The organism is Paenibacillus cellulositrophicus (assembly GCF_009363095.1).
Classification (GTDB): domain Bacteria; phylum Bacillota; class Bacilli; order Paenibacillales; family Paenibacillaceae; genus Paenibacillus_AQ; species Paenibacillus_AQ favisporus.
On record NZ_CP045295.1, the window covers coordinates 4,173,701 to 4,231,371 of the forward strand.

At 55.5% G+C, this 57,671-nt stretch carries 56 protein-coding genes and 1 riboswitch (1 of these 57 cut by a window edge); of the genes, 39 read left to right on the top strand and 17 right to left on the bottom strand.

Annotated features, from left to right (window positions below; translation table 11 throughout):
• A protein-coding gene (locus tag GCU45_RS18625) for an SDR family oxidoreductase (RefSeq protein ID WP_076174814.1) crosses the window boundary here: on the bottom strand, positions 1–92 show its 5' portion. The gene continues 556 nt to the left of window position 1, outside the view; only the first 92 of its 648 coding nucleotides appear in the window; its start codon is at positions 90–92; the stop codon falls past the left edge of the window.
• Positions 93–422: 330 nt separating this feature from the next.
• Between GCU45_RS18625 and GCU45_RS18630 the strand changes: the two genes are divergently transcribed.
• The 5 genes from GCU45_RS18630 to GCU45_RS18650 all read left to right on the top strand — a co-directional run bounded on the left by GCU45_RS18630 (position 423) and on the right by GCU45_RS18650 (position 6,267).
• The gene (locus tag GCU45_RS18630; protein ID WP_152399936.1) at positions 423–2,489 is read left to right on the top strand and encodes a molybdopterin-containing oxidoreductase family protein; all 2,067 of its coding nucleotides are present in this window, start codon (positions 423–425) and stop codon (positions 2,487–2,489) included.
• 214 nt (positions 2,490–2,703) lie between these two features.
• Positions 2,704–3,930: an MFS transporter gene (locus tag GCU45_RS18635; protein ID WP_152399937.1), complete on the top strand. Its 1,227-nt coding sequence runs from the start codon at positions 2,704–2,706 to the stop codon at positions 3,928–3,930.
• A 60-nt stretch (positions 3,931–3,990) separates the two neighbouring features.
• The gene (locus tag GCU45_RS18640) at positions 3,991–4,494 is read left to right on the top strand and encodes a GNAT family N-acetyltransferase (protein WP_152399938.1); all 504 of its coding nucleotides are present in this window, start codon (positions 3,991–3,993) and stop codon (positions 4,492–4,494) included.
• Between the two features lie 237 nt (positions 4,495–4,731).
• Positions 4,732–5,517, top strand: a complete 786-nt coding sequence (locus GCU45_RS18645) for an SDR family oxidoreductase (protein ID WP_076174766.1) — start codon at positions 4,732–4,734, stop codon at positions 5,515–5,517.
• Positions 5,518–5,607: 90 nt separating this feature from the next.
• Positions 5,608–6,267, top strand: coding sequence for an MOSC domain-containing protein (locus GCU45_RS18650; RefSeq protein WP_152399939.1), 660 nt, complete (start codon positions 5,608–5,610; stop codon positions 6,265–6,267).
• 171 nt (positions 6,268–6,438) lie between these two features.
• Here GCU45_RS18650 and GCU45_RS18655 read toward each other — a convergent pair whose 3' ends face one another.
• Positions 6,439–6,987, bottom strand: coding sequence for a GNAT family N-acetyltransferase (locus tag GCU45_RS18655; RefSeq protein ID WP_089550478.1), 549 nt, complete (start codon positions 6,985–6,987; stop codon positions 6,439–6,441).
• Positions 6,988–7,080: 93 nt separating this feature from the next.
• Positions 7,081–7,335, bottom strand: a complete 255-nt coding sequence (locus tag GCU45_RS18660; RefSeq protein WP_076174757.1) for a DUF2164 domain-containing protein — start codon at positions 7,333–7,335, stop codon at positions 7,081–7,083.
• A 268-nt stretch (positions 7,336–7,603) separates the two neighbouring features.
• Between GCU45_RS18660 and GCU45_RS18665 the strand changes: the two genes are divergently transcribed.
• Positions 7,604–9,292 (top strand): glutamine--tRNA ligase/YqeY domain fusion protein, encoded by a 1,689-nt coding sequence (locus tag GCU45_RS18665; protein WP_181909198.1) that lies wholly within the window; start codon positions 7,604–7,606, stop codon positions 9,290–9,292.
• A 170-nt stretch (positions 9,293–9,462) separates the two neighbouring features.
• On the opposite strand, the gene GCU45_RS18670 is transcribed toward GCU45_RS18665, so the two are convergent.
• Positions 9,463–10,701, bottom strand: a complete 1,239-nt coding sequence (locus GCU45_RS18670; RefSeq protein WP_152399940.1) for an MFS transporter — start codon at positions 10,699–10,701, stop codon at positions 9,463–9,465.
• Positions 10,702–10,989: 288 nt separating this feature from the next.
• Between GCU45_RS18670 and mobA the strand changes: the two genes are divergently transcribed.
• A complete protein-coding gene (gene mobA / locus GCU45_RS18675) occupies positions 10,990–11,613 on the top strand; it encodes a molybdenum cofactor guanylyltransferase (RefSeq protein ID WP_167527164.1) in 624 nt (207 codons plus the stop codon).
• 147 nt (positions 11,614–11,760) lie between these two features.
• Here the strand turns inward: mobA and GCU45_RS18680 are convergent, their stop codons facing one another.
• The 6 genes from GCU45_RS18680 to GCU45_RS18705 all read right to left on the bottom strand — a co-directional run bounded on the left by GCU45_RS18680 (position 11,761) and on the right by GCU45_RS18705 (position 17,978).
• A complete protein-coding gene (locus GCU45_RS18680; protein WP_152399942.1) occupies positions 11,761–14,976 on the bottom strand; it encodes an efflux RND transporter permease subunit in 3,216 nt (1,071 codons plus the stop codon).
• Positions 14,977–15,020: 44 nt separating this feature from the next.
• Positions 15,021–15,944, bottom strand: coding sequence for a TetR/AcrR family transcriptional regulator (locus tag GCU45_RS18685; protein WP_076174747.1), 924 nt, complete (start codon positions 15,942–15,944; stop codon positions 15,021–15,023).
• Between the two features lie 215 nt (positions 15,945–16,159).
• Positions 16,160–16,606, bottom strand: coding sequence for a carboxymuconolactone decarboxylase family protein (locus GCU45_RS18690; protein ID WP_152399943.1), 447 nt, complete (start codon positions 16,604–16,606; stop codon positions 16,160–16,162).
• 88 nt (positions 16,607–16,694) lie between these two features.
• Entirely contained in the window at positions 16,695–17,009 is a 315-nt protein-coding gene (locus tag GCU45_RS18695) for a DMT family transporter (protein WP_076174742.1), read from the bottom strand.
• Complete coding sequence (locus tag GCU45_RS18700) at positions 17,009–17,356, bottom strand: DMT family transporter (protein ID WP_152399944.1); 348 nt, start codon at positions 17,354–17,356, stop codon at positions 17,009–17,011. The genes GCU45_RS18695 and GCU45_RS18700 overlap by 1 nt, the downstream gene beginning before the upstream one ends.
• A 40-nt stretch (positions 17,357–17,396) precedes the next feature.
• Entirely contained in the window at positions 17,397–17,978 is a 582-nt protein-coding gene (locus tag GCU45_RS18705) for a TetR/AcrR family transcriptional regulator (RefSeq protein WP_152399945.1), read from the bottom strand.
• A 237-nt stretch (positions 17,979–18,215) separates the two neighbouring features.
• Between GCU45_RS18705 and cls the strand changes: the two genes are divergently transcribed.
• Both cls and GCU45_RS18715 read left to right on the top strand, forming a co-directional pair.
• Complete coding sequence (gene cls / locus GCU45_RS18710; RefSeq protein WP_076174735.1) at positions 18,216–19,721, top strand: cardiolipin synthase; 1,506 nt, start codon at positions 18,216–18,218, stop codon at positions 19,719–19,721.
• A 172-nt stretch (positions 19,722–19,893) separates the two neighbouring features.
• Positions 19,894–20,721, top strand: coding sequence for an ABC transporter ATP-binding protein (locus GCU45_RS18715; RefSeq protein ID WP_076174732.1), 828 nt, complete (start codon positions 19,894–19,896; stop codon positions 20,719–20,721).
• A 223-nt stretch (positions 20,722–20,944) separates the two neighbouring features.
• Here the strand turns inward: GCU45_RS18715 and GCU45_RS18720 are convergent, their stop codons facing one another.
• Both GCU45_RS18720 and GCU45_RS18725 read right to left on the bottom strand, forming a co-directional pair.
• Complete coding sequence (locus GCU45_RS18720; RefSeq protein WP_152399946.1) at positions 20,945–22,474, bottom strand: phospholipase D family protein; 1,530 nt, start codon at positions 22,472–22,474, stop codon at positions 20,945–20,947.
• A gap of 193 nt (positions 22,475–22,667) precedes the next feature.
• A complete protein-coding gene (locus tag GCU45_RS18725) occupies positions 22,668–24,017 on the bottom strand; it encodes an Nramp family divalent metal transporter (RefSeq protein WP_152399947.1) in 1,350 nt (449 codons plus the stop codon).
• A 441-nt stretch (positions 24,018–24,458) separates the two neighbouring features.
• Between GCU45_RS18725 and fni the strand changes: the two genes are divergently transcribed.
• From fni to ychF, 5 genes are all read left to right on the top strand, one after another.
• Positions 24,459–25,526, top strand: coding sequence for a type 2 isopentenyl-diphosphate Delta-isomerase (fni, locus tag GCU45_RS18730; protein ID WP_244364153.1), 1,068 nt, complete (start codon positions 24,459–24,461; stop codon positions 25,524–25,526).
• A 292-nt stretch (positions 25,527–25,818) separates the two neighbouring features.
• Positions 25,819–26,379: an ECF-type riboflavin transporter substrate-binding protein gene (locus tag GCU45_RS18735; protein ID WP_084204127.1), complete on the top strand. Its 561-nt coding sequence runs from the start codon at positions 25,819–25,821 to the stop codon at positions 26,377–26,379.
• Between the two features lie 41 nt (positions 26,380–26,420).
• On the top strand, positions 26,421–28,130 hold the full coding sequence (locus GCU45_RS18740) for an ABC transporter ATP-binding protein (RefSeq protein WP_208837154.1): 1,710 nt from the start codon (positions 26,421–26,423) through the stop codon (positions 28,128–28,130).
• Positions 28,123–28,950 carry an energy-coupling factor transporter transmembrane component T family protein gene (locus tag GCU45_RS18745; protein ID WP_152399950.1) on the top strand — a complete coding sequence of 276 codons (828 nt, stop codon included), beginning with the start codon at positions 28,123–28,125 and terminating at the stop codon, positions 28,948–28,950. Before GCU45_RS18740 ends, GCU45_RS18745 begins: the two co-directional genes overlap by 8 nt.
• Before the next feature lie 327 nt (positions 28,951–29,277).
• A complete protein-coding gene (gene ychF / locus GCU45_RS18750) occupies positions 29,278–30,378 on the top strand; it encodes a redox-regulated ATPase YchF (RefSeq protein ID WP_152399951.1) in 1,101 nt (366 codons plus the stop codon).
• A gap of 178 nt (positions 30,379–30,556) precedes the next feature.
• On the opposite strand, the gene GCU45_RS18755 is transcribed toward ychF, so the two are convergent.
• The 5 genes from GCU45_RS18755 to GCU45_RS18775 all read right to left on the bottom strand — a co-directional run bounded on the left by GCU45_RS18755 (position 30,557) and on the right by GCU45_RS18775 (position 34,124).
• On the bottom strand, positions 30,557–31,660 hold the full coding sequence (locus tag GCU45_RS18755) for a DUF4097 family beta strand repeat-containing protein (protein ID WP_152399952.1): 1,104 nt from the start codon (positions 31,658–31,660) through the stop codon (positions 30,557–30,559).
• Positions 31,657–32,178 carry a hypothetical protein gene (locus tag GCU45_RS18760; protein ID WP_076174717.1) on the bottom strand — a complete coding sequence of 174 codons (522 nt, stop codon included), beginning with the start codon at positions 32,176–32,178 and terminating at the stop codon, positions 31,657–31,659. The genes GCU45_RS18755 and GCU45_RS18760 overlap by 4 nt, the downstream gene beginning before the upstream one ends.
• Positions 32,175–32,597: an anti-sigma factor family protein gene (locus GCU45_RS18765; protein WP_152399953.1), complete on the bottom strand. Its 423-nt coding sequence runs from the start codon at positions 32,595–32,597 to the stop codon at positions 32,175–32,177. Before GCU45_RS18765 ends, GCU45_RS18760 begins: the two co-directional genes overlap by 4 nt.
• On the bottom strand, positions 32,594–33,127 hold the full coding sequence (locus tag GCU45_RS18770) for an RNA polymerase sigma factor (protein ID WP_167527165.1): 534 nt from the start codon (positions 33,125–33,127) through the stop codon (positions 32,594–32,596). Before GCU45_RS18770 ends, GCU45_RS18765 begins: the two co-directional genes overlap by 4 nt.
• Before the next feature lie 91 nt (positions 33,128–33,218).
• Positions 33,219–34,124, bottom strand: a complete 906-nt coding sequence (locus tag GCU45_RS18775) for a LysR family transcriptional regulator (RefSeq protein ID WP_152399955.1) — start codon at positions 34,122–34,124, stop codon at positions 33,219–33,221.
• A 193-nt stretch (positions 34,125–34,317) separates the two neighbouring features.
• On the opposite strand from GCU45_RS18775, the gene GCU45_RS18780 reads away from it, so the two are divergent.
• From GCU45_RS18780 to GCU45_RS18900, 25 genes are all read left to right on the top strand, one after another.
• A complete protein-coding gene (locus tag GCU45_RS18780; protein WP_152399956.1) occupies positions 34,318–35,616 on the top strand; it encodes an amino acid permease in 1,299 nt (432 codons plus the stop codon).
• 168 nt (positions 35,617–35,784) lie between these two features.
• Positions 35,785–36,852, top strand: coding sequence for a peptide chain release factor 1 (prfA, locus tag GCU45_RS18785; RefSeq protein ID WP_152399957.1), 1,068 nt, complete (start codon positions 35,785–35,787; stop codon positions 36,850–36,852).
• Positions 36,853–36,877: 25 nt separating this feature from the next.
• Positions 36,878–37,924 carry a HemK/PrmC family methyltransferase gene (locus tag GCU45_RS18790; protein WP_167527277.1) on the top strand — a complete coding sequence of 349 codons (1,047 nt, stop codon included), beginning with the start codon at positions 36,878–36,880 and terminating at the stop codon, positions 37,922–37,924.
• 71 nt (positions 37,925–37,995) lie between these two features.
• Positions 37,996–39,234, top strand: a complete 1,239-nt coding sequence (locus tag GCU45_RS18795; protein ID WP_076174705.1) for an FtsW/RodA/SpoVE family cell cycle protein — start codon at positions 37,996–37,998, stop codon at positions 39,232–39,234.
• 83 nt (positions 39,235–39,317) lie between these two features.
• Entirely contained in the window at positions 39,318–40,514 is a 1,197-nt protein-coding gene (locus GCU45_RS18800) for an FtsW/RodA/SpoVE family cell cycle protein (protein WP_152399958.1), read from the top strand.
• Positions 40,515–40,826: 312 nt separating this feature from the next.
• Positions 40,827–41,549 (top strand): stage II sporulation protein R, encoded by a 723-nt coding sequence (gene spoIIR / locus GCU45_RS18805; RefSeq protein ID WP_152403197.1) that lies wholly within the window; start codon positions 40,827–40,829, stop codon positions 41,547–41,549.
• Between the two features lie 108 nt (positions 41,550–41,657).
• Positions 41,658–42,839 carry an L-threonylcarbamoyladenylate synthase gene (locus tag GCU45_RS18810; protein ID WP_152399959.1) on the top strand — a complete coding sequence of 394 codons (1,182 nt, stop codon included), beginning with the start codon at positions 41,658–41,660 and terminating at the stop codon, positions 42,837–42,839.
• Positions 42,840–42,925: 86 nt separating this feature from the next.
• The gene (locus GCU45_RS18815; RefSeq protein WP_105444866.1) at positions 42,926–43,486 is read left to right on the top strand and encodes a manganese efflux pump MntP; all 561 of its coding nucleotides are present in this window, start codon (positions 42,926–42,928) and stop codon (positions 43,484–43,486) included.
• Positions 43,487–43,525: 39 nt separating this feature from the next.
• Positions 43,526–44,113 carry a low molecular weight protein arginine phosphatase gene (locus tag GCU45_RS18820; protein WP_152399960.1) on the top strand — a complete coding sequence of 196 codons (588 nt, stop codon included), beginning with the start codon at positions 43,526–43,528 and terminating at the stop codon, positions 44,111–44,113.
• 109 nt (positions 44,114–44,222) lie between these two features.
• A riboswitch (ZMP/ZTP riboswitch) is annotated at positions 44,223–44,304 on the top strand.
• Positions 44,305–44,451: 147 nt separating this feature from the next.
• Positions 44,452–44,907, top strand: coding sequence for a ribose 5-phosphate isomerase B (rpiB, locus tag GCU45_RS18825; protein ID WP_152399961.1), 456 nt, complete (start codon positions 44,452–44,454; stop codon positions 44,905–44,907).
• A gap of 21 nt (positions 44,908–44,928) precedes the next feature.
• A complete protein-coding gene (locus GCU45_RS18830; protein ID WP_116233566.1) occupies positions 44,929–45,543 on the top strand; it encodes a TIGR01440 family protein in 615 nt (204 codons plus the stop codon).
• 62 nt (positions 45,544–45,605) lie between these two features.
• Positions 45,606–46,853, top strand: coding sequence for a serine hydroxymethyltransferase (gene glyA / locus GCU45_RS18835; RefSeq protein WP_152399962.1), 1,248 nt, complete (start codon positions 45,606–45,608; stop codon positions 46,851–46,853).
• Between the two features lie 578 nt (positions 46,854–47,431).
• Positions 47,432–48,061: a uracil phosphoribosyltransferase gene (gene upp / locus GCU45_RS18840; RefSeq protein WP_076174689.1), complete on the top strand. Its 630-nt coding sequence runs from the start codon at positions 47,432–47,434 to the stop codon at positions 48,059–48,061.
• Positions 48,062–48,076: 15 nt separating this feature from the next.
• Positions 48,077–49,237 (top strand): non-hydrolyzing UDP-N-acetylglucosamine 2-epimerase, encoded by a 1,161-nt coding sequence (gene wecB, locus GCU45_RS18845; protein ID WP_089549714.1) that lies wholly within the window; start codon positions 48,077–48,079, stop codon positions 49,235–49,237.
• Positions 49,238–49,414: 177 nt separating this feature from the next.
• Positions 49,415–49,669 (top strand): AtpZ/AtpI family protein, encoded by a 255-nt coding sequence (locus tag GCU45_RS18850; RefSeq protein ID WP_076174685.1) that lies wholly within the window; start codon positions 49,415–49,417, stop codon positions 49,667–49,669.
• Entirely contained in the window at positions 49,662–50,039 is a 378-nt protein-coding gene (locus GCU45_RS18855; protein WP_076174683.1) for an ATP synthase subunit I, read from the top strand. The genes GCU45_RS18850 and GCU45_RS18855 overlap by 8 nt, the downstream gene beginning before the upstream one ends.
• Positions 50,040–50,069: 30 nt before the next feature.
• Positions 50,070–50,879: a F0F1 ATP synthase subunit A gene (atpB, locus tag GCU45_RS18860; protein ID WP_152399963.1), complete on the top strand. Its 810-nt coding sequence runs from the start codon at positions 50,070–50,072 to the stop codon at positions 50,877–50,879.
• An 88-nt stretch (positions 50,880–50,967) separates the two neighbouring features.
• Positions 50,968–51,192 (top strand): F0F1 ATP synthase subunit C, encoded by a 225-nt coding sequence (atpE, locus tag GCU45_RS18865; protein WP_036706394.1) that lies wholly within the window; start codon positions 50,968–50,970, stop codon positions 51,190–51,192.
• 142 nt (positions 51,193–51,334) lie between these two features.
• Positions 51,335–51,823 carry a F0F1 ATP synthase subunit B gene (gene atpF / locus GCU45_RS18870; protein WP_152399964.1) on the top strand — a complete coding sequence of 163 codons (489 nt, stop codon included), beginning with the start codon at positions 51,335–51,337 and terminating at the stop codon, positions 51,821–51,823.
• Complete coding sequence (locus GCU45_RS18875) at positions 51,820–52,368, top strand: F0F1 ATP synthase subunit delta (RefSeq protein ID WP_089549717.1); 549 nt, start codon at positions 51,820–51,822, stop codon at positions 52,366–52,368. The genes atpF and GCU45_RS18875 overlap by 4 nt, the downstream gene beginning before the upstream one ends.
• A 16-nt stretch (positions 52,369–52,384) precedes the next feature.
• The gene (gene atpA / locus GCU45_RS18880) at positions 52,385–53,899 is read left to right on the top strand and encodes a F0F1 ATP synthase subunit alpha (protein WP_145162900.1); all 1,515 of its coding nucleotides are present in this window, start codon (positions 52,385–52,387) and stop codon (positions 53,897–53,899) included.
• Positions 53,900–54,038: 139 nt separating this feature from the next.
• The gene (gene atpG, locus GCU45_RS18885; RefSeq protein WP_076174672.1) at positions 54,039–54,902 is read left to right on the top strand and encodes an ATP synthase F1 subunit gamma; all 864 of its coding nucleotides are present in this window, start codon (positions 54,039–54,041) and stop codon (positions 54,900–54,902) included.
• A gap of 248 nt (positions 54,903–55,150) precedes the next feature.
• Entirely contained in the window at positions 55,151–56,554 is a 1,404-nt protein-coding gene (atpD, locus tag GCU45_RS18890; RefSeq protein WP_145028066.1) for a F0F1 ATP synthase subunit beta, read from the top strand.
• 53 nt (positions 56,555–56,607) lie between these two features.
• Complete coding sequence (locus GCU45_RS18895; RefSeq protein ID WP_152399965.1) at positions 56,608–57,012, top strand: F0F1 ATP synthase subunit epsilon; 405 nt, start codon at positions 56,608–56,610, stop codon at positions 57,010–57,012.
• Between the two features lie 343 nt (positions 57,013–57,355).
• Positions 57,356–57,613 carry a DUF1146 family protein gene (locus tag GCU45_RS18900; protein WP_076174666.1) on the top strand — a complete coding sequence of 86 codons (258 nt, stop codon included), beginning with the start codon at positions 57,356–57,358 and terminating at the stop codon, positions 57,611–57,613.
• The last annotated feature ends 58 nt before the right edge of the window (positions 57,614–57,671 follow it).

Here is a 57,671-nt window from a genome sequence, read left to right on the forward strand (position 1 = left end):
AGCCCTCTCACGTCATAACCTGCCTCAACCAGCTTCGATACGATTCTGCGCCCGGTCTGGCCGTTTGCGCCTGCCACAAAAACGGTTGTCATTGTTGATCACCTCTACGTATGCATTACCCCGATGTCCAGGGCGGGAACACAGGTTTTGATCGAATTCCAAAAATAAACAAATTCGCCAGGTCGGCGTCCGGGGGAACGAAACATCGACCTGGCGAATTCGGTTGGGAGTGGTCCATGATATATGGCATAGCAGGCAGGGCGAACACGGTTCGTCCACTCTATGCTCCTGTTCTTTTTATACCCGGCGGGCGTGGGGTTGAAACAGATGCCTTATTTTTTCTTTTGCGGATTTTGCCGGCTCGCTTTAAGATAGAAATACAAGCATATACAGACTTCATATAGAGGGAGATGGAGCGGGAGATGATCGAGCAAGAGAACGGCGTTTTTCCTGCGGTGTGCCCGCTGGACTGCCCGGATACCTGCGGCCTGCTGCTGCACAAGGAGAACGGTAGAATCGTCAAAGTGACCGGCAACCCCGATCACCCGATTACTCAGGGTGCGATCTGCAATAAGGTAAGAAATATGACGGAGCGGGTTTATCATCCGGACCGGGTGTTGTACCCGATGAAGCGGACGGGGCCCAAAGGGGAAGGCCAGTTTGAACGGATCACCTGGGACGAAGCGGTGACGGAAATTACCCAGCGCTTTCGGGATATTATTTCGGAGCATGGCTCCGAAGCGATACTGCCTTACAGCTTCTACGGCAATATGGGCATTCTCAGCGTCGACGGCATGGACCGGCGTTTCCTCAATGCGTTGGGTACAAGCCGTTTGGACCAAACGATATGCAACTCCGCCGGCGGCGCCGGCTGGAAATATACGATGGGCTTCGGCGGCGGGACAACGCCGGAGGATACTGAATACGCCGACCTGATTCTGGTCTGGGGCGGCAACATCATCAGCACGAACATGCACCAAGTCGTCATTGCGGAGAGAGCCCGCAAGCGCGGAGCCAAAGTGGTTGTCATCGACGTGCACCGCAACCGCACCGGCCAGTGGGCCGACTGGTTTATTCCGCTGTATCCCGGAACGGATACGGCGCTCGCACTGGGCATGATGCACATCCTGTTCCGCGACGGACTGACGGACAATGATTTTATGACCAAGTACACTGTCGGCCATGAGGAGCTGCGGGAGCATGTGAAGGCGTACACCCCGGCCCGTGTATCCCAGATTACGGGCATTCCTGAGGAAGATATCGAGAAGCTGGCCCGTATGTACGGCGAGGCGGAAGCCGCCTACATCCACATCGGCAACGGGCTGCAGCATCATGACAACGGCGGCATGAACATCCGCAGCATCGCCTGCCTGCCGGCCCTGACCGGACACTGGCTGAAGCAGGGCGGAGGTGCCGCCAAGTCCAACGGCGGCTATAACGCGATGAACAGCGAAGCGCTGGAACGCCCGGATCTGCGGCCGAACCCGGAGGCGCGCAGCATCAACATGAACCGGATCGGGGAAGCGCTGGCCATGACGGAGCAGCCGATCAAGGCGCTGCTTGTCTACTGCAGCAACCCGCTGGTCGTCGCGCCGGATACGGCACGGGTTCAGGCCGGATTTGCCCGGGAGGACCTGTTTACGGTCGTGCATGACCTGTTTATGACCGATACGGCGAAATACGCCGATATCCTTCTGCCGGCGACCTCTTCCTTTGAGAGCACAGATTTGTTCGGCTCATACTGGCATCAATATGTTCAGATCCAGGAGCCGGTCATTCCCGCGCAGGGCGAGAGCAAAAGCAATGTGGAGCTGTTCTCCCTGCTGGGCCGGGCAATGGGCTTTGATGAAGAGGCCTTCTCCCAGACGGAGGAGCAGATGATCGAGGCGGCGCTGGATTATCCGGACAATCCCTATCTGAACGGAGTAACCTTGGAGTCGCTGAAGGAGCAGCGCTTCGTCAAGCTCGACATGACGCCGAAGCAGCACTATTTGGACCGGCTGCCGACCCCTTCAGGCAAAATCGAGCTGTATTCCGAAGCGATGAAGCAGGCAGGATTGCCGCCGCTGCCGGAGTATGTCCCGCTGAAGGAAGGCTACGACGGTCAGCGCCGTCCTGCGGCAGGAGAGAGCTTCCCGCTCATGTTCATTTCGCCGCCGAACCACAATTTCCTGAACTCCACCTTCGCCAATGTGGAAAAGCATCAGAAGCTGGAGAAGGAGCCGATGCTGCAGATCCATCCGGAAGACGCCGCTGCTCGCGGCATTACCGACGGGGATCCCGTCTGCGTATACAACGAGCGGGGACAGTATGAGCTGAAAGCCGTGGTCACGGATAAAATGCTTCCCGGCACTGTCGTAAGCCAGGGATTGTGGTGGGCAAAGAACGGCCGCAGGCAGCGGGCCAACGCCTTGACGCCTGACCGCCTGGCCGACATGGGCGGCGGAGCCACGTTCTTCTCGACCACTGTCGAAGTAAAGCGTCAGTGAAGGTCATTGCGGGATGACACAATATGATAGATACTGTCATGTGGGATGGCAGACATAACGATAGATTGCTACAGGTGTCAGCCGGCTTTACTTTTGGCGGACACCTGCCGGAGAGCCCCCTGGGGCTTTCTTTTTTTCGTTCGTTATCTGCCGGTTTCAGAAGCCGGACATCTGCCCGGCCTCACCACATACCGCTGCACAGGAGATTCCTAACATGAAATTTCTGCAATCCTATCCAAGGGAAGTTCAAATATTTTTGGCGGCCAGCCTGATCAACTCGGCGGGCGGGTCGCTGATGTGGCCGCTCACCACCATGTACGTGTTTGAGGAGCTGGGCCACTCGATGGCCGATGCCGGCCTGGTCATCATGGTCCAGGCGCTGGGCGGCATCATCGGCCAGCTGCTCGGCGGAGCGCTGTACCACCGGGTCGGGGTGAAGCGGCTCATCGTCGGGTCGCTTAGCCTGAATGCGCTTGGTCTGTTCGCCCTGCCTTTCATCAGCCCGTATTGGTATTTATACATGGCTCTGATGGGCTTTATCGGCTTCTGCAACGCCGTGTCCATGCCGGCGATCCAGGCGTTCATCGGCTACCGCTTCGCCGACCGGCGGGGCGAGCTGTTTAACGTCGTGTACGTCGCCAACAACATCGGCGTTGCCCTGGGGACGGCGCTGAGCGGATTCCTTGCGGATCTGTCCTACGACCTGACCTTTATTCTGAACGGGGTCACATCGGCGGTTTTCGCCATGTTTTTCCTGAATTATCTCAGCCGGCTCGATAAGGAGCAGGGGCCGGTTCATCTGCAGAAAAAGGACAAGCCCGAACGTGCCGAAGGTACCTGGTCCCTGCTCTGCAATACGAGGGTTTACCTGTTCATCGGCATCGGTTCCCTGTTCCTCTGGCTGGGGAACTCGATCTGGAACACAGGCGTGTCCCCGTTCATTATCTCCGAGGGCATGCCGAAGCGGGCCTATGGCTTCCTGTGGACGATGAACGGCATTCTCATTTTTGTCGCCCAGCCGTTGACAAGCCTGATCAAGCGCTGGTTCGCACGGACCTCGTCAGCCCAAATTACGGCCAGCGGCCTCTTTTATCTGGCGGCCTATCTTGTCATTGCTGGTCTGCACAGTTATCCGGGAATGGTCATGGCTATGATCCTGGCGACGCTCGGAGAGATGCTGATCTCGCCGGCCATCCCGGCTTTTATTTCCGATCACGCCTATAAGGCGGCTCCGTTCTATATCGGTTTGACCGGCGGAATGGGGGCCGTCGGAAGAATGGCAGGGCCCTATGTCATGGGAATACTGTATGATAACGGAGGAATCATGCCGGTGACCTGGCTGGCGATTGGGGTAGCGGTGCTGTCGGTCGTGTTCTTTGTGACGCACGCGGTTCGCAACCGGCAGGCGGAGATCGATCTGGCCGCATCCTTCGGAAGCTGACGATGATTCAAATACCCCTGAACTTGGTCCTAGTTTACTATCAATCGAGGTGAAGCTGTTATGCCATCCGAACATCGTGTTTTGACCATCCGCCTCTCGGAAATGAGGGACGCCCAGGCGCTGATGGATATCGACGCCCTCGTGTGGAACGAGTGGACTGCTCCGGAACCGGTCCGCTGGTCTTCCCGGGAGGACTATCTGCGTCACTGCCCGCCGGGTTCCCAGCTGGTGGCCGTGGTGGACAACGTACTGTGCGGGTACATCGGATTTCGTCCGGCTACGGGCCTTTCCAGCAACAGCCATGTTTGTGAAATTAACATTGCGGTTCATCCCGATTATCAGCAGGAGGGGATCGGGTCGAGGCTGATCGAGGCGGGAAAGAAATGGGCGCAGGAGCAAGGAAAAAGAAAGCTGAGACTGCGGGTCCTGTCTTCCAACCCCGGAGCCATCGCATTTTACCGCAAATGTGGTTTCGTACAGGAGGGCTGCCTGGAACGGGAATTTTGTATCGGCGGCCGCGATGTCGATGATATATTGATGAGCTGCTTTCTGCCGCGTTCTTAATGGGGCTATGGGGCTATCCATCCTGTAAAATACCATGATATTACATTTTTTGTGCATAATTAGTCAGTCTGCCCGATATAAAACGGTACAAAAGGGACTTTCACAAGGTGAAGGTTCCTTTTTATACTATAATTAACGCTTTGTCATCAGCAGCATTCAAGAATCCGAATGGTTTCATCCCCGAATGATCAGTTTATAAGGGTATAGCAGAATTTATAGAAGAGGGGTCATAAGAGAATGGATCTTCATCTTGAGGGTAAAAAGGCGCTTGTCATTGCATCCAGTCAGGGACTGGGCAAAGCGATCGCCGCTGAACTGGTGCGAGAAGGAGCCGATGTGATGCTGGTCAGCCGCAGCGACGGCAAGCTGGAGGCGGTACAGCAGGAGCTGCAGAAGCTCGGCAGCGGCGTGGTGGAATATTACGCGGCGGACATTACGATTCCGCATGAAGTGGAAGCGATGGTGCGTTATACGGCCGAGAAGTTCGGCCGCATCGATATATTGGTCAATAACGGAGGCGGTCCGTCTCCGGGAACGTTTGAAACGCTGACGGATGAAGACTGGGATAAAGCCTTCCAGCTGAACCTGCTCAGCTATGTCCGAATGATCCGTGAGGTACTCCCGCATATGAAGGGACTGGGCGGCCATATCGTCAATTTGACGTCGACGTCGATTAAGCAGCCGATTCCCGGGCTCATTCTGTCGAATACGTTCCGCAACGGCGTAGCCGGCATGAGCAAGTCTTTGTCTCAGGAGCTGGCTCAGTACGGAATCTTGGTGAACACGGTGGCACCGGGGCGGATCGAGACCGACCGGATCATCCAGCTGAACGAATCGAATGCGAAAGCGAAGGGAGTCAGCGCGGAAGAGGTCGCAGAGCAGTCCCAGAGCGAAATTCCGCTCGGACGGTACGGAACGCCGGAGGAATTCGCCAAAGGCGTCGTATTCCTGTTATCGGGTGCCAACACCTATATTACCGGCACAACCCTTGTCATTGACGGCGGGCTGGTACAGGCTCTCTAAGGGCCATCCCAGCTCGTGTAATTCTTTTGTACCGGCGCATCCCCAAATGCTATGATGGAAGCAAGATGATCAATTTGGAGGGAAGCCGCAATGAATCAGGTGGATACCGCTTACCGGATCGTATCGGTGAACGTCGGCAAACCGATCACGGTGGAGTATATGGGCAAACCGCTCACAACCGGCATACATAAACGCCCGATTGAAGGAGAAGTGTTCGTTGGACGCACGCAGATGGAAGGGGACGGCCAAGGTGACCTGAAAAATCATGGCGGGCCTGACAAGGCCGTGTGCGTCTATCCTGTAGAGCATTACGCCTATTGGAAGCGGGAGTTGGGCATTCCGATGGAGTGCCCGGCCTTTGGCGAGAATTTGACCGTATCCGGGCTGCTGGAAGAAGAGGTGTGCATTGGCGATACGTTTGAAATCGGCGGGACGGTCATGCAGGTCGCCCAGCCGAGATTTCCCTGCTTCAAAATCGCCAGCAAGCATGGGGTGACGGACTTCCCGGCACGGGTGCTGGATACCGGATACAGCGGCTTTTATCTCCGCGTGCTCCAGGAAGGGGTGCTGGACCGCCAATCGTCCATCGTCAAGCGTGAATCCAGCCCGGGCGGCGTGACGGTGGCCGCGGTTCTGCGCCAGCTGGCGCTGGGACGCAAGCGGGCGGACCGGGAAGAGATTGCACGGATGCTCCAAGTCGAAGCCCTTGCTTCGACCGTGAAGGAGCAGTTCAGCAACTGGCTGGCCTAAACCGGACATGCAGCGGCTAGTCCGCTGGCCGCTCAGTTATCCAGGGCTGCCGAACGTCTGAGCATCGCTGAATGACCGCATCATCGGATCGCAAAAATGCCGCCGTCCCCTGTCCGTTGGACAGGAGCGGCGGCATTTTGTCTGCCTTGGAGGAAGGGTTTTCAAAACGGGCTACCGAAGCAGCTTCCATTCGCTTTGTATCATCCCATAGACCGCGTGATTCACGTAACCTTGGGGCAGCTTCTCCGCTTCACGGACGATTCCCTCGAGAACGAATCCCAGCCGTTCGGGGATTGCGCGGCTGCGGTGGTTGCCCGTTGCGCAGCGGATTTCGACCCGGTTGAGATCCATGTCCATCAGGGCATAATCGACAAAGGTCCGGCAGGCGCTGGTCATGATACCTTTGCCTTCAAATTCCTTCCCCAGCCAGTAGCCGATGCTGACGGAGCGGTTGTTCCAGTCGATCTGATGGTAGCTGATCAGACCGGCGATTTCATCGTCCACCCAAATGCCGGCGGAAATGCCGCCGTTCTCGGCGCCCTGCTTAATGGCATTTTTCACAAAATTGGCCGTATGCTCCACTTCCCGGATCGCATCCACCCAGGGGAGCCATTCCCGCAGCCGGTCACGTGACCGGTCGGTCAAGTGAAACAGCGGGCGTGCATGCTGCAGCGCCAGGGGCCGGAGCTCAATTTGGTCGTCAAGTGCGTATGTAAACATGAATGAATCCCTCTTTCTTTTCCCAAGATCGGCGAAATTGGCGGCCAGCTTATAAATGTAACCAACCATGCGTTTTCACTTCTCCCCTCGTACTTAACGGGACGCTTTAACCTTTTGTTCCAATGCGTATATATCGTCTTCCAGGGATATCATTCTCTGGCTGACCACATGGCGGCAGTCGCTCAGCGCCTGGTTGTACACATGCGGAGCGATGCGTGTCATAAAGAAGTCCAGCACGCCGTCCGCTGCCAGCTCACCGATGGCTTCGCCGCGTTCATGCTCAAAAAACTGCTGGATCTGCAGAATCGCCTGGTCCCGCTGTTCCTTCGCCAGCTTCATCGATTTCATATGCATTTAGGCCCCCTTCGGCTTTTATTTCCATGCTACCTTATTCCTCAAATGGCGTCAAAATGGTATTAGCCCCAATTTTCATGTTTGCCCCTGGATTGGGGAAGGATGTATAAGGCTTCGCGTTCACGTAAAAGGGGAGAGGAGCGCGAATGATTGAACTCTCCCGGCATTACAGGTATATTTATATGAAACAAGCTTTATACAGAGAATAAGATGGACGAGGTCTATCTATACAGAAGACTTTATGGATGAAAGGTTGATAACTGTGGAGAAACCAAGCACTCCCTCCAATTTTATTAAAAATGTCATAACGGAAGACCTGAAGTCGGGCAAGGTTCAGAAAGTGGTCACCCGCTTTCCTCCGGAACCGAACGGCTATTTGCATATTGGACATGCCAAGGCGATCTGGATCAATTTCGCGCTGGCCGGCGAATTCGAAGGCGCAACGAACCTGCGCTTTGACGATACGAACCCGCTGAAGGAAGACGTGGAGTTCGTCAGATCCATTGAGGAAGACGTGAAATGGCTTGGATACGAATGGGCAGAGAAGCGTTATGCCTCGGACTATTTCGATGAGATGTACAACCGTGCGGTGCTCTTGATCAAAAAAGGCAAAGCGTACGTCGACGATCAGACAGCCGATCAAATCCGCGAGACGCGCGGCACGCTGACCGAGCCGGGCCAGAACAGTCCTTACCGTGACCGCAGTGTCGAGGAGAACCTCGAGCTGTTTGAGAAGATGCGCAGCGGCGAGTTCAAGGATGGGGAGAAGGTGCTTCGCGCCAAGATCGACATGGCCTCGCCGAACATCAACCTCCGGGATCCGGTCATTTACCGGATCGCCCATGCCACGCACCACAACACGGGGGACAAGTGGTGCATTTATCCGATGTATGCGTTCGCCCATCCGCTGGAGGATGCCATCGAAGGTGTAACGCACTCCCTCTGCTCGCTGGAGTTTGAGGATCAGCGCCCGTTCTATGATTGGGTTATCCAGGAATGCGAGATGGAGAGCACACCGCATCAATACGAATTCGGCCGCCTGAATCTGGCGCAGACGCTGACCAGCAAGCGGAAGCTGAAGCTGCTCGTGGACGAGAAGATCGTCGACGGCTGGGACGATCCGCGCATGCCGACGATTTCCGGACTCCGCCGCCGCGGCTACACGCCGGAAGCGATCCGGAATTTCGTGTACGAGACCGGCATCTCGAAGAGCCAGGGCCTGGTGGATCTGCAAATGCTGGAGCATTTTATCCGCGAGGACCTCAAGCTGAAGGCTCCGCGGACGATGGCGGTGCTGCGGCCGTTGAAAGTGGTCATCACCAACTATCCGGAAGGCCAGGTGGAATGGCTCGAAGCGGAGAACAATACCGAAAACCCGGACATGGGCACGCGGCAAATCCCGTTCTCGCGCGAAATTTACATCGAGCAGGACGACTTCATGGAGAACCCGCCGAACAAATATTTCCGTTTGTTCCCGGGGAATGAGGTCCGGCTGAAGAATGCCTATTTCATTAAATGCCATGACTTCGTGAAGGACGAGAACGGCCAGGTGACGGAAATTCACTGCACCTATGATCCGGAGACGAAGAGCGGCACCGGCTTCACCGGCCGCAAGGTCAAGGGAACCATCCACTGGGTCGAAGCTTCCCATGCCGTACCGGCCGAGTTCCGTCTGTATGAGCCGCTGATCAAGGCGGAAGAGACGGATGCCCCGGCCGAGGAGAACGAAGCCGAAACAGCAGAGAAAAGCTTCCTGGACGAAATCAACCCGAACTCCCTCGAAGTGCTGCACGGCTTTGTGGAAGCGGACATGAAGAATGCCAAGCCGCAGGACAAGTTCCAGTTTTTCCGGCACGGATATTTTAACGTGGATTCGAAGTATTCTGCGCCCGGACAACCGGTATTCAACCTGGTCGTCTCCCTGAAGAGCTCCTTCCAACTGCCGAAATAAGGCGGGATCGGCTCGGCACAAGAACCTATGAGAAGACCTGCAACATTCGAATGACATATAGAAAAGCCAGCCGCAGATGCAATCATCCAGCGGCTGGCTTTTTGTTTATGTTTAGCTTGCTCTGTCTCGCTTATGTCAAGCTTTGGCCCGGCCAATCGGGTCCAGCTTCTTTAGAGCCGTGAATCGTCATCATCGGGAGGCCCGGTCACTGTTCCAGAAGCCCCCGCCTGGGTATGATGCTGAACGCGAATCCAATACCACATAATGCCGAATCCAGCCGCGCCGATCAGTGCCAGCATCACGCAAATTTTGTACATGGCCGCGCCGCCGAAGTTCTGGAACAGCCAGCCGCCGGCCAGGCTGCCGAGCATGCCGGAGATGCCGCTCCAAGTGAGCGTGTAGAGCGCTTGAGCGGGTCCGCGGAATGGGGCGGGCGTCAGCAGGCGCACCACCTGGGTTCCGACAAAGAAGAAACCGCCGAAGGTGATGCTGTGAAGGATCTGGATGACGGCGATTTCGACCGGGCTCGTGGCGTTCGCCATCAGCTGCCAGCGAAGGACAAACAGAAGGCTCACAAGGGAAAGGCAGCCCACGAGCGTGGATAATTTACGCCTTAGATAACGATTGAACAGAATCAGAACGCCCATCTCCAGAATGGACGACAGGAAGACGGCAAGTCCCACTACCGTTTTGGATCCTCCCAGTTCCGTGATGTAGAGCGACATGAACGTATTATTCATAAAGGTGGGGACGGAGACAGCCATCCCTAGAACGATAAAAGCGATAAAATAACGGTTCACCGCAAATCTGCCAAAGCCCCGAAGACGCATCGGCGGCGTTTCGGAGGTCCGCTTGAGCGGAGGTAGGAGCAGGACGGACACGATCGCCAGGACAAGAATTCCCGTAAACACGAAGGAGAGGCGGGAGATTCCGATCCGGTCGAGGAAGAGGCCGGCCGCCACAGCCGTCACCGCCCAGCCTATAGAGCCCCACATCCGGAACGCGCCGAACCGGTGCGGCTGATCCGGAATATAGCCGAGAATCAGCGTGTTGCTCTGCGCAAACATCGGGCTTTGAAAGAAGAAAAAGAGCATCATGGCCACATAAATCATCGTAAACGTATCGGCATGAAATACAAATTGAGTCAGCAGCAGGGTGCCCGCCATCATGAGAAGCAGGCTGCGCTTGGTGTCCCGCAGGCGTTCGCTGGCAAACGTCCAGACCGGATTGGCCAGCAGGGAGATCAGCGGCCCCAGTGCCATCAGGCTGCCGATTTCCAGTTTGTTCATTCCCGCATCCTGCAGGTATAATTGAAAATAGCTGGTGAAAATCACCATGGTGCCGTAAATTAAAAAGTTGAACGCCTTGAGCGACGTTAACGAAGACGGCTTGCTTCCGTTTTCCTGCACGCTAGCACATTCCTTTCCGGCCGTTTGCTAATATATAGGTTGAACTGAAGTTCCGCATTGTAATCTTCTGATGACCCGCTTCTGTGCGCAAAGTTAGAATTCTTCCGTTCATTCCATATCGAAAGCGGCGTTTTAAAGACTGCCAATCCCACTTTATCATTAGTTGAAAAGGGATACAAACCAACTTTTGAGAATTATCCCATAATTTATTTGGAGCTACTTTAAATGTATGAAAAATAGGACCTGGATTGCCTGTTCATGCTTGTAACGAGAGGGGTGAGACGAACGATGTTCAAGGTCACAGGAATTTTGCTTGCCGGGGGTCAATCCAGCCGGATGGGGACCGATAAGGCACTGCTGAACGTGAACGGCGAAACGGTAATCGAGCGGATCGTTCGCTTGATGTCGCCGTCTGCTTCAAATATCATCATTTCGGCTAATGACGACGAAAAATATGCGTTCCTGGGCAAAGAAGTGGTGCATGACCGTTATCCGGGACAGGGACCGCTGTCGGGATTGCATGCCGGACTGCATGCTGCCGCCACGCCTTGGAGCATCATCACGGCTTGTGATATGCCGTTTGTGACGGAAGAGGTTTTTCGTTTTCTGGCACGGAAGGCAGAAGAAGCGGCGGCGGCTATGGATGATAAAAGCGGACTCCAGGCCATCGTCCCGGTATCGGGGGGACGCATTCAGCCGCTGCTGGCTGCCTACCATCGCAGTGTTCTGCCGTCCCTGGAGACGTGCTTGTCTTCCGGCCGGCTGCGCCTGACCGGGTGGCTGGAGCAGCTGAAGGTGTGCTATGTCTCCGAGGAAGAGCTCATCCAGGAGCTTGGGCCCGGTGCGGACAAAGCCTTCTATAACATGAATGAACCTTCAGACTATAAGCGTGCCATGACAGGTCTTTCTTGAGAGAGGATTTTTGTTAAGTTGTCTGTATATTCCGATTTTATGCAGAGGTTAGTAGATTAGGTTTCGTCGGCAAGCCTAAACTATATAGAAAAAGGACGTGCCCTTTCCCGTTTCGGGAGAGAAGCACGTCCTTTTTATTTGAAGAAATTAATCTTCTACTTTCGGTTTGCGGAATTTCATCAGGAACTCGTACACAACCGGCACGATGACCAGCGTCAGCAGCGTGGAGCTGACCAAACCGCCGATAACCGTGATGCCGAGACCTCGGGAGATGATACCGGCACTGTTCTCCAGTCCCGATACGAGCGGCAGCAGGGCACCAATGGTGGCGAGAGCCGTCATCAGAATCGGACGGAGACGGGTGGCTCCGGCTTCCAGCAGCGCTTCGCGCGTCGACAAGCCTTCGCGTTCCTTGTGAATCACCCGGTCGATCAGCACGATCGCGTTGGTCACGACGATACCGATCAGCATCAGGGCGCCCATCAGGGCCGATACGTTCAGCGTCTCTCCGCCGATCCAGAGGCCGACAAGTCCGCCAATGATCGTGAACGGCAGGGAGAACAGGATCGCAAACGGCGCCAGGCCGCCGCCGAAGGTTACGACGAGCACGAAGTAGACGATGGCGATCGCCGCAGCCATGGCCAGGCCGAGCTGGGTGAACGTATCGTTGATCTGCTCAGTGGTGCCGCCGAATTTAACTTCGACGCCGTCCGGCAAATCGATCTTGTCGATTTCCTTTTGCAGGTCCGAAGAAGCTTTGCCGACGTTGGAGGTGACGATGTTGGCCGTCACGTCCACGACCATTTTACCGTCGTTGCGGGTGATCGTATCCGGCGACGTACCTTTTTCCACTTTGGCGACGTCTTTGATCGGAACGTTCATGCCCAGCGGCGACTGGACCGTTTCGTCCTCAATGTCGTTGATGCTCTTGTATTCCTTATTATCGGTTTCGATATAAACCTTGTAGTCTTTGTTGTCGACCGTCACTTCGGTCAGCACCGGACGTTCGCGGACCGGGCTCAGCTTCATGGCGATTTGACCGGCCGTCAAGCCCATCGAGCTGAGTTTTTGCTGATCCGCCACGATCGTGTATTGGTCATAGGCTTTGGTCAGGCTTGTTTTCGCTTTTTCAAAATTATCCGTGTCTGCCTGCACCAGCTTCAGGATTTGCTCGGAGACCGGCTTGATATCATCCAGGCTGTTGCCGTAGACGCTGACGCTGAGCGAGCTTCCGCCCATGCCCCCGGACATGTCCATCAAGCTCCATTCTCCGGTGGATACTTGCTTCTTCAGACCTTCCACGAGGTTTTTCTTCACGTTCTCAAAGTCTTTCGTATCTTTGTTGTACTCTACATAGAACAGACCCGAATTGGACGAAGATCCTCCAGCCAGCGGATTGCCGCTGCCGCCGACGGAGTACTGCATCTTGTCGATGTTCGGCTGGCTCAAAATGTATTTCTCGGCTTCAAGGGCCCGCTTCTCCACGGTTTCCAGCTGAGCGCCAGGTTCAGGCGAGTAGGTCACCATGATGTATTTGTCCTCCTGATCCGGCAGGAAGCTGGTGCCGATCAACGGTGTCAGGAAGAAGCTCGCCACGAGCAGAATGACCGCCGATCCGAACGTGATCAGCTTGTGGGACAAGGCCCAGTTCAGAATCCGCTGATAGCCGCGGGCCATCCGGCCCGGCTTGTCGTGATCATGCTGCTTGGAGGCTTTGATTCCCTTCTTGAACAAGCTGTGGGCCAGCATCGGCACGAGCGTGATCGCTACGAGCAGGGAAGCCAGCAGAGCGAACACCATCGTGAGCGCAAACGGCAGGAACAGCTCGCCGACCATGCCGGTGACGAATGCCAGCGGCAGGAAAACCGCGATCGTTACGATCGTCGAGGACAGGATCGGAACGAACATTTCGCGCGTCGCTTCGCGGATCAGTTCGCGTCCGCGCAGCTTCTCGCCGCTGCTGGTCAAGCGGCGGTAAATGTTCTCGATGACGACGATGGAGTCGTCGACGACGCGGCCAATCGCAACGGTCATCGCGCCGAGCGTCATCATGTTGAGCGTAATATCGAGCCGCCACAGAATCAGCAGGGCGATCAGCAGCGACAGCGGAATCGACAGGATCGAGATGATCGTGGAGCGAATGTTCCGCAGGAAGATCAGGATGATGATAACGGCGAAGAGCGCGCCGAAGACCGCTTTATCCAGCATCGTCGACACGGAGTCTTCGATCGGTTTGCCCTGGTCGAGCAGCACCGTAAGCTCCATGCCTTTGAACTGGCCTTGAAGGTCTTTGGCTTTGTCCTTCACGGCATTGACCACGTCCACCGTGTTGGCGTCATTGTCCTTGACGATCTGCAGGCCGATCGAGGCCTTGCCGTTCGTGCGGGACACCGACTCTGCGCTGCCGACCACCTTGATGTCGGCGATATCGCTGAGCTTCACCGTCGGAATGCCGGCCGGTACGCCAGCCTGGCCGCCTTGGATGGAAGCTGCAGCATTGCCTGCCCCAGGATTGCCTGCACCGGCTGCGCTGCCTGCGCCGGCAGCAGCGCCCGCGCCACCGGCACCTTGACCGGCTGCCCCGGCAGTACCGCTCTGTCCTTGTGCGCTGCCCGCTCCCGGCGTAACCGGAATCGTCAGTTTTTTCAAATCATCGAGCGTCGTGATGTTGCCGTCCACGACAACTGCTTTGGAGGACTGCTCCAGATTGAACAGACCGAGCGGAACCCGTACGGAAGAGCCTTGAACGATACCCTTGACGGTATCTTCAGTCAGGCCGAGCTGAGCCATTTTCTCTTTATTAAATGTCAGCTGGACTTCCTTCACGTATTGTCCGGAGACGGAGACGGAAGCGACGCCTGGAATTTTCTCCAGTTCAGGCACGACTTCGTCCTCAATGTTTTTGGTCAGACCCTCAAGATCGCTTGAGCTGTCGGAGGCGCTGAGGGATACGACCGGAAACGAGCTCAGGCTGAACTTGGAGATCGTCGGCTTCTGGGCGCCGTCAGGCAGCGTCACTTCGTTGAGCGCTTCCCGGACGGCTGCGGTGGCCTGATCGAGGTCCGTGCCGTAATCGAATTCCATGGCGATGTTGGCTGCGTTCTCCATAGACGTAGAGGAAACGTTCTTGACCCCGTCCACGTTCTGCAGCCGCTGCTCCAGCGGGATCGTAATATCCTGCACGACGCCTTCCGGCGCTGCGCCCGGGTAAACGGCGGTCACGCTAAGAAACGGGATGTTGATGTTCGGAATCGTCTCCTGCTTCATCACCAGCCCGCTGTACAAGCCGGCGGCGGCGACGATGACCGTCAGGATCCAGATGGCGAATTTATTGTTCAATGAAAAATTAATAATGCTCTTCATTTCGCAGGTTTCTGCTCCTCTCCTTTGTATCTCTTGCTCACGCTTCAGGTACGATCGGTTCTTGAAAACACGTACAGCCTGCAGATTTCCTTCAATTCGCGGCTTAAGGAAACAAGCTCGGGCACGCTCTCCAGGTTGGCGATCATGCCGGCCAGGATTGCTTTGCGCGGTTCGATGTCCCGAAACTCCTTGTCGATGATATCGATCGACTCCTGGGCCAGGTCACGCTCTGGTCCTTCCGGCAGCTTGTCCTTTAAGAGATCCCGCATCTGCTTGGTAATAATAAGCGGATGCCGCAGGCTCCCCCCGGACCGGTCCTTCAGCTTCTCCGTCCACTCGGTCCATATCCCGGGGGAAATAAGCGGATCCCGCTGCGACCGGACCATGCCGCCGGCGACTTCGTCCAGCAAAAACACGATATGATCGGCAACCCGCCGGATGTTCAGCGGCAGACCCGGAATAAACAGCGTCCGGATATATCCGTCGAGAAGGCCCACCACAAACATGGTAAGGTCCAGCGTGTAGGGATAGACGTCATCCCCGTAAATTTGCTCGAGCTTGTTTTTGAACCACTGGATGCCGATGATTTGCTTTTCACGCAAATGTTTCTGGGACGGTGGCTTTTTTCCCGACGCATGGTGATCCTGAATCTGCACCACCAGAAACTCCCGGAGCTCCACGAGCAGATTCAGCACGACTTCCAGCTGTTTCCGCAGCTGTTCTTTGGGAGTCAGAAGGTGTTCCTGTTCCACCTGCATAACGCTGTCCCGGATCAGGCCCTCACAGTACAGGTAGATGCTGCTCTCCAGATCCTCCTTGGATTTGAAGTGCAGATACAAGCTGCCTTTGGACATGCCGCAGTATTCCGCGATTTCCTGCATGGATGTAGCCGAAATTCCCTTTGTGGAAAACAGCTGCAGGGCGGTTTTCAGAATCTGTTTTTTCTTGTCCGCCAATTTCTCAGACAAATGCACCTTCACTCCTTTCTGACACTTCGGTTCTCAAATTGACCGCCTAGTCAGAACGATTATATTACAAAGCGAAGGTCGTTTTCAAACAACCCGGCGCCATTTACAAAAAAAGGCACCTCCCTGGTTGTAATACGCAGGAAGGTGCCGGTTGGGCTCCATATTTATAGGGAATGAATATGGCGAAATTGTGACGGTTTTGATAGGCGGTTCTCTTAACCCATACAGCCCGGGAACATGCCGGTCGAAATGGCTAAACGGTTCCAGCAGTTAATGGCGTTGATCGCCATCAGCAGGTCGACGATTTCCTTCTCGTCAAAATGTTCTTTGACCCTGCCGAACACCTCATCCGGGACGCCTGCCTCGGAAATTTTCGTCACGTATTCCGCAAGCTCCAGCGCGGCACGCTGCTGCTCTGTAAACACAGGTGCTTCCCGCCATACGCAGACCAGCGTCAGCTGCTCCAGGTAATCTCCCAGCTTGAGCAGGTCCTTGCTGTGCATATCGAGACAAAACGCGCATCCGTTGATTTGCGATACCCTGATTTTGATCAGCTCGTAGAGCACTTTGTCGACCGAGCTGCCGTGGGCAAACTGCTCAAAGGCAAGCATCGCTTTAAGAGCCGGCATATTGGCATCCTTGTAATTCAATCTGATTTTCATCGGATAACAGCCTCCTTTAGGTTCATTCACAAAGAAGACTGATCAGGTGCGGGATTTGTGACATCATTCCATAAAAAAGCAAAAAAAATTATGAGATCAGCTTCAAGCCTACCGCTGAGGCCAAAATCATCGCAATAAACAGAATTCGCCGCCATTCCTTGGGTTCGCCGAACAGAAACATGCCGGCCAGCGTGCTGCCGACCGTACCGATGCCGGTCCAGACCGCGTACGCCGTTCCCATCGGAATCGAGTTCATGGCGTAGGACAGCAGGGAGAAGCTGACGATAAAGGACAGGATCAGCATGACATATGCCGGCAGCCCTTTCTTTTGCGTGACGCCCTTGATCCCGATGACGCCGAACATTTCGCACAGGCCGGCGATGACGATTGCAATCCAAGCCATCAGTGATTCGCCTCCTTTTGTCCCTTGCCGTCTTTGTCAGTGACCAGCTTAAGGCCGATCACTCCGGCGAGAAGAACGAGGATGAGCAGCGTCTTGGACCAGCGGAACGGTTCGCCGAAGAACAGCATCTCGGCAACGACGGTGCCGGCCGTTCCCAGGCCGGTAAACACCGCATACACCGTCCCGACCGGCAGATGGTTCGAAGCGTTAATAATGAGAATGAAGCTCGCGATGATGGCGATAACAGTAAGAATCCATTCGAGCGCATTGTCCGAGTGCTTCAGGCCGGACACCCACAGCACTTCCACAACGCCCCCGATAATAACAGAAAGCCAGTGGCGGTTCATGATGATCCTCCTTTATTTGTCCGTTAGGATGCCACTTGCGTCAAATATGATGAATGCCCGCCCAGTATACGGGCCATGATGCCGCCAGTCTGCGCTGCGACCCTTCCAGCCCGCCGCATACCATCTCGATGAGGACGCCGTCGATCAGCGTCATGTAGGCGACGGCCGCACCGTCCGGATCTTTAACCGGGAGATGGCCGGCGGAAGCATGGTGGTGCATGACGCGAATCATCCGCTTTTCCATCGAATCCAGAAACGGAAAGACCAGTTCCATGACCTGATCATGCAGCGAGGATGGAGGAAAGTAGGCCATGCGCAGTACAAACTTGGTTTTGCTGCTCCGGGTGTACTCCTCCTGGAGATACTCCAGCAGTCCTTTGAGCCGCTGCTCGAGCGGCCGGTCTTTCAGGCTGATATAGCGGCGGATAATCCGGGTCCCTTCCTCATCGAGGGCGCCCTTCAGCGTCTGCAGGAACAGCTCATCCTTCCCTTTGAAATGCGCGTAGATGGACGGCTTTTTGATGCCGACTTCCTCGGCTATTTTTTGCAGGGACGCTCCTTCATATCCATCCTTGGCAAAATGCGATAATGCAGCTTCGAGCAGGGTGTTTTTGGCGTTCATATCATCGACTCCTATTGACTACCTAACGGTCGTTAGGTGATATTTTTTCACACAATGCAGCCAATGTCAAGAAGATGGGCATTCTAACATCAGGCATGCACGGAAATTTCAGGCGGGCTTGTCCATTCGATAAAAATTCGTAGGAACTTTGAACTTGTTCATGTAAAATATACCTTATGGGTTTAGACGATGACCATGGATATGCATGTTTTTAATGATACTTAAGAGAGGTAACATATGAGACGGGGAATACAAATCTTTATCATTGCCGCGATATTATTTGCGTTTTACTATTTTGGTTTCGGCGTGTTCGGCAAAACCGCGGGAACCATTGTCAGTATATTTTCCACGCTTACCGTCGTGTCGCTCGGGTTCATGATTTTTATGGAGAACCGCAACCCGTCCTCGACGATGGCCTGGATTCTGCTGCTCGCCCTGATGCCGGTGGTGGGTCTGTTCTTTTATCTGCTCTTCGGGCAAAACTACTTCAAACGGCGCAAATTTGATAAAAAAGCCGAGCAGGATCTCAGAACATATGACCGGCTGGAAGAGAATGGTGCGCGGTTCCATCCGGATCTCTCTTCCTTTAATCCCATGCAGCAGCAGCTGCTGCATCTCTCGCAGCGGCTGGCGCGGACTCCGATTTCCTTCTCCAGCGATACCAAAGTTCTGACCAACGGGCAGGAAACGTTCTCCACCCTGCTGAAGGAGCTCGAGAAGGCCAGGCATCATATTCATATGGAATACTACATTTACCGCGCCGATCATATCGGAACAAGGATTCAGCAGATTTTAATTGAAAAGGCCAAAGCCGGCGTGCAGGTCCGTTTTATGTACGATGCCTGGGGAAGCATGCAGCTGCCCAAATCGTTCCTCCGGGCCATGCAGGAAGCCGGGGTTCAGGTCGTCGCGTACGGAAGCTCCAAGGCGTTTTTTCTCTCCCGGGTCAACTTCCGCAACCACCGCAAGATCGTCGTGATCGACGGCAAGGTTGGCTTTATCGGCGGGCTGAACGTCGGGGACGAGTACCTGAGCCGCAATGCGGCTTACGGCTTCTGGAGAGATACCCATATGCGCGTCAGAGGCGAGGCCGTGCGGACGCTGCAAATTATTTTCCTGCAGGACTGGCTCTATATGACCGGGGAAAAGGTGCTGGACGCCGAATATCTGTCTCCCGAGCTGGCGGAAAGCAGCGGCGGCGCCGTGCAGATTATCCCGAGCGGACCGGACAACGACCGGCGCACGCTCAAAAATATTTTCTTCTCGATGATCACCTCGGCGCAGAAATCGGTCTGGCTGGCGACGCCTTATTTTATCCCGGACGACGATATCCTGACGTCCCTGCGCGTGGCCGCGATGTCGGGGCTCGACGTACGCATCCTTTTTCCGTCCAAGCCGGACAAGTGGCTGCCGTTTCTGGCTTCCCATTCGTATTTTCCTTCGCTGCTCGACGTGGGCGTCAAAATTTACGAATACGAAAAAGGGTTCCTGCATTCCAAGCTGCTGATCATTGACGGCGAGGTGGCGACGATCGGAACCGCCAATATGGACATGCGCAGCTTCCATTTGAATTTTGAAGTGAACGCGCTGCTGGTGCAGACCGAGAGCGTGCAGCGGATCGTGTCGGACTTTGAACGAGATTTGGTGTATACGAAGCAAATCATTCCCGATAAATTTAATAAGAAAAAAATACCGGAACGTTTTATGGAGTCGCTTGCGAGGCTGCTATCCCCTTTGCTGTAGCGGCTTTGCGGTGATACGAGGTAGGCGGAAAAGCTTCTTTGGGCGGCCCGTGAGTGGTTGACATTCACGCGGCCGCCGATTATATTTGTGATAATGATTCTCATTATTGTGGACGGACGTTATTAGACAGTTTTAAATCATAGGATAGGCAGAATTGGGGGTTACGGGAAAGATGACGCTTTTGCAAACGGAAGCACTGACGCTGGGGTACGGCGATACCGATATTATTAAAGACCTGCATTTGGACATTCCCGAAGGCAAAGTTACGGTTCTGATCGGCAGCAACGGCTGCGGCAAATCCACGCTGCTTCGTTCCATGGCGCGTCTTTTGCGTCCGAAGAGCGGATCGGTTCTGCTCGACGGCAAGGAAATCCATCGGACGTCGACCAAGGAAGTTGCCCGGAATATGGCAATTCTGCCGCAGGGACCGACGGCTCCGGAGGGGCTGACCGTGCTTCAGCTGGTGAAGCAGGGGCGTTATCCGCACCAATCGTGGCTGAAGCAGTGGAGTGCGGAGGATGAGCGTCTGGTGAACGAAGCGCTGGAAATGACGCGTCTCACCGATTTGGCCGACCGCGCGGTCGACTCCCTGTCCGGCGGACAGCGGCAGCGGGCCTGGATCGCCATGACGCTGGCGCAAAACACCGACCTGATTCTGCTCGACGAGCCGACGACGTACCTGGATTTGAGCCATCAAATCGAGGTGCTGGATCTGCTGTATGAGCTGAACCGTGAGCAGGGACGGACGATCGTAATGGTGCTTCATGACCTGAACCTGGCCTGCCGTTATGCCGACCATATGATTGCCGTGAAGAACCAGGGCGTCTATTGTGCCGGTGCACCGGAAGACGTGCTGACGCCGCAGATGGTCAAGGAAGTATTTTGCATGGACTGCATGATTGCGGAGGATCCGATCTTCGGAACGCCGATGTGCGTGCCGCACGGCAAAGGCCGCTTGTGCGGAGACCGGTGCAAGCTGTCGGCGGTCTGCGAAGCTTAGTGAATCCGTTCCGTGAGCGGGAATTCACTTGAATTGTAATAACGAGATGGAACATATAACAGAAGGCGCTTCTGCATTACAGAAGGCGCCTTTTTTGCGTTATATGATCAATAATGGCCAATATCGGTGGATCCATCCGGATGAAATGACTGTGCTGATAAGGCCCAGGTCCAAACCGGGAGAATTGAGGACATCCGTGAAAGCATCGGCACTTGGTGACAGATCAGAAGGTCGTAAATCCAAGCAGCTTCTGCACGCGGAACAGAAAGTCCTTGAACCAGGTGGACTTTTCCTGATACGCGCTCAGGTCCAGACTGTAATGCCCGTCCCGGTTGTTCCAGAGCCGGTCAAAATAGCCGGCCATCTGCCGGTCCAGCGCATCGCCGCGCGGAACGGATATCCAGAGGTCGTTCTCCAGATTGTAATTGTCCAGGTTCCGCGGCGTGAGATTGGTCGAGCCGCCCATGATCACGGAGCTGCCTGAAGGATTGGAGATGTACATCAGCTTCGTATGATACTGCTCCTCGGTCGTGTTGTACCAGCGGATGGCGATACGGCCATCGGAACGCTTGGTGAGCTCCTTCGCGACCGGACGGTTCGGAATGCCGATTTTGTCCTGGCCGAAGGCGTTCTGATTGGGGTCAAGCAGCAGCCGGATGTTGACGCCGCGGTCGGCGGCATCCAGCAGGGCGCTCATCACCTTTTCATCGGCCAGATAGAACATGCCCATCCACAGGGTGGACCCTTGCGGCGCCCGGTTGATCTCCAGCAGCGTATATTTGTCGATTTTGCCTTCGGTCAGATAGCGGACGGCTATTTTCCCTTGGGATGATTTCTTAGCGTCCTCGGAGGCTGGGGTATAAACCGGGAGCCGGTAGTCTCCGGACAGCCGGGCCGCCGCCTGCTCGCCTTTCAGGATATCGCCGATAATCGGGCCTTGCACCTCAAAGGCAATATTGGAGTGGTAGGCGCTGGCATCATGCACGTTACCGGAAGAGACCAGAGCGGTCTTCTCGCTAACCACAACCTTGCGGTGGTTGGCCTTGACGTTCAGCATTTTTAAATACGACCTTGCAGTGACCTTGGGCCCCTCGTTGGCCATCAGGTTCGGTATCCATCCGTTGCCCGACTGGCCGAACCACTGGATAAACGTCCGCCACACGGCGGAGTAGATCGGGTTCGAATCCCGCAGCGGATCCACATCGGTCACGACGACCTGGATGCCCGCAGCCTTCATCGCTTCGAGCAGGGGGTTGGGGGCGGAGCCGTAATTCGTATTGATCTGGTCCGTAATAAAGACGATCTGCATCTGGGGATACTGCTTTTTATGCGATATAAGCTTGTCCGCCAAGTCCTTGCTGACGGTCGGAAACTTCTGCCCTTTATGCTTGTAATCGTTAAACAGGAACAGATCAATGACAAGAAACTCCCGGGATTCATCGACAATCTGCATGATCCGATTCGTAATCTGGGGCTCATGGATGACCTGCCCTTGGTTATCAGGGTAAGTCAAGTCGCGATAGAAGCGGACCTGATCGACATGGTAGAGCGGACTCTCGTAGGATATGCCGGGAGGAAGCGGCTTGTGTGTCTGATACACGATGACCCCGGCGAGCCAAAGGATGAGCAAGCAGGCCGCAGCCAGAATCCAGCGCCGAACCCGGCGTTTACGGCTTTTCCCCTGCGGCTGCCAGCTGGCCGTACGCGAATGGTATGGTTCAGGTGCGTGCTGGGATGGGATATGGTGGGTCATCGAGTCATCGCCTCCTTTGCTTGTCCACTGCAGCCGGGTTAAACGGCAGGGTTCTCCGAGGGAGTGCCCCACGGTCTGGAACCCTGCCTTGCTTGGTACAGCGGTCTAACCAACTATTAACGTCGAAAGGGCCTGTTTGAAGCAGCGGAACGTTGTCATCATATGGGAAGAGGGCGTGGTGAACCTCGGTAGCCTAGAAAAACGTCCCATACAGCAAATAGATGTTCAGCGCTGCGATGACGGCTGCTACGATCCAGGCCGGTATCCGCACCCAGCGCGGGGCGATAAAAGGTCCCATCTTAACGGGATCGGATGTGAATTTGACGAGCGGGAACACGGCAAAGGACAGCTGCAGCGAAAGGATGACCTGGCTGAAAATCAGCAGCTGGCCGGTGGAGCCTTCCCCGTAAATTCCGATCACGATCACGGCGGGAACGATAGCGATCAGGCGCGTGATTAGCCGCCGGATCCATGGCTTCAGGCGGATATTCATAAAGCCTTCCATGACAATTTGGCCGGCGAGGGTTCCTGTCAGCGTCGAGTTTTGGCCGGAAGCGAGCAGCGCGACAGCGAACAGAACGCTGGCCGCACCGGTGCCGAGCAGCGGAGTAAGCAGCTGGTAGGCGTCTTGAATCTCTGCTACTTCAGTATGCCCCGTTGAATAAAAGGCAGACGCCGCAAGGATTAGAATGGCCGCATTGACGAACAGGGCGATGGTGAGCGCCACGGTGGAATCTGCGGTAGCGAAACGGATGGCCGATTTCTTGCCGGCAATGGACTCATCGTACCGCCGGGTCTGCACGATCGAGGAGTGCAGGTACAGGTTGTGGGGCATGACGGTCGCGCCGAGCATGGCCAGGGCGATGTACAGCATTTCCGGGTTCTGCACGATATCTGCCGTCGGAACGAAACCGGCTATAACCGCACCCATCTCCGGTTTGGAAAGGAACAATTCAACCCCGAAGCACATGATGATCACAGCGATAAACGAAATGACCAAAATTTCGATATGCCGGAATCCTTTATTTTGCAGCAGCAGCACCAGAAGGACGTCCACGGACGTGATGAGGACGCCTGCCAGCAGCGGCAGGCCGAACAGCAGCTGCAGCGCGATGGCTGAGCCGATGATTTCGGCCAGATCGCAGGCCGCAATCGCCAGCTCGCATAATATCCAGAGCCCGACGCTGACGGGCTTGCTGTAATGATCGCGGCAGGCCTGGGCCAAGTCCCTTCCCGTAGCAATGCCAAGGCGGGCGGACAGGGACTGAAGCAGGATCGCCATGAGGTTCGAAATCATGATGACCGACAGCAGCGAGTAGTTGAACATGGCGCCGCCGGCCAAATCGGAGGCCCAGTTGCCGGGATCCATGTATCCGACGGCGACGAGGTATCCGGGACCCGCGAAGGCGAGCATTTTGCGGAAGAAGCTGCCCTTCAAGGGAACCTTCATCGATTTATGAACCTCAGGCAGGCTGGGTGGACCGCCTCCTTTGCGCCAGCCGCTGCCGGCGGCCGCCAGTCGGCTCTCCTCACTTGCGTTCATGGGCAGCACTCCTTTCACAACATTCTATCGATTCAAATCGAGTCTAAACGGCTATCACATCCTATTGGAAAGCACCTGGGCTGTTGCATGTACTTCAAAAATTTTCCCTGAGGAAACTTTGTGGGCTCCTAAGCCAACGCTTCGGCCGAACAACCTGCAAAGCATTTATGGTTCGCTGCTGTGACGTGTGCCTGTGTGAGCAGCCAGCACCACGATGTGTGAACCGGGTCGCGGGAGGGGAAGGCCGCGGCCTTGTGAACTTTGGTCAGCCGGATGCATCATCCGTGATGTACAGGATGGAAGGTCGGCTCGGTTTGAGGCAAGTTGGCGAATTTACCAGAGGTTCTGTGGTATAATACTTTCTTTAGAGAATCGTGCGATGACGAGCGGGTCACGAAGTTAATCAAGGTTTGCAGCATATCCATGAAAGGGGCGCATCAGATGAACGGAAACGAAGCGGAACGCGGGTCTTTGCTGCCCGAAATACCTACAGGGGAAAGAAAAATCGAGCACGTGCGCCTGTGCTTGAACGAAGATGTCGGCAGTGGCGTAACCTCCGGCCTGGAGCAGTACCGCTTTCGCCACTGTGCGCTGCCCGAGATCGATTTCGAGGAGATTTCCCTCGAAGCCTCCTTCCTCGGGCGGACGCTCCGGACGCCGCTCCTGATCAGCTCCATGACGGGCGGAAGCGAAGCGACCGGGGCGATCAACGCCCGCCTGGCTGCCATCGCCGAGCGGCGCGGCTGGGCGCTCGGGGTCGGCTCGGTCCGCGCGGCGGTGGAGAAGGAGGAGCTTGCGCCGACCTTCCATGTACGCACACATGCGCCGACGATCCCGGTGATCGCGAACCTGGGCGCGGTCCAACTGAACTACGGCTTCGGCGTGGAGCAGTGCCAAAGGGCCGTCGATATCGCCGGAGCGGACATGCTTGTGCTGCACCTGAACGGCCTGCAGGAGGTGTTCCAGCCGGAGGGGAACACGAATTTCAGCGGGCTGCTGAGCCGGATTGGAGAGGTGTGCCGCCGGCTGGACGTGCCGGTCGGCGTCAAGGAGGTCGGCTGGGGCATCGACGGGGATACGGCGGCGCGGCTGTACGACGCCGGCGCGGCCTTCGTCGATGTGGCCGGCGCCGGCGGGACTTCGTGGAGCCAGGTCGAGAAGTTCCGCAGCCGGGACGCGGTCAGGCGCCGGGCAGCGGAGGCGTTCGCGGGCTGGGGCATCCCGACCGCGGAATGCATTGCCGAGGTGCGGGCGGTATCCCCGCACGGAGGGCTGATCGGCAGCGGCGGGCTGCAGGGCGGCGTGGACGCCGCCAAGGCGCTGGCGCTCGGCGCCGATCTCGCGGGCTTTGGCCGCAGCCTCCTCGGCCCGGCAGTCTCGTCCGAGCAGGCGCTGGACGAAGCGCTGGCGCAGGTCGAGTTCGAGCTGCGCACCGCGATGTTCGGCATTGGCGCGGCGGACATCGCCGCGCTGAAGGGTACGCGCCGGCTGGTGCGGACCCGGCCGTAACCTGGGCGGCGGACCGCAGCCCCCAGGCCGCAGGCAGCTGGATGATGGCAAAAAGCAAACAATCAACCAAAGGCCCATTTTCCTCATCGGAAATTAGGCCTTTTTTGCTGCCCTTATGGGTGTTCCCGCGTTCCGTGCGGCGATCGATCCAAAAAATTTATATAATATTTACCAAAAAAAGTTTTGCCTTCGTTTCTGCCTGCCCTTATATTAAGAGTACAAATAACGCGAAATGTTCGCCTTTAGGACATGAAGGTTGTTGAATTGATGTAAAGGGGAAGGTGACTCTGCTTTGAAGAAATCCATTTTTCAGTTGAACACAAGAACTGTGGTGACGATAGGCATCGGTGCGGCCCTCTATGGAGCCACCAGCTTTATTGGAATTCCCGTGGGACCCGATACCTCGCTGCGTCCGGCGATTGCGCTGCTGGCGATTTTCGGCGCCCTGTTCGGCCCGGTGGTCGGGTTTATCGCAGGGCTGATCGGTCACGTGCTGAACGACCTGCTCACCAGCGGTACGGTATGGTGGGGCTGGGCGCTCGGTTCTGGCATTACAGCCGCATTTATGGGACTCATTTACTTATCCAAAGGGTTTGACCCGCAGAACGGTACATACAAAGGAAAGCATATCGGCCTGTTCATCGTATACGGCGTCGTCGGCATCATTCTGTCGCTGCTCTTCTCGGGATGGTTTGACATCACGTTTATGGGCGAGCCGTCGGATAAACTGCTGGTGCAGGTTACGGCCGCTTCGATTTCGAATATCGTCGTCTTTTTGGTGCTCGGGGTTCCGGCTGTGATCGGATTTGCCCGCAGAAACGCCAAAGTCAGCAATTTAAGCGTCAACGAGTAGGTGCTTGGCAGAGCGCCACAGGATAGGAGATTTACGTCATGATGCAGCCGATCATCTCGTTTCAACAGTACAGCTTTAAATATAAAAATCAGTCGGAGCCCACGCTGAAGGACATTACGCTGGACATTTATCCCGGAGAAAAGATCTGGATCGCCGGTCCCAGCGGCTCCGGCAAATCGACCTTGGCCCATTGTATCAATGGGCTTATTCCTTTTACCTACGGCGGAGACATCCGCGGCCGTCTGAGTATTGCCGGACGGAATCCTGCCGAATTGAGCATTTTCGAGCTGAGCCGCACGGTGGGGACGATTTTGCAGGACCAGGACTCCCAGTTCGTGGGATTAAGCGTGGCCGAGGACGTGGCGTTTGTCATGGAAAATAAAGCGATGCCCCGCGAGCAAATGAAGCGGGAAACATCCGCTTCCCTGGAGCGGGTCGGCATGCTGGATTATATCGACCACAGCCCTTACGAGCTGTCGGGCGGGCAGAAGCAGAGCGTGTCCCTGGCCGGCGTGCTGTCGACGGATGCGGAGGTGCTGCTGTTCGACGAGCCGCTGGCCAACCTAGATCCGGCGGGCGGTCGCAAAGCGATGCAGCTCATCGACGATATCCACCGGCAGGGCGGCAAAACGGTCATCATCATCGAGCACCGGGTGGAGGATGTGCTGCAGCAGCCGATCGACCGGATCGTGCTGATGAAGGACGGAGGCATCGAGGCAGTCGGTACGCCGGACGAGATTCTGGCGTCCGGCCTGCTGCGCGGCTGCGGCTTGCGGCCGCCGCTGTATGTCGATGCGCTGCGGTACGCCGGCGTATCCCTGGACGGTGTTCAAGGCCTGAGCCGGCCGCAGCCGCTGGGCATTCCCGGCCTTGGTGAGCGGCTGGATGGATGGAGCGAACAGGCGGCTGCCGGGGCGCCGTCACAGCCTGCAGAACCGCTGCTGGACGTACGCGGGCTGACCTTCGGGTATGAGCCCGGGCAGCCGGTTCTCAAGGATGTGTCGCTGCTAGTCGGCGCCGGAGAGATCGTTGCGCTCCTGGGGAACAACGGGGCGGGCAAATCGACGCTGTCCCAGCTGATTACGGGCATTCTGAAGCCGCAGTCCGGCTCGATGCGGTATGCCGGCCAGGATATGGCCTCGTGGTCGATCCGCCGCCGGGGTGAAGCGATCGGCTATGTAATGCAGAACCCGAACCGGATGATCACGCAGCATATGATTGCAGACGAGGTTGGCCTCGGCCTGAAGGTCCGCGGGGTGCCCGCCGCTGAAATCAAGGAGCGGGTCGCGGGCGTCCTGCAGACCTGCGGGTTATATCCTTTCCGCAACTGGCCCGTTTCCGCGCTCAGCTACGGCCAGAAGAAGCGGCTCAGCATCGCCGCGATTCTCGTGCTGGCGCCAAAGTTGATGATTTTGGATGAGCCCACGGCCGGCCAGGATTATCGGCATTACCAGGAGTTTATGGATTTTATCGAGCAATTGGCCGGACAAGGCATCGCCTTCCTGCTCATTACGCACGACATGTATCTGGCCTTGGAGTACGCGCGGCGCGCCGTGGTGCTCAGCGGGGGCGAGGTGCTCGCCGCCGACACGGTCGCCTCGGTGCTCAGCCGTCCGGAGGTGACGGAGCCGGCCCATTTGAAGGAGACGTCGCTGTCCCTTTTCGCCAAAGCCAACGACCTGGCATCGCCGGAGCGGTTTGTGCAGGCTTTTATCAACGCAGAGAAGAAGGGGAAGAAGGGCCATGAATAGAACGGGCAGCCTCTATGTCACGGGGAACTCGCTGTTTCACCGGCTGGACGGAGCGGTCAAGCTGGTGCTGTTTATGGCCTGGACGGTCATGACGTACATGTTTTTGGACCTGCGGGTGTTTGTGCTGATGCTGGTTGTCGGGATTGCGCTGCTGGTGACGGCAGGGATTCCTTTTAAAAAAATGGCATTTTTGTTTTGGCTGATGATTATTTTCACGGTACTGAACGGCATCTTTATTCTGCTCATCACGCCGACCTTCGGCACACGGCTGACGGGGACGGATACGCCGCTGATTCAGCTCGGCTATAACACGATCAATGCGGAGACGCTGTTTTATGTGCTGACGCTGTCGGCCAAATATTTGACGCTGCTGCCGATTACGATCCTGTGCATTTTTACTACGCAGCCTAGCGCATTTGCCGGCAGTTTGAACCGGATCGGCGTCCCTTATAAAATCGCCTACGCCGTGAGTATTGCCCTCCGCTATATTCCGGACCTGACGGAAGAATTCCGGAGCACACTGAACTCGATGCAGGCACGCGGCATGGGGATTACGAAAGAGGACGGCAGCATTGCGCAGCGCCTGCGCAACCTGGCGGCGGTCGTCGTTCCTGTGCTGCAGTCCGCTCTGCACCGGATCGATTCGGTGACGAACGCCATGGAGCTGCGGGGCTTTGGCACGCAGAAGAAGCGCACCTGGTACAGCGGCAAGGAGATGGAAGGGCTGGACTGGACGTTAGCCGTGCTTGGCGTGCTGCTGCTGGCTGTAGGCATTTGGCTGAAGGTGCAGGTGCTGAAAGGATTTTGGTATCCTTTTTAACGGTGGTCCTGCAAATGATCTGGCAATGGGGCCCGGAGAATCCGGGTCTTTTTCGTTGAAAGCTTGATTGCCTGCGTCTGCGGCATTGGTTTTCGCAGCTTTCATTCATTTTGCCGCCTTTTCGTTTTCACACGATCGCTGCATCTTTATCCTTACGCACTTTACGCTCACCGGTTCGTTTCATCCCAGCAGCATGGCGAAATGAAGGCTTAAGCCGGGCATCCGATAGTAAAGTCCAATCCTTGCCGCTCCGGGGGTTCTAATATATAATGGGTAGGATTGAGAGACGTCTGTTTAACTATTACCTAAATAGGAGTTGTCATATAAATGGCTTTGAAAGCAGGGATCGTTGGACTGCCGAACGTCGGCAAATCCACGTTGTTTAACGCAATTACCCAGGCGGGCGCCGAATCCGCCAACTATCCGTTCTGTACGATTGATCCAAACGTCGGGGTTGTCGAAGTTCCGGACGAGCGTCTGGATAAGCTGACCGAGCTGGTCCAGCCGAACAAAACCGTACCGACCGCTTTTGAGTTCGTCGATATCGCCGGCCTGGTCCGCGGCGCGAGCAAAGGTGAAGGTCTGGGCAACAAGTTCCTCGCCCATATCCGCGAGGTGGATGCGATCGTGCACGTGGTGCGCTGCTTCGAGGACGAGAACATCACGCACGTGGACGGCAAGGTCAACCCGGTCAGCGACATTCAGACCATTAACCTGGAGCTGATCCTGGCCGACCTGGAGAGCGTGGAGAAGCGCATCGACCGTTCGCGCAAAAACATGAAGGGCGGCAACAAGCAGTACGCCCAGGAAGTTGAAGTGCTGGAGCGCCTGAAAGAAGCGCTGTACAATGATCAGCCGGCCCGTAGCGTGGAGCTGTCGGAAGAAGAGAAAGTGATCGTGCGTGATCTGCACCTGCTGACCCTGAAGCCGGTTCTGTACGCGGCCAATGTCAGCGAGGACGGCGTGGCTGATGCGGACAGCAATCCGTACGTGCAGCAGGTCAAGGACTTTGCGGCAGGCGAGAACGCCGAAGTCGTTCCGATCAGCGCCAAGGTCGAGGCGGAAATCGCCGAGCTGGAAGGGGAAGACAAGGAAATGTTCCTGGAGGAGCTCGGTCTCGAAGAGTCCGGCCTGAACCGTCTGATTAAGGCGGCTTACCGCCTGCTCGGCCTGTACACGTACTTTACGGCAGGCGTGCAGGAAGTGCGCGCGTGGACGATCCGCAAAGGAACGAAGGCGCCGCAGGCAGCCGGCGTCATCCACACCGATTTTGAGCGCGGCTTTATTCGTGCCGAAGTGGTCTCCTACGACGACCTGGTCGCCGCCGGTACCATGAACGCCGCGAAGGAACGCGGCCAGCTTCGCCTGGAGGGCAAAGATTATGTCGTTGCGGACGGCGACGTAATGCATTTCCGTTTCAACGTGTAAACGTGTAATGGATGCGAACATTTGGATTTCGAGTAAGCAGATAGTCAACGTAAAACCGCCATTCCCCGGGTAACCCTTGGAATGGCGGTTTTTTGGTAGGGCTGAGTGGTCGGTTATCCCCGTCCTACCCAGCGCGAAAGGCCGATTATCGCTTTCAGCCTGCGACGCTCACAGCCCCTTAATGATTCACGGTAATGCTGCCGTTGGACGTGGCCAGCCCCACGGTATACTGTCCGTCTCCCAAGGTGGCCGTGGCGCGGGAGTCGCTCTCATCGACCCACCCGATGTTGCCCTTGATGGAGGAGTTGGACGTCTTGGCGGTCAGCTTGGCGTTGCCATCCTCGGAAACGGTCAGGTTAATGCTGCCGTTTGAGGTTTTCACGTCCCAATTGCCGGCGATGCCGCTATCGCCCCGAACGGCGCCGTTGCTGGTCCGGATGTAGACCGGGCCGCCAAGCTGGTTGGCCGTCACCGTACCGTTGCTGGTCACCAGCTCGGAAGGGCCGTTGATGTTCGTGGCTACGATCCGGCCGTTGCTGGTCTTGGCCGACACCTTGCCCTGGATATCCTTTACGTTCAGGGTGCCGTTCGACGTTACGGCCGTCAGTCCGGCATGAAGGCCGGAAGCGTCGATGGTGGAATTTTTCGTATGCACTTCCACTTCGACGGACTCCGGAACCTGGAGGTTAAAGTAATCTTCAGGCATCGCCCAGCCGCCGATCAGGACGATATCCGGCTGGTGTTTATCCAGTGTCAGGGTCAGCGTGTCCCCCGACGTTTCCGACTTCCAGTGCTGCTTCGTCCATTTGTCGGCATTGGCCTGGGAGGATTCGGTGCGCACGCGGACTTTTCCCTCATAGGCAATATTCGAGCCTTGAGCTTCTGTTACGTTAACCTTGCCGCTGTCGAGGAAAACTTCTACCCGCTTGATTTCTCCCTTGGCCGGAACCGATCCCTGCACGGCGCTGAGGTAACCTTTATTAAAGAGGAACGTCCAGTCGGGATAAATCGCCTGGGCTCCGCTGACAATCAGAAGCAGAATCAGGATCGTGACGCTTCCGCCGCCCAGACGAACCCGCTGGTTGGCATGCACGACATTGGAAATGACAACTTCAATGCCGAGCAGGATGAGCAGGGTGGGCCATACGTATTTCAGAACTTCAAAGCTGATGAACTGATTCATTTGAAGAATGATGATGACCCCAAGGCCGATCAATCCGATGGCGGTGGTCCACTTGCCGATCTTTCGGACCGGCGGGCGCGTCTCAAGCGGTGCGGTCACAGATGCTCACTTCCCTTATGGTTTGGTCTTTTGCCAAGCAGCCACATGCCGTAAACGATCAGGCCGACGGCCAGCAGCACGCTGGTAATATTGCGGTTCAGCAGCCATTCCCACAGGCCGGGGAAGACGCCGACGAGGAGGACGAGAATGCCCATGCCGATGCAGGTCGCCCCGATCCAAAACGGATGGACCGCCGATTCCTTCTGATATCCGTTCATTTGAATCCAGTCACGCTCGGTCCAAGGATAGCCGAAGGTATCCTGGCCCATCATCATACGTTCATGCTCCATGGCCGCGGCTTTCATCCAGCTCGCCTTCTGCAGGGCGTCAAACAGCTGGTAGAACCACAAAATCGCCAGAGCGAACGGAAACAGCATCGGAATCGACGGGATGAGGATGATGCAGACGCAGGCGCCGATCATGTACTGCAGTCCCTGTTTGGCGAATCCTAAATATAAATGGCCGAGGCCGGGAATCATGGACAACATAAACGTGAGCCATCTACTTTTTCTAATCATGGGTTACCCTCCTTAAATATGTGCTCCATTCGAGTGGATAAATGCTGCGTGGCCTCCGTCAGCCCGTTCCCCAGATGCTCGAAAATCCCGAATTGGAATAAGCAAAAGGTCAGGCAGGCCGCAAGGCCAAAATGGGCAAGCTTGGATTTCTGCGACTCGCGGGGCCGGCTTCTCGGCAGCGATCTTACCGCCAGCGGCGGCATTTGACGGACTTCCTCCATCACGCCGGCAACGATATCCGGCATATCCATGACCGGACCGGGATTCTCCCAAATTTGGGACATCTCGACAATTTCCTGATACCAAGCCTGGCATTCCGGACAATGGTTCAAATGCTTCTCGATCAAGAGGGAGGTTTCGGGCGGCAGTTCATGGGCGGCGTAAGCGGCCATCTGGTATTGAATGAGTTCGCATTTCACCTGAGCTCCTCTCCTTTCTGACGCATCATTTGTCTGGCACGGTATAATTGGGACTCAACGGTTTTGGCGGTAATGCCCCGCCTCTTGGCAATCTCCTGATAGGAGCATTGTTCAAAATAATACATCTGCACGGCCGACTTATACGGCTCCTGCAGCTCATCGACGATTTGACGGATCCGGCTGTTCGTCTCTTTGGAGAGGACGATCTTCTCGGGGGTCTCGGCGGTTACCCAATCGTTTTCGCTAACCTCTCCCATCGTCCTTCGCGCCTGTTCCCTTTGGTGGGCCCTTTTCCAGTCCAGGCACTTCCGGACGGCGATTTGATACAGCCAGGTGGAGAAGGAGGATTCTTCCCGAAAAGCAGGCAGGGCCGAATATGCTTTGAGGAAAATGTCCTGCGACAAATCTTTCGCCGAGACGCTGTCGGCGGTCATTTTCAGGCATACGTGGTATACCATGCTCTGGTACCGCTGCACCAGAAATTTATAGGCTTCCGGATGGCCGGCTTTGACCGCCCGGATCCACTGCAACTCTTCTTCCAGTCTTCTCCCCTCCTCCCGATACGTTAAGTTAGACGCCGCATGTCGAGGCATCCCTGCAAAGTTTTTTAAAAAAATTTATTCAGCCGTTTTGGCGCCATCTGGCGGCATGTTCCCGGGACAGGCGGATGAACTCCCCAAGGGCCGGAGACAGCCACTTTCCGGGATGGTACAGCATTTGTGTGGCCACTTGGCAAGGGCTGTCGTCCCAAGGGAGCCGGATGAGCCGGCCGGAGGACAGCTCGTCCTTGACCGCAATGGCAGGGAGCAGGGAGATGCCAAGACCAGACATGACGCAGTGCTTGATCGTCTCGATGCTCCAGAACTCCAGGTCGCTGCTGCTGTAGATCGCGTGGCTGTTTAAATGCTGTTCGAGCAGCAGACGGTAGCTGCAGTCCGATTCGGTATGGATAAAAGAAACGTCTTTCAAGTCCAGAGTATCGACCTGCGGCAGCAGGATCAGGGGATGCGCCGGCGGCGCGATGAGCGCCATCGGTTCATGGATGAGCGTCTCCGACTGCAAGTGCGGGTCATCCGCTTCCGGCTCCAGCACGAACACCAGGTCCATATCGCCGGACAGGGCCAATTTCTTGAGCTCCTTGCAGCCGGCCGGCCGGAGAATGATCTTCACGTCCGGATACAGCTCCGTGTATTCCTTAATAATGTCCGGGAGCCGGAACGCCGCAAGGGACTCGGGTGCGCCGATGTTCAGCGTCCCGGATGGCAGGCTTGCGCCAGCGGACATTTCGGCCAGCGCCCGGTCGTGCAGCTCCAGCAGCTGGATGGCGTAGGGCAGCAGGCGCTCGCCTGCGGATGTAAGCTGTACCTTTTTCCCAAGACGGTCAAACAGCTTCGAGCCGACTTCCTCTTCCAGCGCCTGAATTTGCGCCGTGACGCTCGATTGGGCGTAGGACAGGATTTCGGCGGCTTTGGTAAAGCCATGCGTATCCGCAACGGTTCGGAAGGTGTGTAAGTGTTTTAAGTCCATCAATGATCCTCCATGATGCGAAATATGAATTCGTAGCAATCATCAACTATCGGTTCTCCCGATGGAAACGATCAAAATAATCTGTTTTACCTATTCATCTATTATCTGTTAAGCTGTGAGCACTGCACAACCCTAGAATGACCGGTAATCCCTGCCGGTTACACCATTAACAGCAGATAGGATGATCAAATATATGGCTTCATTAGAAAAGACCTCATTCGAAAAGACTTCTACAGCATCACACTTAACCTCTTCCATTCGGCTGCCTCAAGCCATCGCTTTATATATCGGTTCGGTGCTCGGATCCGGCATCCTGATTGTGCCGGGGCTCGCCGCACATATCGCGGGTCCAGCCTCGCTCCTGTCCTGGGGGCTCATGACGCTGCTCGTCCTGCCGATGGCCCTTGTCATGGGGCTGCTGTCGGCGCGTTATCCCGATGCCGGGGGTGTGTCCTCGTTTGTCTCTAGAGCATATGGAACCAAAGCCGGGACGCTGGTCGGCTGGTTTTTCCTCATGTCGGTGCCGATAGGCGCACCGGTAGCAGCGTTGACGGGAGCAGGGTATATGACGGCTGCCTTTGGTCTGGGGGACGGCGCCAGAATCGCCATCGCCGCGCTGATGCTGGCCGTGTCCCTGTTCATCAACGTCTTTGGGATGAAGCTGGCCGGCAGCGTGCAGATCGTCGTCGTATCGGCGATCGTGCTGGTGCTCATCCTGGCGATATCCGGTTCTTTTCCCCATATGGAAGCAAGGCATTTCACGCCTTTTATGCCGGAAGGGTGGATCAGCGTCGGCCAGAGTGCGGCCATTCTGTTCTGGTGCTTTATCGGCTGGGAGGCGGTATCGCATTTATCCGAGGAGTTTGTGGACCCGAAACGGGCGGCGGTGCAGGGCGTGACGGTTGCGGCCATCATCGTCGGTGTGCTGTATTTCCTGACGGCATTGGCAACGGTGGGAACGCACAGCTATGGGGGGAGTGGGTCGGACGTATCGCTGCTGCTGGTTATTGAAAAGCTGCTCGGTCCGGCCGGGGCCGTCATCGCGGGCTTGACGGGGATGTTTATTTGCACGGCCACGGTCATTTCGTATACCGGCGCATCGTCGAGGCTGGCTTACGCGCTCGCCCGGGAAGGAAAGGCGCCGGCCTGGATGGGGAAGATGTCGTCCAGATTCCAGACGCCTGTCGGGGGACTGGGCTTCCTGGCGGGCTGTTTCGTGCTCGTGCTCGTTCTGTACGGAACCGGCGCGGTGTCACTGACCACGCTGATTACGCTCCCCAATGCCACGTTTATTTTGACGTATCTGGGCGGCTGCGCAGCCGGGATCCGGCTGCTGAAAGGCCAGCGGTGGGGACGGACAGTCAGCTGGCTGTCCTTTATCCTCACGGCGGCGGTGTTTCCGTTCGTCGGGTGGGCGATCTTGTATCCGCTGGTCATTTGCGGTGTTTATTTTTTGGTAAGTATAGGGCGGAAAAACAAAGCGCAAGCTTAACATAAACAGGCTTTCGGCTATCCTGTTCACCATGTCGGCTATGGTAAATATGCGCGCACCGTGATATAATAAAAAGTCGTCTACCCTCTATTTTTAATAGAGAGCAGCGATAACGATCAGAGCATATATATACCTAGTGTATTTTTTAAATAGGAGAGGTGAATCCCAGTGTTGGACCGATTGCAATCCTTGGCGGACCGTTATGAGAAGCTTAGTGAACTGCTTTGCGATCCTGACGTTGCGAACGACAGTAAGCGACTGCGGGAATATTCCAAAGAACAATCCGATTTGCAGCCTGCATATGAGGCTTATACCGAATATAAATCCGTTATGGAAGAACTCGAATCCGCCAAAGCACTTCAGGCTGAGAAGCTGGACGACGAAATGCGTGAAATGGTCAAGATGGAAATCGAGGAACTGAACCAGCGCCGTACCGAGCTGGAGGAACGCATCCGCATTCTGCTCCTGCCGAAGGACCCGAACGACGACAAGAACGTCATCGTGGAGATCCGCGGCGCAGCGGGCGGCGACGAAGCAGCTTTGTTCGCTTCCGACCTGTACCGGATGTACACGCGTTATGCGGATACCCAAGGCTGGCGCGTAGAGCTGATGGACGCCAATACGAACGATCTGGGCGGCTTCAAGGAAGTCATCTTCATGATCAACGGCCGCGGCGCCTACAGCAAAATGAAATACGAAAGCGGTGCGCACCGCGTGCAGCGCATCCCGACGACGGAGTCCGGCGGACGGATCCATACTTCCACTTCCACAGTGGCGGTCTTGCCGGAAGTCGAAGATATCGACATTGAAATCCATGACAAGGATATCCGCGTCGATACGTTCTGCTCCAGCGGTGCGGGCGGACAATCCGTCAACACCACGAAATCCGCCGTTCGCGTGACCCATATTCCAACCGGAATCGTGGCCACCTGTCAGGATGGCAAGTCGCAGAACTCGAACAAGGAGAAGGCGCTTCAGGTGCTTCGTGCCCGGATCTTTGATATGATGCGGCAGGAAGAAGAAGCGAAGTATGCCGGTGAGCGGAAGAGCAAAGTGGGTACAGGCGACCGCAGTGAGCGGATCCGCACGTACAACTTCCCGCAGAGCCGGGTGACCGACCACCGCATCGGATTGACGCTGCACAAGCTTGATTCGGTGATGAACGGCGAAATCGAAGAGATCATTTCGGCCCTGAACATTGCGGAGCAGGCGGAAATGATGGATAAAGGGGAATAAGGCTTTGAAGGAAAGCACGTTTGTGATGACGACAAAGCAGAGTATACGGGAAGCCTTTGCGGAGGCTTCCTCTTTTTTAGCGGCGCATGAAGTGATGGAGCCGCAGCGGAACGCCCAGCTGCTGCTTGAGCATGTGCTGGGCCTGTCCGGCGCGGCCTATTACATGGCGCTGCCCGATCCGTTTCCGGACGAGCGGCAGAAGGCCTGGGAGGAAGTGATTTCCCGCAAGGCTGCGGGCGAACCGGCCCAATACATTATCGGGGAGCAGGAGTTCTACGGCATCCCCTTTCAGGTGACGCCCGCTGTGCTGATCCCGCGGCCCGAGACGGAGCTGCTTGTGGAGGCCGTGCTGCAGCAGGCCGCGCGGCTGTGGCCGCAGGGGGCGGCCCCGGCAGGGCGAGCGGCGTCTGCGGCGGAGCAGGAGCCGCCGCAAGGGCAGGGAGCCGGCCGCGTTCCGGGGCCGGCTGACGCGGAGCTGCCGGACCGCGAAGCGGCTCGTCCGGCGGCACAGGGCCGCGCAGCCGCTGCACCCGGCTGCGGTGCCGGCACCGCGGACGGCCTGCGCCCGCTGGTCGCGGCCGACATCGGCACCGGCAGCGGCGCCATCGCGGTCACGCTGGCGCTGCACGCCCCGCGTTGGCGCGTCTACGCCAGCGACATCTCGGCGGACGCGCTGCGGGTCGCCGCGCGCAACGCCGAAGCCAACGGCGCCCAGGTTGCCTTCGAGGAAGGCAACCTGCTGGAGCCGTTTGCAGGCCGGCGGGTCGACATCCTGGTGTCGAACCCGCCGTACATTCCTGCGGCCGATATTTCCGGCCTGCAGCCCGAGGTGCGCGACCATGAGCCGCGCACGGCGCTGGACGGCGGAGCGGACGGGCTCGCGCCTTACCGCATCATGATGCAGCAGCTGCCGCTGCTGCAGGAACCGCCCCGGCTCATCGGATTCGAGCTGGGCATCGGCCAGGCGGGCGAGGTCGCAGACCTGCTCCGCCAGGCGGGCCATTGGGATGAGATTATGATCATCCCGGACCTCGCCGGCATTGAGCGCCACGTTCTCGGCGTCCGCCGGTGATCCCATAATTTTCTTTTTGACCCAATTTCCTCTACAATGGAACTACCTATGTTTTCCCTGGAGGAAAGGATATGCTGCGCAAACTGAAACAATTGGATTTTGCCGTCATGCTGGTGCTGCTCTGCCTGATGGCATTCAGTCTGACTTCCATATACAGCGTCACCGCCGGCCGGCCCAAAACCGATCATTATTCGGTGCGGATGGCCGTCTATTACGTCATCGGTTTTGCAGGGTTTCTGGCGACTTCGCTCGTCAATTATAAGCTGCTGATCAAATATGCACTGTACGTGTATATTTTCGGCCTGATGCTGCTCTTATTCGTCCTGTTTGCCGGTAACGAATACTACGGTGCCCGCGGCTGGCTAACCCTTCCCGGGGGACTCAGCCTGCAGCCGGCCGAGCTGTTCAAGCTGTTCCTGGTCATTTTTCTGTCCAGCCTGCTGCTGAGGAAAAATCGAGACCGGTCCCGCGGGCTGTATTTTTGGCGGGATGTCGTGCCGATGGGGCTCCTCACCTTTGTTCCGCTTATGCTGGTGATGGCGCAAAACGACTTGGGGAACGCGCTCTGCTATCTCCTCATTCTGGTAGGGCTCCTGTGGATCGGCGGCATCCGGTATGTTCATGCGCTGATCGGGTTCGCCGTGGCCTTTGCCGCCATCTTCGGCGGAATTCAGGCGTACATTCATTATCATGACGAGGCGGCGAAGCTGTTCAAGTCCATTGGTCGCGAGCATTGGATCGCGCGTTTTGACCCCTGGCTCGTTCCGGACAAAGCTTCCCGTGACGACAGCTGGCAGACCTACAACGCCAAGCTGGCGATCGGGTCGGGCGGCCTGGACGGCAAGGGGTACATGCAGGGGACGACGATCCAGTCCGACGGCCGGGTTCCGCTGGCTTTTGCCGACTCGATCTTCGTCCAGATTGCCGAGGAGTACGGATTTATCGGCTCGTCGGCGCTGCTGCTGCTGTATTTTATTCTGATCCACCGCATGATTCTGATTGCCGCGGACTGCCGCGACCGGGCGGGGCCGTACCTGATTACAGGCATTATCACGATGTTCATTTACCAGATTTTTGTCAACATCGGCGCCTTTATCGGTCTGATGCCGCTGACCGGCATTACGCTGCCTTTTATCAGTTATGGCGGCACCTCGCTGGTGATCAACATGGTCAGCATCGGGGTGGTGATGAGCGTCCGGATTCACGGGCAGGAGGAAGAGGAGCTGCTCCCGCTGCAGAACGAACCGGCTCCGGCCACAGGGACGGGCAAAATTCTGCGCCTCATCCGGGATGGATTTAACAGGAATTGAATATGGCATGGCTGTTCTATTACAATAGACAGGTACGCATCAGGGGCAACGAGGAGCGGAAGGCTCCGCACAGGAGGATAGCCATGCTTCAAAAGCTGAAAAAAGTGGATTATGTCGTCGTTTTTATTCTTTTGATTTTCATGGGCATCAGCATCATGTCCATTTACAGTGTCACACAGGGGACGAAGTTTGCCGGTTCCCATATTAAAATGATCGAGTTTTACGTGCTTGCCTTCATCGCATTTTTTGGGCTGGTTATCGTCGATTACAAGCTGCTTGTCAAATATGCGCTTTATCTGTATTTGTTCGGGTTGGCCCTGCTCGTTGCGGTTAACTTCATCGGGACCGACGTCAACGGCGCCCAGGGCTGGATCAAGATGGGAAGCTTCAGTTTGCAGCCTGCAGAGCTGTTCAAGCTCATCCTGATTATTTTTCTGACGTATATCATTATGCGCAAAAATAAATCGAGGCTCTCGTTCTGGCATGACGTGGTCCCGATCGGACTGCTGACGTTCGTGCCGTTTGCGCTCGTTATGATTCAGAATGACCTCGGGAACGCGCTCAGCTACGTTCTGATTTTGCTCGGACTGCTCTGGATCGGCAACATCAAGTTTTGGCATGCGTTGATTGCGCTGGTGGTGTTGGCGGCCGTCGCCGTCGGAAGCATTTTCTCCTACATTCATTTTCACGACAACATTGAGAAGTTTATGAAGGACATCGGACGGGAGCACTGGACGGAACGTCTCGACCCATGGCTGGTGCCGGACAAAGCGACGGCCAAGGCGTCCTATCATACGAAAAACGCCAAGCTGGCGATCGCATCCGGCGGCATGGTCGGCGAAGGGTATATGAAGGGGTCCTCGGTTCAATCCGGGCGGGTGCCGTATACTTATTCGGATTCCATTTTCGTGGAAATCGCCGAGGAATTCGGCTTTGTCGGTTCATCGGTCGTGCTGCTGCTCTATTTTATCCTGATCCACCGGATGATTCTGATCTGTCTCGAGTGCCGGGACCGGGCAGGGCCGATTCTGATCGTGGGCATTATCGCAATGATGCTCTATCAGATCTTCGAAAATATCGGCGCCTTCATCGGCCTGATGCCGCTGACCGGGATTACGCTGCCGTTTATCAGCTACGGGGGAACCTCACTGCTGATCAATATGGCGAGCATCGGGATCGTCATGAGCGTGCGCGTTCATGGGGAGGAAGTGGATGACGAGATGCTGACCCCGGCTAAGGGGACTGCTGCTCAAGGCGGACAGGCGAAAGCCGGCATGTGAAGCTGATGATTTACTAGAAACGACCGTTTTCGACAAGTCCTCGGGCTTGGGAAGGCGGTCTTTTTTTGTGGGTAAGAAGCTCGTAGAAATACTAGATAAGATGAATTCGAGTTTATCTTTTCATTCCTTGTTTCTAAGGGGAATATCCGTGCTAAAGTTGGATTTCTTTAATTCAATCTAAATAGATTGCTAGGTTTAGACTCTACCAATCCCGGACATACTGAGAACTATCATAGATTTGTTCTGATAGAGAGGGGCCCGGGGAAAATGGAAAAGACGATGAAGCAGGGGAAATATAGAGGGCAAGATTGGCTGCGCGACTTGGTGAAGGATACCGCCATTATTTTTTGTATTTTGTTTATGATCGCCATGATGTGGGAGAGCCAAAAGACCGACGCGGCCGTGGCCGGCGGGCCGATTCCGCAGGAATCCATCCGCCTGCGCATCCTGGCCAATTCCGATAATCCGGATGACCAGCTGGTCAAACGCGAGATTCGCGATGCCGTGGTAGCGGAAATGAACGGCTGGGTACAGGAGCTTGAGGACCCGCAAAGCCTGGATCAGGCGAGAACGACGATCCGGGAGCATTTGCCGGAACTGAACGATCTGGTGGGCCGTGAGCTGGAGAAGAGAGGAATTCATTACGATTACAATGTTGAACTTGGCATCGTGCCGTTTCCGACCAAACTGTACGGCGGTACAGTGTATCCCGCCGGGAATTATGAAGCACTCCGGATCACACTGGGGGCAGGCAACGGTCAAAATTGGTGGTGCGTGCTGTTCCCTCCGCTCTGCTTCATCGATGCGGCCAGCGGAGATGCTGCGGCTCAGCCCGCCGATGCCAAGGCTCAGTCTGCGGATGCCAAGGGTGACGCTAAGGGTGCCGTGACCACTGCGTCGGCCAAGGTGACGGATACTGCAGCCGCTCAAGCTTCCGGGAAAGCAGTGGCCGATGCTTCCCAGCCGGAAGTTCGCTTCTTCCTGGTAGACATGCTCTCTGGGCTGTGGTCCTGGCTGACGGGGCTGTTCGCTTAGGAACTAGCGGCCATCCTGTCCAGGGGCTGTCCAGGGGCATGCGTCATGGAGATTTTGCAGATGTGCTATAATAAAACATACCAATTTCGATGACAGGAATGAACAGCGATGAAAGGTTTAAACCAAGGGCAGGATGGAGGAAACGCTCCTTCCACCCATGATGCAAATAAGAGCCATGCCACACCGGTATGGGATGTGACCGTATTGATGGGACGCAGCACCGCTGCCGCAGAAGCGGAGAGGGAAGCGGTGTCCTGTGCAGAGCAGTCGATCGGCCGGGCAGCCGCCATTCTACGGGATGGCGGTACCGTTGCTTTTCCGACCGAGACCGTCTACGGCCTTGGGGCGGATGCCCGGAATACGGAGGCGGTCGAGGCGATTTTCAAGGCCAAGGGCCGGCCGTCCGACAATCCGCTCATCGTCCACATTGCGGATGCAAACCAATTGGACGGGCTCGTGACGGAGGTCAGCGATACGGCGCGGCGGCTGATGGCGGCCTTTTGGCCCGGTCCGCTGACGCTGGTGCTGCCGCTTCGGCCGGGCGTGCTGTCCCCGCGGGTAACAGCGGGGCTGACGACGGTCGGCATCCGGATGCCGGACCATCCGATCGCACTGGAGCTGATCGGTGAATCCGGCTGTCCGGTGGCGGCGCCGAGCGCCAACCGCTCGGGACGGCCGAGCCCGACGCTCGCGGGCCATGTCGAGGAAGATTTGAGCGGGCAGATCGACGGTATTCTGGACGGGGGGCCGACCGGGGTCGGCCTTGAATCCACCGTCGTGCAGGTCCAGGAAGACGGCAGCGTCACCGTTCTCCGGCCCGGCGGCATTACTAGCGAGCAGCTAGCCGCCGCTTCCGGGATGGAGGTGGCGACCGATCCGGGAATCGAACGCTCTCCGGATGAAGAGGAGATTGTCGCGCCGAAATCGCCCGGCATGAAATATACGCACTACGCCCCCAAGGGTGCACTCACCATTGTGCAGGGCGGCACGCCGGAGCAGGTATCCGGCTGGATCAATGAGCAGCTGAAGGCAGCAGCGGGACACGGGGAGAGAACCGGCGTGATGGCATTCGAGGAGCATATCGGCCGTTACGCCGCGGATTGCGTGCAGTCCCTTGGTAGTCTTGCCGGACTGGAAGCGGCCGCCCACCGGCTGTACGCCGCTCTTCGCCGCATGGATGAAGAAGGCGTGACGTTTATTTTGTCGGAAGCCTGCCCGGAAGAGGGGCTGGGCGCCGCCATCATGAACCGGCTCCGCAAGGCCGCCGGCCAGCGGGTTGTGCGCTTGTGACCTCTCGCCCCACCTTTTAAGAGACATCATTTACTTCTTGTCCGCATATGGTTGTACAAGAACCTAACGGACATGGGGGAATAGGGATGTTGGAGACTTCTGCCGGTTTAGGGCAGCTGATGACAATCATGATAATGGCCGTCGCATTAGGACTGGATGCGTTCTCTCTGGGCGTAGGAATCGGCATGAAAGGAATCCGGCTGCTGCATATTCTCAAGATCAGCTTGCTGATCGGCCTTTTCCACGTGTTGATGCCGCTGCTGGGAATGTTTATGGGATATTACGTCAGTTCGCTGCTTGGACAAGTTGCCGCCCTGGTTGCCGGCGGGCTGCTTGTGCTGCTGGGCGGACACATGGTCCTGAATTCCTTCAAAACAAGCGAAACGCGAATGGTGGATCACCGCTCCTTGCTGGGGATGCTTCTGTTCTCGCTCAGCGTCAGCATTGACTCCTTTTCGGTAGGCGTATCCCTGGGGATGTTTGAGAGCAACCGGATTCTGACCGTGATGGCTTTCGGGATCTGCGGGGGCGCGATGGCCGTGCTTGGACTCCTGCTCGGCAGGAGGGTAAGCCGGAATCTCGGCGAATACGGGGAGGCCCTTGGCGGCGCGATTTTGCTGGCATTTGGCCTCGCCTTTATCTTCTGATACAATATCGGCAAAGACACTTCGGGAGGTGCTAGAGACGTGAAGCATATTTTGTTTGTCTGTACGGGAAACACGTGCCGCAGCCCGATGGCCGAAGCTCTGCTTCGCAAGCTGGCCAAGGAGCGCAGCGTTCCGCTCGAAGTCCGTTCGGCCGGCGTGGCCGCCCTTGAAGGGACACCGATCTCACGTCATGCGGAAGCGGTGCTGCGGGACCACGAGATCGATGAGCATTTGACCGCCAAGCCGCTCAGGGCCGACACGGTGAATTGGGCGGATTTGATTTTGACACTGACCCAGGGGCATAAGCAGCATGTGATCCGGAGCTTTCCGCTCGCGGCTGACAAAATTTATACCCTGAAGGAATACACCGAAGATGACGAGAACGTGATCAAGGACCTGCAGGAGCTCGACAGCCTGTACGCCACCTGGGAAATGAAGCGGGCGCTCGGGCAGCAGCTGGAGGACGAGGAACGGGAGCGGCTGATCGAGATCCAGCAGCGCATCCCGAGCTTTGATATTTCGGACCCGTTCGGCGGGTCCCGCGATGATTACGATGTCACCGCCGCAGAAATCCGCGCCGCCATCGAGCGGCTGCTGGATAAGCTGGAGGCGTTCCGTACATTTTAAGGAAGAAGCTTAGTTTGGCACTTGGGCGGGAGCCTAAGCCTGAAAAAATGGAGTAAATTTGCAGATTGATTTTCATCGCGTCATGCTTTATGATGAAGGTGAAAAACATCGGTTCCGGTGTAACTGGCGACAATGTGGATCCAACCACGATGGAGCACCGGAATATACGGCCGGTCGCCTGGGCAAAAGAGCAATTCTGCGGAATGATCCGCGGACTGCTCTTTTTTTCGTCTAGTGGCTGCAAATGAGTTATAATGGTACAAGAAGTCACGGGAATACCGGGGAGCGCTAGATTCGTTTCTCTGTATTGCGCGAAATTTTAGGAGGTTTTTCGAAAGATGAAAATTGCTGTTGGAACAGATCATGCGGGTATACGTTTGAAAGAAGACATCATTGCCGTGATCGAAGGGATGGGGCATCAAGTTGCGGATGTGGGATGCGGATGCACGGATTCCGTGGACTATCCCGACTATGCTCTCCCTGTGTGCGATCTGGTTACCAAAGGCGAGGCCGACCGGGGAATCCTGATCTGTGGAACAGGCATCGGCATGAGCATCGCGGCGAACAAGGTTCCGGGCATCCGGTGCGCCTTGGTCCACGATGTGTTCTCGGCGATTGCCACCAGGGAGCATAACGACTCCAACGTGCTGGCTATGGGCGAACGCGTCATCGGTCCAGGTCTGGCCCAGGAAATCGTCAAGGTTTGGCTGGGCACTGAGTTCAGCGGCGGCGAGCGTCATGTCGGGCGCGTGAACAAGATTAAAGCGATTGAAGAGCGGTATCTGCACAATTAGGGAGGTTTTCTCATGGAAAGCATGTCAGGAGGCAGTCCATTGGAAGTTTCGCTGGGAGAACAGGTATCCCAAATCCTTCATGAGCTGGTGGAAGCCGCAGGGCTTGGCCCTGGTAAGGTACTGGTTGTCGGAACGAGCACCAGTGAGGTGGCCGGGAAACGCATCGGCACTTCGGGGGCACTCGGGGTTGCTGAGGAGCTGCTGCAGGCGATCGGCGAGGTCCGGGCCAAGTTCGGCTTCGACACGGTGTTTCAGTGCTGCGAGCATTTGAACCGGGCGCTTGTGATGGAGCGTTCCGTACTGGAGCGCCTTCGTTTAACCGAGGTCGCCGCCGTTCCTGTTCCGAAAGCGGGCGGTTCTATGGCTGCCGCTGCTTACCGTTCCATGAAGGAGCCTTGCCTGGCCGAAGCGATCGAGGCTCACGCGGGCATCGACATCGGCGAGACGATGATTGGCATGCATCTGCGGCGTGTGGCCGTGCCTTTCCGCCCGACCCTGCGCTATGTGGGGCATGCGCGCGTGAATGCGGCCTACACGCGGCCCAAGCTGATCGGCGGCGAACGGGCGGTGTACCGTCTGGATGAAGAAGCCGGCAGAGCCGACCGTGACGGCGGCAGTTCAGATCTTTGCGATTAACTTGAGCGGATGATTGAAACGAACATTTTATTTTGAATTCCAATAAGGGAGGAACTATTAACATGGATCAATTGCGTAAGAAGGACCCGGCTGTACTCGAGGCTATGAATTTGGAACTGAAGCGTCAGCGTGCGAACATCGAGCTGATCGCATCGGAGAATATTGTCAGTGAAGCGGTTATGGAAGCCATGGGCTCCGTCCTCACGAACAAATACGCCGAAGGATATCCGGGCAAGCGGTACTACGGCGGCTGCGAGCGCGTCGATATCGTCGAGGATATCGCCCGAGACCGTGCGAAAGAGCTGTTCGGAGCCGAGCATGCCAATGTGCAGCCGCACTCCGGTGCCCAAGCCAACATGGCTGTCTACCTGGCAGCGCTGAAACCAGGGGATACCGTGCTCGGGATGAACCTTGCCCATGGCGGACACCTGACGCACGGAAGCCCGGTGAACGCATCCGGTCTGCTGTACAACTTCGTCGCTTACGGGGTCCAGGAAGATACGTTCCTCATCGATTATGACGAAGTCCGCAAGCTTGCGTTCAAGCATCGTCCGCGCCTGATCGTCGCCGGTGCGAGCGCCTATCCGCGTACGATTGATTTCGAGGCTCTCGCTTCGATCGCCAATGACGTTGGCGCGCTGTTCATGGTCGACATGGCTCATATTGCGGGCCTGGTTGCAGCCGGGCTTCATCCGAACCCGGTACCTCACGCCCATTTTGTCACGACGACAACGCACAAAACGCTCCGCGGACCACGCGGCGGTATGATTCTGTGCAAGCAGCCTTGGGCTGCGGCCATCGACAAGGCCGTCTTCCCGGGCACGCAAGGGGGTCCGCTGATGCACGTTATCGCGTCCAAAGCCGTAGCCTTGGGCGAAGCGCTGGACCCATCGTTCAAAACGTATGCCGAAAACGTGGTGAAGAACGCCAAAGTATTGGCTGAGACGCTGATCAGCGAAGGCCTGAACATCGTATCCGGCGGCACGGATAACCACCTGATGCTGGTGGATACCCGCAGTGTGAACATTACAGGGAAAGACGCTGAGAAGGTGCTGGACTCCGTGGGCATCACTGTGAACAAAAACGCCATTCCGTTCGATCCGACCAGCCCGTTCGTCACGAGCGGAATCCGGATCGGTACGCCGGCTGCGACTTCCCGCGGCATGGATGAAGCGGCTATGGTGACGATCGGCAAAATCATCGCCATGACGCTGAAGTCGCCTAAGGACGAAGCCGTGCTGTCCAAAGCAGCGACGATGGTGAAGGAACTGACGGATCAGTATCCGCTGTATCCTGAACTTAACTACTAATAGGACACAGATCTTGAGAAGTACAGGTCTGTGAGAAAATAAGGGACTGGAGAATGTTCTCCGGTCCCTTTTTTTAGAGATAAGAAATAGAGATTTTCCGAGGTTTCGAGGCTAACCATCCTGATCTCGCAAAAGAAACTTCCGCTAAACGCGGTCTGTTTTCTGAGAATGTACGCCGATAAAACGTTTTTCTTTTCGCTCTCAGAAGCCGTATAGGTCAATAAACCTTTCTGCCGTCACAGCGGATGTGTGCCTTCACACTCTTAGAGTGGCTTTTATATAGTAGTTCAGAGGAAGCTGCTAGATTTAAGGCTGGTAGATGCGAAGGGCAGATGTTAGATTGGCGGGTCTTTACGGGGTGCTTACACCATGCCGGTTCCCTTGCGCGGTCTTTCGGTTAACGTTTAAGCCGGCTGATCTTTGGGCCAGAATAAACATATCTTTCTTGGGTGCAAAATCATTTCCAGGAATGATATAATAAATAAGATTTGTGTACTTGCATGTATCGTATGCGAATGGGCATCTAACTAACCGGCAATGACAGCACTTAGACTTACGATTTAACCGGAGGGACTAACATGGGAAAACTGGTGATTTGTGATCACCCTTTGATTCAACACAAACTGACATTTATCCGCGATGTGCGGACGAACACGAAAGATTTTCGCGAACTGGTCGATGAGGTTGCTTCCTTAATGGCTTACGAAATTACACGCGAGGTTCCGCTCGAGTCGGTGAAGGTGCAGACACCCGTCGCCGAGATGGACGGCAAGGTTCTGGCGGGCCGCATGCTCGGCCTGATTCCGATTCTGCGCGCCGGGCTCGGCATGCTCGACGGCATGCTGAAGCTGATTCCCGCCGCCAAGGTGGGGCATGTCGGCTTGTTCCGCGATCCGGAAACGCTGCAGCCTGTCGAGTATTACACGAAGCTGCCGACGGACGTGACCGAACGCGAGCTGATCGTCATCGATCCGATGCTGGCGACTGGTGGATCGGCTATTGCCGCGATTGACGTCCTGAAGAAGCGGGGGTGCACCCAGATCAAGATGATGAACCTGATCGCCGCGCCGGAAGGGGTCAAAGCCGTGCAGGAAGCCCATCCTGACGTGGACATTTACGTAGCGGCCCTGGACGAGAAGCTGGACGATCACGGATATATCATTCCGGGACTGGGAGACGCCGGAGACCGGCTGTACGGAACCAAGTAAGGAGAGGGAAACCATATGTCAAAAATTAAAGTGATGACGATCTTCGGGGTGCGCCCGGAAGCCATTAAGATGGCTCCGCTTATCTTAGAACTGCAGAAGCATCCCGAACATATCGAATCCGTCGTCTGCGTAACGGCCCAGCACCGTCAGATGCTGGATCAGGTGCTCGAGGTATTCAAGATTACGCCGGATTTCGATCTGGACGTCATGAAAGAGAACCAGACGCTGAACGAGGTGACTATCCGCGTTCTGCAGGGCCTGGAGCCGGTTTTGAAAGAGGCCAAGCCTGATATCGTTCTCGTGCACGGAGACACGCTGACGACCTTCCTGGCCAGCTATGCGGCCTTCCTGCAGAAGATCCAGGTAGGACATGTCGAAGCGGGCCTGAGAACGTGGAACAAGCTCTCCCCTTATCCGGAGGAGATGAACCGCCAGTTGACCGGCGTGCTTGCCGATCTTCATTTTGCCCCGACAGACTGGTCTGCAGGCAACCTGAAGAAGGAGAACAAGAACGAGTCCCACATTTACGTGACCGGCAATACCGTTACCGACGTATTCCAGTACACCGTCAAGTCGGATTATCACCATCCGGTGCTCGACTGGGCGCAGGGCAAACGGCTGATCCTGATGACGGCGCACCGGCGCGAATCGCAGGGCGAGCCTCATCTGAACATCTTCCGTGCCGTGAAGCGGATCGCTGACGAATTCGACGATATCGCCATCGTGTATCCGGTCCATCCAAGCCCGGCGGTCAAAGAGCCGGCGCATCAAATTTTGGGCAATCATCCAAGAATTAAGCTGATTGAACCGCTGGATGTTGTAGACTTGCACAATTTTTATCCGCATACGCATCTGATCTTGACGGATTCCGGCGGTCTTCAGGAAGAAGCTCCATCCTTCGGTGTGCCGGTGCTGGTGCTCCGTGACACGACCGAGCGTCCGGAAGGGATCGAGGCGGGAACGCTCGAGCTGGTCGGAACGGATGAGGAACAAGTGTACGGACGGACGAAGCATTTGCTGACCGATCAGGAAGCCTATAACGCGATGAGCGGCGCCGCAAATCCATACGGAGATGGCAAGGCATCCCAGCGGATTGTGGACGCGATTTTGCATCATTTTGGCATCAAAAATGAACGTCCAGAACAATTTCACAGAATGTTCACAAAGGAAAGTTAAGCCATATTCTGAGGGCAAAGAGTACAGCATACAGTTAAACTGTACGGTTGACACGGATTTGCGGGCTTTTTGCAGTGATTTTAGTCACAATTCCAGCCAGTTTCGACACGGATTTGTTCAATTGACAAACTCTCGGGTCATTCAGTAAAATGAACTGGGATTAGAGGGTGGACAGAGATGAATCAACCTGATAAGCCGCAAAAATCCAATAAAAATGCTGCAAGCCCTCTGAAGTATGCGGGCCTTGTAAGCGCCATCGGAATCGATCTGGCCGCGTGTACTTTAGGGGGCTTTTATCTCGGCTCCTGGCTGGACAAGATTTGGGGAGGACCCGGACTCTGGATTGCATTCGGAGTTTTGCTGGGTCTGGCGATTGGCGGCGTAAGCGTTTTTATGATCACCAAGGCAGTCATGGGGGAAAGTGATGAGTGAACTATGGAAATACCGCAGGGTATTGACAAGAGCGACACTTTATTTCCTGGCTCTTTGCTTCTTGGGTGCTGCTGTCTTCCCGCAATACCGGAGTATAGCGCTGGGTATGGTGCTTGGCTCCAGTGTCAGCCTTGCCAATAGCTTTTATTTGGGCTATAAAGTGCAAAAAGTGTTGGATTCAGTCGAAGGCGGGGGCGGCAAGAGAGTAAATATGGGTTTTCTGACCCGTGCAGCCCTCAGTGTGCTGGCCGTCGTTGTGGCCTATCAAAGGCCGGAGACGTTTAACCTGTATGCCGTAGCGGCAACACTGGTATTGGCACAGTTTCTTCTCTTATTCATAGGGATTCGATTGTCTCGTAAACAGGAGTAGACCTTCAACTGAGAAAGGGGTGAGAAAAACATGCATACATCACCGATTATTGAATTGGGCGGCATAAGATTCGACCTTTCCGCAATCCTGATGCTGATTGTGACCTGTGTGATCGTGTTTGTGATCGCGAAGCTGGCAACCCGTAACTTGTCAGTCGAAAACCCGGGGAAATTGCAGAATTTCATGGAATGGACGGTGGAATTCGTCCAGAACCTGATTTCCAGCACGATGGATTGGAAGAAAGGGAAGCACTTTCTGTCCCTTGGATTGACATTTATTATGTTTATCTTTGTTGGCAACATGCTGGGACTTCCCTTTGGTATCGTAACAGACTTCCATGATGCAGGACATGCGCACATCTTCGGTAAAGAAATCGTTTCTGTAACCGAGGAATTTGCAAAGCACCCGGATGTTGAAGAAGTAGGTGTGGCCTGGTGGAAATCACCAACGGCTGACGCTTCCGTAACCATGGCGCTGGCATTGATCGTATTCTTGCTTTCGCATTTTCTTGGCATCACCAAGAATACAAAGAATTACTTTAAGCACTATTTCCAACCTTATTGGTTCTTCTTCCCGATTAACGTTATCGAGCAGTTTGCGAAGCTGCTGACGCAGGGCATGCGTCTATTCGGTAACATCTTCGCGGGTGAAGTGCTGATCTCGGTTCTGTTGAAACTGGCCGCTCTTGGCGTAGGTGGATGGATCGCTTCCGCACTCGGTCTCATCGTTTGGCAGGGCTTCAGTATTTTCGTCGGCGCCATCCAGGCATTTGTCTTCACGATCCTGACGATGGTTTATATCTCTCAGATGATCGAGAGCCACGACGAGCACGAACATTAGCTTCAAAGTTAAGCTTGGAGTTTTCTTCCTTCACTCTTAACTAAACATAAATAATAACAAATACACATCTCTAAGGAGGATTTTACAAATGGGAGTTTGGGCATTTCTTGCAGCTGCGATTGCAGTAGGTTTGGGCGCACTTGGCGCAGGTATTGGTAACGGTCTGATCGTAAGTAAAACGGTTGAAGGTATCGCTCGTCAGCCAGAAGCGAAATCCACGCTTCAAACGACAATGTTTATCGGTGTAGGTCTGGTCGAAGCCCTTCCAATCATCGGTGTCGTACTCGCGTTCTTGTTCTACGCAGGAGCTTAATTTAAGCAGTAAGGTTTGGCGGGGAAGGCCACGGCCATCCGCGCCTTCTTTTTAGCCGTCAGATAAGGAAGGTTCTTGGATCCTTCCTTATCTGATTGTCTGATGAACAAGACTGAACGTGCACCGGAAAGGAGTGACTAGATTGAGTATTAACTACGCATCTTTCTTTATCGCATTGATTGCGTTTGTGATTCTGTATTGGCTTCTGAACAAATACGCTTTCGGTCCGTTGTTCTCCATCATGGAGAAGCGCCGTGAGCTTGTGACGAGTCAAATGAACGAAGCGGCACAAACCCGTGAACAAGCCATTGCATACGTAGAAGAGCAGAAAAAAGCTCTGGAAAATGCGCGCAAAGAGGCTTACGACATTATCGAACAATCCAGACAAACGAGCAGCAAGCAGGCTGACCAAATTATGGAACAAGCCAAGGTGGAAGCTTCTCGTATTAAAGAGGACGCTGTCCGCGATATCGCAAGCGAAAAGAACAAGGCGGTTCAGGAGCTGCGCAGCGAACTGGGCGCCGTATCCGTGAAGATCGCATCCAAGCTGCTTGAGAAGGAAGTCAGCAGCGACAAAGCTCAGGAAGAGCTCGTGGACCAGTACCTTAAAGAGGTAGGGGGCAGACCATGAGCCGGGAGACAATAGCAGCCAAGCGTTATGCGAAGGCGCTGTTTGAAGTGGCTGCGCAGCAGCAGAAGACGCTGGAAGTGGAGCAGGAGCTCAAGGCCGTCGTTGGGGCCATTACCCAGGATGACGAGATCCGCCGTTTTATCTCCACGCCCAACATTGCCGTATCGGTGAAACTGGATGTGCTGAAGAAGGCCCTTCAAGACAAAGTATCCCAGCCGGTCATGAACACCGTTGATATGCTGATCGAGCGGGGCAGAGCGGATCTGTTCGCCGACCTGCTGGACAGCTACGTCCGGATCGAAGGCGAAAGCCTTGGACTTGCGGACGCCACGGTGTACTCCACCTATCCGCTGAGCGACCAGGAAATCGAGACGGTTGCCGCGGAGTTTGGAGCATTGGCTAAGAAGAAAATTCGCGTAACCAACGTGATTGATAAAAATCTGCTCGGCGGTGTAAAAGTCGTCATCGGCGATATGCTGTACGACGGCAGTTTGGCAGGGAAGCTGGAACGGCTTGAAAAGTCTTTTAACAGACTAGCACAGTAGATAGGGGTGAAGACACTTGAGTATCAGACCTGAAGAAATCAGTACGCTGATTAAAAGTCAAATTGAACAATATAAATCTGACATCGAAGTGGCCGAAGTCGGCACCGTTATTCAAGTAAGCGACGGTATCGCCCGTATTCACGGGATCGACAATGTTATGGCCGGTGAGCTCGTCGAGTTCGCCAACGGTGTTGTAGGCCTTGCACTGAACTTGGAAGAAAGCAACGTAGGTGTCGTTATCCTCGGACCTTACACGGAAATCAAAGAAGGCGACCAAGTGAAACGTACCGGACGCATCATGCAGGTTCCGGTTGGGGAAGCTCTGCTCGGACGCGTTGTCAACCCGCTTGGTCAGCCAGTGGACGGCAAAGGACCGATCGAAGCTTCTGCTTATCGTCCGGTTGAGAGCAGTGCGCCAGGCGTTATCGACCGTAAATCGGTTCATGAGCCAATGCAAACCGGTATCAAAGCGATTGACGCTCTCGTGCCAATCGGCCGCGGACAGCGCGAGCTGATCATCGGTGACCGTCAAACGGGTAAAACCCAAATCGCGATCGATACGATCATTAACCAAAAAGGCAATGGCGTGAAATGTATCTATGTCGCCATCGGCCAAAAGCAATCGACAGTTGCGCACGTCGTGGAAAACCTTCGCCGTCACGGCGCTCTGGACTACACGATCGTCGTTACCGCATCGGCTTCCGAGCCTTCTCCGCTCTTGTACATCGCTCCTTATGCGGGCTGTGCAATGGGTGAGTACTTCATGTACAAAGGCGAGCATGCCTTGATCATCTATGATGACTTGACGAAGCAGGCAGCGGCATACCGCGAATTGTCCCTGCTCCTCAGACGTCCTCCGGGCCGCGAAGCTTATCCTGGTGACGTATTCTATCTGCATTCCCGTTTGCTGGAACGCGCGGCGAAGCTGTCCGATGAACTCGGCGGTGGTTCATTAACCGCTCTGCCTTTCATTGAAACACAGGCGTCCGACGTATCCGCATATATCCCAACCAACGTTATTTCGATCACGGACGGACAGATCTTCCTTGAGTCCGAACTGTTCTATGCTGGACAGCGTCCGGCGATCAACGTAGGTATTTCCGTATCCCGGGTAGGTAGCTCCGCGCAGCTCAAGGCGATGAAGAAAGTCGCCGGCGGTTTGAAGCTGGATTTGGCCCAGTACCGCGAGCTTCAAGCGTTCTCCCAATTCGGTTCCGACCTTGACAAATCCACGCTGGCCCGTTTGAACCGTGGTGCGAGACTGATGGAAATCCTCAAGCAGGGGGTTAACCAGCCGCTCAGCGTTGAGCAGCAGGTAGCCAGCTTGTACACGGCAGTCAGAGGACACCTGGATGACATTCCTGTCGGCGACATCCGTCGTTTCGAGAGCGAATTCCTGGCGTTCCTTGAAAGCAACCATCCTGAGATCATGGCGTCCATCCGCGATACCAAAGATCTGGTTGCCGACAACGAAACGGCTCTGAAAGCGGCTATTGATAAATTTAAAAGAGGCTTTGCTGTGATGGCGTAAGCCTGGACGTGAACCGGGCCGCAAGGCTCGGGTTCATCTTTTTAGATATGCGCATCGAAGTCTGCTTTGACGGTGTCAAAGCTCAGTAAATGCTTTCGAAGTAACTTTAGCTCTGCTAAAGTTTTGAGGTGGTGAAAACATGGCAAGAGGATTACGCGAAATTAAACGTCAGATCAAAAGTATTCAAGGCACGAAGCAGATCACGAAGGCGATGGAAATGGTCGCTGCCTCCAAGCTGAGAAGAGCCCAGGAGATGGCGCAGCATTCCCGTCCTTACTCCGAGAAGCTGAAGGAAGTGGTCTCCAGCATCGCGTCCGGTACCAAAGGCATCAAGCATCCGATGTTTGAGAAACGTCCCGTGAAGAAAACCGGATACCTGGTCATCACCTCCGACCGCGGTCTTGCGGGCGGTTCGAACGCCAACGTGTTGAAGCTTGTCTCGACGATGATTAAGGAACGCCATAAGTCCAACGACGAATACGAATTGTTCGTGATTGGACGGAAAGGCCGCGACTACATGCGCCGCAGAGAGCTTCCGATTGTGAAAGAGGTTACGGACTTGTCCGACACGCCATCGTTTGCCGACATCAAGTCGATCGCTTCCGCAGCGGTCCGCGAGTTTGAGGAAGGCAAAATCGATGAGCTGTACGTCATCTACAACCGCTTTGTGAACGCGTTGACGCAAATTCCGGAAGCCAATCTGCTCCTGCCGATGGACAGCATGGAATCCGCAGCTTCTCCGGTGGCCAGCTACGAATACGAGCCGTCTCCGGAAGCCGTTCTGGAAGCTCTGCTTCCAAAATATGCCGAAACCTTGATCTTCAGCGCACTGCTGGACGCCAAAGCCAGTGAGTTGGGTGCCAAGATGACGGCGATGGGCGCGGCGACGAAGAATGCGACCAAGCTGATCAACGAATTGACGCTGTCTTACAACCGTGCGCGTCAGGCGGCGATCACGCAGGAAATTACGGAAATCGTATCTGGTGCGAACGCTCAGGTTTAAGATTTTTAGACGGTGTCTTATTCTTGAATATCAGTTTTCATAACCCGGGGGTGCTTGTCCGCCTATGGAGAAGCCCCGCCTGGTTTTCAGCAGCAAATTCATCCTTAATCGGTCTGTCGGCTTCGGTTACCTGCGATAGACATGATCTATATTTCATAATAGAACCTTGCACGGAGCATGCCGTTAAGCCGCATGGCTTACGATTTAGGTTTGCGAATACAGCAGACTTGTAGGAGGGAACAAAAAAGATGAACAAAGGACGCGTTGTCAGCATTATGGGTGCGGTTGTCGACATCGAATTCGAAAGAGGTCAACTACCGGAAATCTACAATGCAATTAAAGTTGAGGGCACAGTCGCTGGCGGACGCCAGATTGACTTGACTCTGGAAGCTTCAAACCATCTGGGCGATAACATGGTGCGCTGCATTGCCATGTCCTCCACTGATGGACTCGTTCGTGGTATGGAAGCAGTGGATTTGGGCGGCCCAATCACTGTTCCGGTAGGATCCGCTACCCTTGGACGCGTATTTAACGTACTGGGTAAGCCGATCGACGAAGCAGGCGAGGTGACTTCCGAGGTTTCCAGCCCGATTCACCGTGAAGCACCAAAATACGACGAACTGTCGACCCAAGCAGAAATGCTGGAGACAGGGATCAAGGTTATCGACCTTCTCGCTCCTTACCAAAAGGGTGGTAAAATCGGTCTCTTCGGTGGTGCCGGCGTAGGTAAAACCGTTGCGATCCAGGAATTGATCAACAACATCGCTCAGGAACACGGCGGTATTTCCGTATTCGCGGGTGTAGGTGAACGTACCCGTGAAGGTAACGACCTGTACCACGAGATGAGCGATTCCGGCGTTATCAGCAAGACGGCGATGGTATTCGGACAGATGAACGAACCGCCGGGCGCCCGTCTTCGCGTGGCACTGACAGGTCTGACGATGGCGGAATACTTCCGTGATCAAGAAGGCAAAGACGTGCTGCTGTTTATCGACAACATTTTCCGCTTTACCCAAGCCGGTTCCGAAGTATCCGCCCTCCTCGGACGGATGCCTTCCGCGGTAGGTTACCAGCCAACGCTGGCAACCGAGATGGGTCAGCTTCAAGAGCGGATCACTTCCACGAAAAAAGGTTCCGTTACGTCGATCCAGGCGATCTACGTGCCTGCGGATGACTATACGGACCCGGCTCCAGCTACAACGTTCGCCCACTTGGACGCAACGACCAACCTGGAGCGTAAAATTTCCGAGATGGGTATCTATCCGGCGGTGGATCCGCTGGCATCGAGCTCCCGGATCCTGACGCCTGAAATCGTGGGCGAAGAGCATTACAACGTCGCTCAAGGCGTTAAGCGTCTCCTGGCCCGTTACAACGAGCTTCAGGATATCATCGCCATCCTCGGTATGGATGAGCTTAGCGAGGACGACAAGCTGATCGTAGGCCGTGCCCGCCGCGTACAGCGTTTCTTGTCCCAGCCATTCCACGTGGCAGAAGCGTTTAACGGCATGCCGGGTATTTATGTACCGGTTAAAGAAACGATCCGCAGTTTCAAGGAAATTCTCGAAGGCAAGCACGACGACCTTCCTGAAGCAGCCTTCCTCTTCGTTGGAACGATTGAACAAGCCGTAGAAAAAGCGAAGACGTTGGAATAGTGTCCTGCCGGGAGCTAACCGCTTCCGAAGTGAGCATTCAGGGAGGGATGTAAGTGAGCACCTTTTTATTGGAAATCGTCACACCGGACCACGTGGCTTATTCCGGAGAGGTGGACAGCCTGGTTGTACGCGGTGTGGAGGGTGAGCTCGGCATTTTGCCGAACCACATTCCGTTGGTCACCCCGCTGCGGGTTGCTCCGATTGCCGTGACGAGCGGCAAGAAAACCACCGAGATCGCGGTTAACGGCGGCTTTGTTGAAGTACGTAAAGACAAGGTTGTCGTTCTGGCTGAGAGCGCAGAGCTTCCTGAAGAGATCGATGTTGAACGCGCACGTGCCGCCAAAGAGCGTGCCGAGCGCCGTTTGGCAGCGGGCAAGCAGGATGAGATCGATTTCCGCCGTGCGGAAATGGCCCTGCAAAAAGCGATTAACCGGATCAATGTGGCCGGTCATAAATAATAGTACAGAGAGCCTGTCTCGTTAAAGAGACAGGCTTTTTTATTGAAACGGGAAAAACCGAAGGTATAGTTCCTATGAAACCAGGGGATTCTTCTGTCATACAATCCCCATATTCCATATAGAATATTGGTGCTGACTAGTCCAAATGACCTATTTATTTCCGAGGAAATTAGACAGAAAGCGCTTTACGATAAATTATTCAAAAATAAAGGAATTGGAACTGGATTCTTGAGGTCAAGGCAAGTATTATATAATAGTCCCTTGATGAGCTTGGTTGCTGGAAGGGACACCCAGCGTTCATCGTTATTCTTTTTTTAAATCAAGTGATGATGGAGGTAAGGGCATGGATTCGGACGTATCACAGAACATATCAAGCACCATCGGAGTCAGCGGTCTGATGTCCATTGTGGTGTCTTTGTTCTGCATCGGTTTGTCGTGGTGGGCGCTCCAGAACTTGAAGCTGGACCTGTTTATCAGGCATCCGAAGGGAGCTCAAGGAAAGCTGCTGCAGCTGCTGCTCGCGGTGGTACTGGGGCATTTCGTCGCTAAGTTTCTGCTCGATTATATCGGCTGGAGCAACATGATCCGGTATATGTTTTAACCGGTCAACGTTTGGTTATATCACTGATAGGCTGCTTGTAGGACTTCAGCAACTGAAC

Excerpts from the sequence above, each read along its gene's own strand:
- glyA (WP_152399962.1), top strand. The coding sequence starts at position 45,606 with ATGGATCAATTGCGTAAGAAGGACCCGGCTGTACTCGAGGCTATGAAT.
- GCU45_RS18720 (WP_152399946.1), bottom strand. The coding sequence starts at position 22,474 with ATGACCCACCATATCCCATCCCAGCACGCACCTGAACCATACCATTCG.
- GCU45_RS18850 (WP_076174685.1), top strand. The coding sequence starts at position 49,415 with ATGAATCAACCTGATAAGCCGCAAAAATCCAATAAAAATGCTGCAAGC.
- GCU45_RS18830 (WP_116233566.1), top strand. The coding sequence starts at position 44,929 with ATGTCAGGAGGCAGTCCATTGGAAGTTTCGCTGGGAGAACAGGTATCC.
- GCU45_RS18775 (WP_152399955.1), bottom strand. The coding sequence starts at position 34,124 with ATGGACTTAAAACACTTACACACCTTCCGAACCGTTGCGGATACGCAT.
- GCU45_RS18645 (WP_076174766.1), top strand. The coding sequence starts at position 4,732 with ATGGATCTTCATCTTGAGGGTAAAAAGGCGCTTGTCATTGCATCCAGT.
- upp (WP_076174689.1), top strand. The coding sequence starts at position 47,432 with ATGGGAAAACTGGTGATTTGTGATCACCCTTTGATTCAACACAAACTG.
- rpiB (WP_152399961.1), top strand. The coding sequence starts at position 44,452 with ATGAAAATTGCTGTTGGAACAGATCATGCGGGTATACGTTTGAAAGAA.
- GCU45_RS18650 (WP_152399939.1), top strand. The coding sequence starts at position 5,608 with ATGAATCAGGTGGATACCGCTTACCGGATCGTATCGGTGAACGTCGGC.
- GCU45_RS18815 (WP_105444866.1), top strand. The coding sequence starts at position 42,926 with ATGTTGGAGACTTCTGCCGGTTTAGGGCAGCTGATGACAATCATGATA.
- GCU45_RS18715 (WP_076174732.1), top strand. The coding sequence starts at position 19,894 with ATGACGCTTTTGCAAACGGAAGCACTGACGCTGGGGTACGGCGATACC.
- GCU45_RS18855 (WP_076174683.1), top strand. The coding sequence starts at position 49,662 with ATGAGTGAACTATGGAAATACCGCAGGGTATTGACAAGAGCGACACTT.
- GCU45_RS18690 (WP_152399943.1), bottom strand. The coding sequence starts at position 16,606 with ATGAAAATCAGATTGAATTACAAGGATGCCAATATGCCGGCTCTTAAA.
- ychF (WP_152399951.1), top strand. The coding sequence starts at position 29,278 with ATGGCTTTGAAAGCAGGGATCGTTGGACTGCCGAACGTCGGCAAATCC.
- GCU45_RS18795 (WP_076174705.1), top strand. The coding sequence starts at position 37,996 with ATGCTGCGCAAACTGAAACAATTGGATTTTGCCGTCATGCTGGTGCTG.
- GCU45_RS18740 (WP_208837154.1), top strand. The coding sequence starts at position 26,421 with ATGCAGCCGATCATCTCGTTTCAACAGTACAGCTTTAAATATAAAAAT.
- GCU45_RS18680 (WP_152399942.1), bottom strand. The coding sequence starts at position 14,976 with ATGAAGAGCATTATTAATTTTTCATTGAACAATAAATTCGCCATCTGG.
- fni (WP_244364153.1), top strand. The coding sequence starts at position 24,459 with ATGAACGGAAACGAAGCGGAACGCGGGTCTTTGCTGCCCGAAATACCT.
- GCU45_RS18810 (WP_152399959.1), top strand. The coding sequence starts at position 41,658 with ATGAAAGGTTTAAACCAAGGGCAGGATGGAGGAAACGCTCCTTCCACC.
- atpE (WP_036706394.1), top strand. The coding sequence starts at position 50,968 with ATGGGAGTTTGGGCATTTCTTGCAGCTGCGATTGCAGTAGGTTTGGGC.
- GCU45_RS18875 (WP_089549717.1), top strand. The coding sequence starts at position 51,820 with ATGAGCCGGGAGACAATAGCAGCCAAGCGTTATGCGAAGGCGCTGTTT.
- atpB (WP_152399963.1), top strand. The coding sequence starts at position 50,070 with ATGCATACATCACCGATTATTGAATTGGGCGGCATAAGATTCGACCTT.
- wecB (WP_089549714.1), top strand. The coding sequence starts at position 48,077 with ATGTCAAAAATTAAAGTGATGACGATCTTCGGGGTGCGCCCGGAAGCC.
- GCU45_RS18705 (WP_152399945.1), bottom strand. The coding sequence starts at position 17,978 with ATGAACGCCAAAAACACCCTGCTCGAAGCTGCATTATCGCATTTTGCC.
- GCU45_RS18790 (WP_167527277.1), top strand. The coding sequence starts at position 36,878 with ATGACGACAAAGCAGAGTATACGGGAAGCCTTTGCGGAGGCTTCCTCT.
- GCU45_RS18760 (WP_076174717.1), bottom strand. The coding sequence starts at position 32,178 with ATGATTAGAAAAAGTAGATGGCTCACGTTTATGTTGTCCATGATTCCC.
- atpD (WP_145028066.1), top strand. The coding sequence starts at position 55,151 with ATGAACAAAGGACGCGTTGTCAGCATTATGGGTGCGGTTGTCGACATC.
- GCU45_RS18780 (WP_152399956.1), top strand. The coding sequence starts at position 34,318 with ATGGCTTCATTAGAAAAGACCTCATTCGAAAAGACTTCTACAGCATCA.
- GCU45_RS18630 (WP_152399936.1), top strand. The coding sequence starts at position 423 with ATGATCGAGCAAGAGAACGGCGTTTTTCCTGCGGTGTGCCCGCTGGAC.
- mobA (WP_167527164.1), top strand. The coding sequence starts at position 10,990 with ATGTTCAAGGTCACAGGAATTTTGCTTGCCGGGGGTCAATCCAGCCGG.
- GCU45_RS18635 (WP_152399937.1), top strand. The coding sequence starts at position 2,704 with ATGAAATTTCTGCAATCCTATCCAAGGGAAGTTCAAATATTTTTGGCG.
- GCU45_RS18640 (WP_152399938.1), top strand. The coding sequence starts at position 3,991 with ATGCCATCCGAACATCGTGTTTTGACCATCCGCCTCTCGGAAATGAGG.
- GCU45_RS18695 (WP_076174742.1), bottom strand. The coding sequence starts at position 17,009 with ATGGCTTGGATTGCAATCGTCATCGCCGGCCTGTGCGAAATGTTCGGC.
- GCU45_RS18725 (WP_152399947.1), bottom strand. The coding sequence starts at position 24,017 with ATGAACGCAAGTGAGGAGAGCCGACTGGCGGCCGCCGGCAGCGGCTGG.
- GCU45_RS18655 (WP_089550478.1), bottom strand. The coding sequence starts at position 6,987 with ATGTTTACATACGCACTTGACGACCAAATTGAGCTCCGGCCCCTGGCG.
- GCU45_RS18800 (WP_152399958.1), top strand. The coding sequence starts at position 39,318 with ATGCTTCAAAAGCTGAAAAAAGTGGATTATGTCGTCGTTTTTATTCTT.
- GCU45_RS18660 (WP_076174757.1), bottom strand. The coding sequence starts at position 7,335 with ATGAAATCGATGAAGCTGGCGAAGGAACAGCGGGACCAGGCGATTCTG.
- GCU45_RS18700 (WP_152399944.1), bottom strand. The coding sequence starts at position 17,356 with ATGAACCGCCACTGGCTTTCTGTTATTATCGGGGGCGTTGTGGAAGTG.
- cls (WP_076174735.1), top strand. The coding sequence starts at position 18,216 with ATGAGACGGGGAATACAAATCTTTATCATTGCCGCGATATTATTTGCG.
- atpG (WP_076174672.1), top strand. The coding sequence starts at position 54,039 with ATGGCAAGAGGATTACGCGAAATTAAACGTCAGATCAAAAGTATTCAA.
- GCU45_RS18900 (WP_076174666.1), top strand. The coding sequence starts at position 57,356 with ATGGATTCGGACGTATCACAGAACATATCAAGCACCATCGGAGTCAGC.
- GCU45_RS18745 (WP_152399950.1), top strand. The coding sequence starts at position 28,123 with ATGAATAGAACGGGCAGCCTCTATGTCACGGGGAACTCGCTGTTTCAC.